Genomic DNA, 57,671 nt, shown 5'->3' on the forward strand with positions numbered 1-57,671 from the left:
CGTTGCCCTGGGAGAAATTCTTGTACGGAACGATGCCTCCGTCTCCGCAGGCCTCCAGGAACGCGGTAGTACCTTCATCAAACACGAAGGTGTTGTCTTCCAGGAGAACATCCTCATGGAGTATCTCCAATATCTTATCCGTAGTATTCTCGATATCAGGCACCTTCACGCCACCCGTCCCCTTGATGAGAACAGCCTTCATCTTCTTGGATCCCATTACGGCTCCGATCCCGCCTCTTCCGGCCTGCCTGTAGTAATCGGAATTTATGCACGCCATATTGCTCAGCTTCTCACCGCCAGGGCCTATGGACATGATACTGTAATCGGTGCCATATTTATCTGCCAGCACGGCTTCGGCATCGTGGGATCCCATACCCCACAAGTCTGACGCGTCGAAGAATTCCACTTTGTCATCTTCGATAACGACATAGCACGGCTCCTCCGATATTCCTTCGAATATTATCATGTCGTATCCGGCGAACTTTATCCTGATGCCCACATGTCCGCCTATGGAGCAGTCGTTCATCGTTCCTGTGGCAGGAGATTTGGCCGCTACCGACAGCTTGCCGGAACATGGTACCGGAGTTCCTGTGAGCGGTCCCGTAGTGAGGAACAGCTTGTTGTCTTCACCGAGAGGATCGATACCCGGTTTCAATTCCTCGTACATGTATCTGATAGCCAACCCTTTGGAGCCTATGTATTTTTTCGCGAAGTCCATTCGAAGCGGCTCCGTAGAGGCCTTCTTTTCCTTAAGATCTATTCTCAATACTTTGTTCTGATATCCGTATATGGTCATATCTCATACCTCCTTTGCCTATTCAAATGTCAGCGCGTGCTGCGGACAAGTCTTGACACATTTCGGGTCGCCGCCACAGGTATCGCAGATATACGCCTTCTCATCCCTTATCCTTACAACTTTCTTAGGGCATTTTTCAGCGCATATGCCGCATCCTATACATTTATCGAAATCGACCTCTATATGCTCATCCATGGTTATGGCGCCGACAGGACAATTTTTAGCACAAATACCACAAAGGATACAGAAATGATCCGCATATTTAAGATTTCCCTTGTCATAATATGTCTCGATAGCTATCCTCGCCTTTGAAGGTATGTATTCACCCTCCTTGTATGCGGAACAGACCTGAGCACATAACTGACATCCTATGCAGTTGACTTTGTTGAACTTGAGTCTTTTCATTTTCTCTTGCTCCTCCCTCATTCTCTGCAAAAGTCTTCTTCAGCTTTCAGCACCGCCCTGCGGCCCCGCCGCACAGCCAGCGATATAAAAAAAGTGCAACCGAAAAACCCGAAGAAAATACTTTTTCTCAACGAAAGGCTCTCCTTTGCACAATGGCAGGCGACAGGATCGCTCCCGCGGCCCTAACGTTCTCAGCGGCATCATGTGTCGGCTGAGAATCGGAGTACTATTCATTTATTAAATAATTATACAGTAATTGTAGAAATTTTGTCAACCATATTAATTTGATTAATTTGCTGTAAAATTCTCACTATTATTCCGCAACAGTACCATGAACAACTACAGCAGTAATTCTCCCTCGACGAATTTCCTCGTCACATCGTTTCCCGGATCTTTCAGCAACTTGGTACTGCTCCCGCTGTCTATGATATCTCCGGCGTACATCATTATCGCTCTGTCACACATCCGTTTTGCCTGAGCCAGATTATGGGTGACCGTCACGATAGTGATATCCTCCCTCTCGCTTATGGAAAGCAGCATGCGCTCTATCTCCGCCGTAGTATGAGGATCTATATTGGCGGTCGGTTCGTCCAAAAGCAGGAGCTTAGGTCTGAAGGAAAGCGCCCGGGCCAGAGCTACCTTCTGTCTCTCACCGCCTGACAGCTTCCATGGACGCTGCTTTCTCAGTTTGACCAGACCCAGTTCCTCCAGCAGCGGAGCTATCCGTTCTTCTGTCTGTTCCTTTGAGAACCCTCTGACCTTCAGCGGATAACCTACATTTTTTTCCACCGTTGAGGAAATAAGATATGGGGTCTGGAACACCAGGCTGATATCCCGCTGTGGAAAATCAGCCTTTCCGTCATAGCAGACTTCACCCTCGGTAGCCGGGAGGATACCGGCTATTATATTGAGTAAAGTGCTCTTTCCCGCGCCGTTGGGTCCTATGATCGCAGTCCTGCTCCCATGCTCTATCTCACCGCTTCTTATGTCCAGCACGGTCTTTTCCCCAAAGCGTTTCCTGAGAGCCTTTAGCGTCACCTGCACACCATCACCTGCTTTCCCGTTCCTGAAAATGATAGAGCACGGCATTCACCGTAAAGGCTATCAGCAGCAATATCAATCCTACAGCTATAGCCCGCTCATAATCTCCCATGCCTTTGAGCTCTGAAATATACGTAGTCATCACACGAGTCTTTCCTTTTATGTTCCCACCAACTATCATGACGGCGCCCACTTCGGATATGGCCCTTCCAAAACCGCTCACCACAGCTGTAGTTATCCCTACGCGCATTTCATAGATCAGAAGCTTCATCCGTCCCGTCCTGTTGACGCCGAGGGTCATCCCCAGTGCGTTAACGACAGGAGCCTTTTCCTTTACGATATTATAAGTAAGTCCCGTTATTATCGGTGTCACCAGGCATATCTGCGCTATTATCATGGCCGGTACCGTGTAGTTCAGCTGCAGGCTTCCCAGCGGCCCCCGTCTCATGAGGATGAGGAATACCGTAAGACCGGCTATAACGGGAGGCAGGCTCATAAGCGTATATATGAGCCTGACCACGATCCCTTTGCCTTTGAAATCATATGTCCCTATCAGTATTCCCAGAGGTATCCCCATAGCGGTGGATATTATCACCGATGTGAATGATACATAAAGGGACAGCCCCACGATCTGAAAGATTTCCGCGTCGGCTGTAAATATCAGTTTTATCGCTTCTATGATCCCCTGTCCGATAGTATCCATATTCCGATTCCAAAATTCCCGTTGATTTCTCTTTTACTTCGCGTTAGGAACGAACAGCGCTTCGCCGTATTCCTCAACACCGTATTCACCTATGAGCTGCTGAGTCTCGTCAGAAACGATCCACTCCTGGAAAGCCTTTGCGCCTTCATGATTTATATTCTCGTTCTTATCAGGGTTTACGCAGATAACTCCATACTGGTTGTAGAGAGTTCCGCTCGGATCCTTTTCGCAGAGGATAGTGAGAGCCGTATCTCCGCCAACGTTGAGCCATGTAGCTCTGTCGGCCAGCGTGTATCCGCTCATCTCATCTGCCATGGTGATCACATCTCCCATACCGGCTGCCGCTTCAACATACCAATCTCCCGAAGGCGTAAGTCCCGCGGCTTCCCATATGGATAGCTCTTTACTGTGAGTACCCGACTCATCAGCCCTGGAAACGAATGTCGACTGGCTGTTCATGATATCTTCAAAGGCAGCTATCGCATCATCAGCGGCATTGGCGCTGACTCCGGCAGGATCAGCTTCAGGTCCTATGATGACGAAATCATTGTACATCACGTCCATTCTTCCGTCCTCATCCGCATGTCCTCCGGCCACATACTCCTCTTCAGCTGCGGGAGAGTGGACCAGCAATACATCGGCTTCGCCGTTTTCGCCCATAGTCATTGCTTCGCCCGAACCTACCGATACCACGTCAACAGTGTATCCGGATTCTTCCTCGAACACAGGAAGGATCTCATCCAGCAACCCACTGTCCTTGGTGCTTGTCGTAGTCGCCAGGATGATAGTACCCTTGCTCTCCGTGGTTTCCTCTTCACTTCCGCAGCCGGACAATATGGCAGTCATGGACAATACCATAGCCAGCACCAGCGCGGCAGCTAAAATTCTTCTCTTCATAATTACCTCCTAATCAACTTTTGCCTGTATAGAATAATATCCAATAAACGGCATATGCCGTCTATCGCGCCTTTATCCGGCGCATATATCCCATGATATGCTCCCACAAAAAAAGGAATATATGCAGCCGCTTCACAGCGGCTGTCCGTGCTTATCACTCCAGCGCCGCCATGAACTCAATCGAGTAGGAGGTAGGCGATTATTTCGCCTACCGACCTCTCACACCACCGCTCATGCGGTTCCGCAAGCGGCGGTTCAACCAACTTAACATATGACACGCCTTTCGGCGTAGTAATTACTCATGGAGACTAGCCCAAATGTGGTTAGTCTTTCATTGCTTATCGCTTTATGTACCCAGCCGTTATGCGCAAGCCTCGCATAACGGTCTCCACTGTAGGCAATTTTGTATGCCGCCCAGCGGGGTACGTCCAGCTTCATCAGGTTCTTTGCCCTATTCTGCGGTGTTTTCCAATGCTTCCAAATACACATCCGCAGACGGTAGCGTATGTTTCTGTCCAAACGCTCACATAATCCCTTCATGCTCCCGATTTTGAAGTAGTTTATCCATCCTCGGATAAGCTGGTTCAGTTTCTGCACTTTGTAACTGTTGCTCACTCCCCAGCTCCTGCATGTCAGCTTCTTCATCTGTGCTTTGAATTTCGCTACTGCTTTCGGGTGCGGTCTGGCTTTATATCCTTTGGCTAATGTGTCATAGTAAAATCCAAATCCGAGATACTTGATTCCTTTGGGCTTGTCCACCTTGCTCTTTTCAGCATTTACTTTCAATCCCAGCTTTTCCTCAATAAATCGGGTAGCACTTTTCATTACCCTCTCCGCCGCCTGCTTACTTCCTACCATGATAATCAGATCGTCCGCATAGCGCACGAAATCCAACCCTCTTGCCTCAAGCTCTTTATCCAACTCGTTCAGCATGACATTTGCCAACAGCGGCGATATATTCCCTCCCTGTGGTGTGCCGACAACTGTATCTTCATACTCGTCATCGATCATCACTCCACTGGCCAGAAATTTCCTTACCACTGAGATAACGTCTCCGTCCTTTATTGTCCGTCCGAAAATCGTCATCAACTTGTCATGGTTTACCGTGTCGAAGAACTTTGCAAGGTCGATATCCACTATCCAGCTATGCCCATCGTTCATCATCTCTAATGCTTTCAGCACTGCCTGTTGCGCACACCGATTCGGTCTGAATCCATAACTATGCTCGTGAAACTGCTCCTCGAAGATTGGCGTGAGTACTTGTGTTACTGCCTGTTGTACAAACCGGTCAACTACCGTTGGTATTCCAAGGTTTCTTGTCCCTCCATCTGGTTTTGGTATCTCCACCCGTCTAACTGGCTGCGGTTTGTACTTCCTTGTCCGCAGCTGCTTCCTGATGTTTTCGCCGTTTTCCGCAAGATATGCGCCAAGCTCTTCAACGGTCATCCCGTCTACGCCTGCCGCTCCTTTGTTTCTGACGATTTGCAGATATGCCGCATTGAGGTTATCATTGCTCACTATCTGCTCCATGAGACTTCTTGTGTCCATGCGTTGTTTCCTTTCTGCCCCTTTTGCCTTTGCCGCCTTTGATGTCATCGACAGGCGTTTGCTCCGGCTACGAAGTGGAACGTACTTCAACTGATTGATTGTTCGGTCCTTCGCTCCATCCCCATTACAGGAACTTCTTCACTACTACGACCTCTGCTGACTTCTCACAGTTCGTTGTTACTACGGCTAATGAGACCGCCTGTGAGACCTCCCCGCTTAAGGTGCGGACTCTTTCCCTCCATATACCTGCCACATTTACTGGTACTTCCAGCAACTTTTGGACTTCGATGTTTCTTGCCGTCTTATCCGTATTTCCCAGCCTTATATGTGGTTTCTGTCCGTCAAGTCAGAGGTTTGCCTACAGCTTCCTTCAGATTTCACCTCACGGTGAACACCCTTGCTGTTCAGCTATGTGCTTCGTCGTTGCCTACGCGCACTCGGGACTTTCACCCGTTAGAGCCCGCCCATGGCGGGCGAACAAAAAAAAGGATTTTTCGGAATGAAAAATCCTTTTGACAGTCTTCATAACATTCCTTTCCAAATACGGGAGGCCAGGAGGTTTCCCTCGGGACCCATCGACATACGCTCCATGACTGTCCCGTCACAGCGTCGTGACCGGCGTTTTAGAAGCGGATGTTCGGAACGATCAAATTTTGATATATGACAGCAGTTCCTGTCACTTTAATTATTTTATCATAACGTCATTAAGACAACAAGTATTTGAATTAATTTTTGTTCAACAACATTTACCGAGGCTGATTACCGTCTTATCAGCAAAATACGCCGGTCTACTCCTTCTTTTCGTAAAATGCCTCAGCAGACTGCGGGAACAGTATATACGCCAGAAGTATCTCTTCCGTCGGCGCTTTCTCACCCAGCTCCATCTTTTTGCTGAAGAACTGAGGCTTCAGAAGATCCGCAGGCCTGCAGGTTATCGGGTTTTCCTTTCCCAGCACCTTTTTCTGCACTGCTCTGTTGAATGGCTTTATCGTCCTTCCGTATTCACCTTTCAGCAGCGCCTTTGTCTGCTTGCTGGCCATCTTATATCGCTCTCCCGTCATAATGTTGAACACGGCCTGAGTCCCTACTATCTGAGATGATGGCGTCACAAGAGGCGGTTCACCCAGGTCTTCCCTCACCCTCGGTATCTCTCTCAGCACCTCATCGAACCGATCCTCCATATTCTGTTCCTTCATCTGCATATGGAGATTGGACAACATCCCGCCCGGCACCTGATACTGAAGCGTCTTGGTATCCACATCCATTACCTTGATATCGATGAGTCCTTCCTGCTCCGCCTTCCTCCTTATGTCACGAAAGTATTCAGAGGCTATGGCCAGCGCGTCTTCATTGAGTTCCACCTCGAATCCACCGGCCTTGAGAGTTTCGTACATCACTTCCGTCGCCGGCTGACTGGTTCCCAGCGCAAATGGCGACAACGCCGTATCTATCACGTCACAGCCCGCCTCCACCGCCTTCAGATATGTCATCGGCGCCACTCCGCTGGTACAATGAGAATGGACGTGAACAGGAACATTTACCGTCCTCTTGAGTATCTTCACCAGCTTATCCGCGTCATAAGGCATCAGAAGCCCCGCCATATCTTTGATGCATATGGAATCAGCACCCAGCTCTTCCAGTTCCTTCGCCAGGGACTTCCAATACTTGAACGTATATTTCCTTCCTACTGTATAAGCCAGAGCCAGCTGTACATGGGCGCCTTCCTGCTTGGCCGCGTGGGCAGCTCTCTCCAGATTCCTCACATCATTGAAAGCATCGAATATCCTGAATATATCTATACCATTGTCGACGGACTTCCTTATAAAAGCGTCCACCACATCGTCGGGATAGTGATTGTACCCCAGCAGATTCTGCCCCCGCAGCAACATCTGCAGCTTCGTCTTTCTGAATCTCTTTCTCAGCTGCCTCAACCGCTCCCATGGATCCTCGTTGAGATATCTCATGCATACATCGAAAGTCGCACCGCCCCAGCATTCTATGGAATCGTATCCCACCTCATCCAGCACTTCGGCGATAGGCAGCATATCCTCTGTCTTCATTCTGGTTGCCATCAGCGACTGATGAGCGTCTCTCAATATAGTCTCTGTGAATTTCACTTCTTCCTTACCGAAAAAAATCATATCCCTCACTCTCCTTCCGGACAGTCGATAAAGCTCTCATTTCCACTGTTCTTAACTAAAATAGTTTACTAGATTCCCGCCGCCTTTGCAATAAACATTGTTAAATTTTTGTGAAAAAGGTTGCTTCCGACCATAAATCACAGCTGAAAAGCCATCACCTGAAGCCCCGATTCCGTGACAAAAGACCCTGCGGCTATGACAGCCGCAGGGTCTTCATCGTCGAGACCATATTGTCGAGACCATATTTATGATACACGTATCATTTCCTCTTCAGCATCCTTCCTCCAGGAACTGCGCCAGCTCACTGTTGAACTTCTCCGGATCCTCCAGGAACAACCCATGTCCGCATCCCGGGAAAATGACCAGCTTACTGTCGCCGCCCAGGTTTTCCCTCATATACTCGCCGTGAGCCGGCGTATAGAGAAGACCATCACCGCTGTAAGCCAGCAGTACAGGAACTTTTATAGTCGGCAGTACGTTCCTGAAATCCTCGATGGCCATGGCAATCCACATATTGAGCATGCAATGCGGCGTGTTGTCGAGGGCTTCGTTGAATACCCATTTGAACTCGTCTTTCTCCTGATCATATCCTTTGGCAAATACGTTGGGGATGAACAGCTTGGCTGCGAACTCCCAGCTTACGGCCAGAGCCGCCATAAATTGCAGGTTCTGATCCATGTCAAAGGTGCAGCTCTGCCCCAGCTTCCACTCGTCATCGTTGAGAAGCTTAGGTGTCATATCTATGAAACACATCTTCTTGATATACTGGCACTTGAACTCCCTGGCATAAGCCAGCAGTGTGCTGGTCCCCATAGACCATCCTACTACATTGACTTCCTTCAGCTCCAGATGCTCTATCAGCTCGTGAAGGTCAGCCGCGAACCTGTTGAGATTCATTCCCCTTTCGGTGAGAGATGAACGGTCCGACTGGCCGTGTCCGCGAAAATCATACAGTATTACACGATATTTCTTAGCGAACTCGTCCACCTGGTATTTGAAGAACTTGTGGTTGCAAGACCAGCCATGGATGAATATCAGCGGTTCCCCGCTTCCATGCTCCTCATAATAGATTTTACAGTTGTCCTTTGTTGTAAAATAAGCCATTCTCTTTCACTCCTTTACCACTTTTTCCGACTACATCGGTCTTTTTTATTATTATATCACCATCTTTTGATGAATGTAATGCCTTAATGGCATGGTTTATCATTAAAATCAGGCATTAGACATGGGCAGCACCCACAGCTATAATAAAGTAGTAAGAAAATACAGGAGCGTATGAAAATGAAGGATAACAGAATGGAATATCGCAGCCTTCCCAAGGGGGCTGAACAGATAAGCATACTGGGACTGGGAACCAGCTCCATCGGTATGTCAGGAAAAAAGGAGATCGAAGCCACCATGGAAATGGCTCTGGAAAACGGCATCAATTATTTCGACATGGCCTCAGCCGACGAGTTTCCCTTTGATGCCTTCGGCCGTGCCGTCTCAGGGTGGCGTGATCAGGTATACTTCCAGGTACATTTCGGAGCCGAATACAGTACAGGAAAATACGGATGGACCACAGATCTCGATACAGTCAAACGTTCGGTAGAATGGCAGCTTTCCGCGCTCAGGACAGACTACATAGATTTCGGGTTTCTCCACTGCATCGACGAGGATGCCGACCTTGACCGGGTCATGTCCAACGGTATACTTGACTATATCCTGCAGCTAAAGAGAGAAAGAACCGTGCGCCACATCGGCCTTTCAACTCATACGCCGGCCATCGCCCGGAAGTTCATGGATACCGGACTCCCCGACATGATAATGTTCAGCATCAACCCGGCCTACGACTACCGTCATGGCGAATACGCCTTTGGGGCCACCGACGAACGCATGTCGCTATATAAAAGATGTGAAGCCGAAGGAGTTGGGATCTCAGTCATGAAAGCCTTTTCAGGCGGCATACTGCTGGATCCCAAAACATCACCTTTCAAAAAAGCCCTGACCGGATATCAATGTATCCAATACGCCCTTGACAAGCCTGGAGTGATCACTGTACTGCCCGGAGTCCGCGACCGCAGCGACTTGAAGGAGCTGTTGGGGTTCCTTGACGCCTCGCCTGAGGAAAAGGACTACTCCGTACTGAGGACCTTCACACCGGTGGATGCCGAAGGTACCTGCGTATATTGCAATCACTGCCAGCCATGTCCGGCAGGACTGGACATCGGTCTCATAAACAAGTACTACGACCTTTCCGTCGCAGGCGATGAACTGGCCCGGAGCCATTACACAGCTCTGGGAAAAAGGGCCAGTGACTGCATCAGCTGCGGCCACTGTGACAGGCGATGTCCTTTCCACGTCCGCCAGCAGGACAGGATGAAGGAGATAGCCGCATATTTCGATGATACAAATGTTTAAAAGGAGGTTTTGATATTATGAGTAAAAGATTAGTCGCGTATTTCAGCGCCAGCGGCACGACGAAGCGTGCAGCGGAAATGCTGGCTGAAGCAGCAGGAGCAGACCTGTATGAGATAAGACCGGAGGTCCCTTATACCTCTGCCGACCTCAACTGGATGGACAAAAAAGCCCGCAGCACCGTGGAAATGAAAGACCCGACATCTCGTCCGGCTATCGCCGACAATGACGCGGATATCGCCGCCTACGATACCATTTTCGTAGGTTTCCCTATATGGTGGTATGTAGCTCCTACTATCATCAACACGTTTCTGGAAAGCTATGATTTCTCAGGAAAGACCATCGTGCTGTTCGCCACTTCCGGCGGCAGCGGCTTCGGCAAGACAGTAAAAAATCTGCAAGGCAGTGTTTCACCGTCAGCCGTCATAAAGGAAGGAAAAATTCTCAACGGACGCCAGGACGCCGCTCAGCTGAAAGCGTGGATCGACAGCCTGGGAGTATAGCAGCAAAAGAGATCAACAATCGAAAACAGATCATTGATGGCCAGCCGTCGGAGGCCCTGACAGCTGGCCGTTCTTTATGATGAGAGTCACTTTATCCCTGTCTCTGTCGTGGTCGACGAATCCCGGACTTTCCCTATCCTCGCGCCTTGCGCATTCAGCCGCGAAGCAGCTTGTACATCCCGTCTTTCAGTCCGTCTATAGACAAGCGAAACATGGGAAAGACCTTCCCTATCTCCACGAAAGATTCCGACATCCATGCAGGATTCTCCTCCCGCTCCTGCGGATGCAGCCATATGGAGTGACTGTACTTCTCCCTGAATCTCCTGAACCAGCCCAATCCGTCCGTCGGCGCGCCTGCCGGGCCGCCATAAGAACCGTAAGATCCGCCGGATGCTCCCATCAGTTCATGGATAGCCATATCTGCGTCACCTACGAAGATCACCTTATAATCACTCGAGATATTCCTCAATATCCAGTCGGTTCTCACCGTCCTGTCAGCATCGATGGAAGGATCCTCATATAATTCTCCTTCCAGACAATTATGGAAATAATACATCTTCAGCTCGGAAAAGGTGTTCGCCTTATGGAGCGATTGGAACAGCAGACTGCACAGCTGTTCGTAAGGTCTCATGGAACCGCCTGAATCGATGAGGACCATCAGCTTCAGCCTGTTCCGCCGTGGCGGCTGTGTCCTGATATCCAATATACCACCGCGTCTGCAGGTATGATCCACAGTACCCCATATATCCAGTTCTTTCTCGCTGGATTCCAGCTTTCGTGACAATTCTCTCAACAGGCGGAATGCCATCTGGAATTGTCTGGATTCAATGGCGCAGTCAGTTCGCCAGTCCCTGAACCTGCGGTCTCCACGGGCATGGACGATGGACTTTCCACCTGCTCCCTGTATCATACCGCCGGCCACCTCTCCCGCGCCAAGTCCCGGTTCTTCTCCGGTCCCGGCCTCTACCGCCGCCAGCCGCTCTTCCATCACCTTCACGGCAGCATCAGGCTCCAGACTCCTGTCTTCAAGATACCCCGCAAAGAGCTGCCTGGCTCGCTGAGGATCCTGCCTCAGTCCTTCTATCTCCTCTTTCAGCTGCTGACCGGTGATATTTCTGAAATATTCATCGAATAATCTCTCGAACTTGTCCAGGTCGCTTTCTCTTTTTACCAGCAACGCCCGGCAAAGGATGTAAAACCCGCCCAAGGTCTGACCATGGAAGCCTTCGTACATACCTTCCATCAACGCCAGCCATTCGTTGAGGGAGACCTTCATTCCTCCCGCCCGAAGGAACGACAAAAAACCGAGAAACATCACCTGAGCCCTCCAGATATCCCCTTGACTGTCTCTCTGTCTTCATCCTTCTTCAGGAGGAAACTCATCAACGGCAAATCATTCCTCAGATCATCGACCGGCAGCCCACTCAGCTTCAGCGCGCTTATCCAATCAAGCAGCTCGCTGGTGCTTGGTTTTTTCTTCAATTCGAAATACTCCCTCACGTAGAAAAAAGCGTCGAGAGCCTGCTCCAGCAATTTTTCCTCGATTTCAGGATAATGTGCCAATATGATTTTCCTCATCAGCTCTTCGTCAGGGAAATCTATATAATGAAAGGCACAACGCCGCAGGAACGCGTCAGGCAGTTCCTTTTCCGCGTTTGACGTTATGATGACGATGGGCGGATGGTTAGCTCTGATGGTCTCATCCGTCTCAGGAATGTAAAACTCCATCCTATCCAGCTCCCACAACAAATCGTTGGGAAACTCCAGGTCTGCTTTATCTATCTCATCGATAAGAAGTACGCACTGCTCCTCCGACACGAAGGCTTCTCCTATCTTCCCCAGCTTCACATACCGCTTCACATCTTCCACACCTTCGTTACCCAGCTGACTGTCATAGAGCCTGCGTACCACATCGTACTGATACAGGCCATCCTGTGCTTTTGTGGTCGACTTGATGCTCCACACTATCAGTTTCTTCCCGAGAGCCTTGGCTATGGCTTCCGCCAGTGCCGTCTTGCCCGTTCCCGGTTCACCTTTCACCAGCAATGGTTTGTTCATACCGATGGCTATGTTCATGGTCATCTTCAATTCATCATCGATTATATAATCGTCGGTACCCTGGAATTTATAAATCGTTTCTGTCATATTCTGGCTCCTTGTTTCAAATTTTCATCTTATCCATTATACCATTTCTTCCAGGCCGCCGGCTATTTTCTTCATCCATTCCGCTATCTTTATCCCCTGCGGACAATTCCTCTCACATATATGACAGGCTATACAGTCAGATGCTCTGCTTCGCTTCTCCGCAACACTTTCATACACAGGCTTTATCTTCCAGTCCTCATCGGGGTACCTCAGATACTCGTTATATATCCTGAAATATTCCGGGACAGGGATGCTCATCGGACAGTGTCCGGCACAATATCCGCACGCCGTACACGGTATGGTTTTTTCCTCGTTCAATATCCGGCATACCTTCGTCAACAGCGCCCTTTCCTCGTCTGTCAACGGCTCAGTCGCTCTCATGTTGTCACACATCTGCTCCATAGCGCTCATACCGCTGAGAAGAATTATCGCTTTCCGGCGATAATATCAGAGTAACATCAGCTCCGCTGATTTCCAGCGCCGTCGTTCCCGAAGAAACCGAAACCCCGTCCAGTACCAGCGTAGCCGTTACACCGGATGCTACCGTGATATGCTGACCTGTCGTGTTTCCCTCCTGCGCCATGGCAACTGTGTAGGTACCGGATGTACCGATCGTCAGCGTATCGTTTTCAAATGATACGCCGGAGAGGTCATCGCCGGCCACCAGAAAGTCGCCATAATCGGCAGATGCTGCCAGCGTTGTTGTCGGCAGTAATGCCAATAACAACACTGTAACTGCCAGCCCGGCCAGATATTTTTTTCGCTTTCCCCTTCTCACTAATCCCAACTCCTTTCTTAGCGACAAAACTTTTCAGTTTTTCTGCTTTCCTTCCTGTTATCTTATAGCGATAAATCAAAAAGCACGCCGGGATTCCAATGCTTCCAGCGTGCTTTTCGTTTGACATTGGTGGAGACAGAGGGACTCGAACCCTTGACCTACGCGTTGCGAACGCGTCGCTCTCCCAGCTGAGCTATGCCCCCTCACTATATATTGTATCGTCACGATCGACCTACTGACGATTTTATCGCTATTTTACAGCCAAGTCAATATCCATCTTCGATTATTTTATTCGCCGTCTTCAGTATTTTCCTTTCTCATTTTCTTTTCTCCTTCCCTCGTAAAAGTTCTTTCACAATTCGCTGCATCAGACTTAGAAACATGCCCCGATTTTTTACAAAAATGGTACCTAAGGCCCATAGCTTGCACAAAGCTTTGATAGTATAATAATTAACAAAGTCGTCAAACAATATTGAAAGGACTGATTATGAGCCAGGAACTGTGGACAAAGGATTGGAAGAGGATCAATGAAATGATACTGAGGATGAACAGCGAAAGCGATATCCTCAAGGCTTTGAACACATTTTTGACCGATATCGAGGGACTCGTCCCATATGAAAAAGCGTGTATCTACTTCTACGACCTGTCGGCCCCGGAAATCGTAAAGGATTATATCGGGCAGGGATTCAGTGAAAAGGAGCTCATCGACTATGAGCGCTATTACTGTAATATCGATGATGTGGTAGAGAAGATGATGCCCAACAAAGAAGTCGTTATCAAGAGCAGCGAAGCCTTCGATATAAACAAGAGGAAGGAAACGGAATATTTCATCGATTATGTGACCCCTGCCAAGACCAAGGTCTCCCTGGACACTAATTTCCGTTGGAACATGGAAAACAGAGGTTTCTGCATCGGTTCGCTTGACCTGTTCCGAAATGAGAAGGATGTCGATTTCTCTGAAAGAGAAGTCGAGATCTGCCGGATATTCCAGCCTCACATAGAGCTGAAGGCTTCCAACTATGCGTTCCTTTTCGAGAACCTCACTCACAAGTATTCACTGACCAATGCCGAACAGGATGTGGCTACCATGATACTCAAGGGATATTCCAATGAACAGATCGCCGAGGAAAAGTGCATCTCCATTTCGACTGTGAAGAAGCACGTTTCCAGGATACTGGAAAAATCAGATACCAAATCCCGCATAGAATTCATATGCAAGGCCACCGGCAAGGATAAATAGCATAAAAAGAGAAATTATAAATATAAAGGAGAGAAGCTATGAAGAACATCATCACTGTAGCTGCGGTAAACTTTAAAGTAGACGCGGCCAACAAGGAAAGCAACCTTTCAAGGATCTGCGAATTCTCAGAAGCCGCAGCGAAGCGCGGCGCTGATCTGGTCTTATTCCCTGAGATGTGTCTCTACGGATATGACTATTACGTGGACGAAAACGTAACTCAGAAAGAAAAGATCGAAACAGCAGAAACAATCAACGGACCGTCATGCCAGGCTATCGCCGAGGTAACGAAGAAGTACGGTATTTATGTAGTATTCGGCATGGCTGAAAAACTGGAAGACACTGCTGACGCAACACTTTACAATTCAGCAGTAGCCATCGGTCCTGACGGAGTCATAGGCGCTTATCAGAAAATGCATCCTTTCGAGACTGAGAGCATCTGGTGCGCCAAGGGAGACAAGCCATTCATGTTCGATACTCCATGGGGTCCTGTTTCCATCGGCATCTGCTTCGACACATATCAGTTCCCTGAATTGCAGAGATATTACTGTGGCCAGGGCAGCCGACTTTATCTGAATCCTACCGCCGTTGTGGAGGAAATTCCGAAGGAAGGCAGCCGTCAGGCATTTATCGATTACTACGCTCCAACGCTGGAGTACGGCGTACTCTGCAACACTATTTACGTGGCCAGCGCCAACCTGTGCGGAACAGATATAGTCAACTACTTTGGCGGAGGCAGCTGTGTCATAGGGCCGAAAATCAACGCGTTCTATGAAACGAACCTTCACTACTACGCCGGCAACAAAGATAATGTACAGGAAGGTATCGCTATGGAGACCATCGACCTTTCGCTGGCGGAAAGACGTCTCTTCGTCGATAAGGAGATAACCGGCGAACCGGACTACAGACCTGATATTTATAAGAAATTTTTATAAATTGTCATCAAAATATTTATCAAGAGAGGGGATATTAAAATGCAAAATGATTCGTTAAAACGTACCATGAAGCTGCACCATCTGGTCATCTTCGGTGTAGCCTTCCTTACCCCGATGATCGCCTATACCATATACGGCGTTATCGCCACATCATCTCACGGTGTGGAATCGGGCTCCATCTGTCTGACCATAATTGCCATGTTATTCACAGCTCTCAGCTATGGCCACATGGCCAAGGCTTATCCTGCCGCGGGCTCGGCCTACACTTATACGAGAAAAGCAATAAATTCCAAGCTGGGAGTTCTTGCGGGATGGATCGTACTGCTGGGATATGTATTTTTCCCAATGGCCATCTGGCTCATCGGAGCGTCCTATTTCAGTGCCGCTGTTCCTGCAGTCCCTGAATGGGTATGGCTGATCGGCTTCATCGTCATCACGACTCTCATCAACATCGTCGGCGTCGAAGTAGGGAGCAAGATCAACTTCGTGATGGTTTCCATCCAGGTCATCATCATCATCGCGTTCCTGATATTCACCATCAAAGCCATTACAGAGGGAATGGGAGAAGGAACGCTGGCTTCATTCTCGCCTTTCTACAACCCTGACATCGACTTCAGCTATATGGTGGCCGGTGCTGCGGCAGCCTGCTACTGTTTCCTGGGCTTCGATGCACTGACTACATTTACCGAAGATACTATCGATCCGGAAAAGAACATCCCAAGATCGATAATACTGACTCTTCTCGTTTGCGGTGCTATATTCCTCATCGTAACGTACTTCACTCACCTGGTTCACCCGGCATTCGACTATCCTAATCCGGATAACGCCGCTTACGATATTGCTCGTCAGGTAGCGCCATCCATTTTCGGAGGCATCTTCCTTATCGGTACTATCGCGGGCCAGTTCGCAGCAGGTCTGTCAGCTCAGGCCAGTGGCGCTCGTCTGCTGTACGCTATGGGAAGAGACGGCGTACTTCCTAAGAAACTCTTCGGCAGGCTGGGAAAGACTAAAACTCCTACCAATGCCATAATCCTTATAGGTATAGTAGCGCTGTTCGCTGTATTCCTCGATGTTACTTCAGCTACTGCGTATATCAATTTCGGAGGACTCGTTGGCTTTTGCTTCGTCAACATTGCGGTTATTTCCCACTATTTCATAAGAAACAGGAAGCACTCCGCCAAAGGCGTCTTCATGTATCTTATCTTCCCTATACTGGGAACTATCTTCTGTTTGTACCTGCTGGTTCACCTGGATAGAATAGCTCTCATCCTCGGCTGCGCCTGGGTAATAATAGGCATCATCTACATGCTGATACTGACCAAAGGGCTCAAGGAGGAACCACCTGAATTGGCTATCGATGAATGATAGAATAGCTGAGAATTTGATAATGAAATTACCGCTTGCACGAAGGAAGCTTGCTAAAACCGCCTCCCAATGCAAGCGGTTTTGATTTAAAGTGATAATTAATCTTTTTGCTTGTTATTATCCTATTTGAAACATATAATAGAGATGAAAGGAGATATGACTATGCCTGCAAATATGTTAACTGAAATACTGTCAATACTGCGTTCTCATCTTGACCAAATTATCGGTGCAGATTTAGTTGAAATGATTTTATACGGTTCATTTGCCAGAGGTGATTTTGATGAGGAATCTGATATTGATATTGCAGTCATTGTGAATATTGACAGGGCTGAATTAAAGAAGTATCAAAAGGATATTGTTTCAGTAATAAGTGAAATGAGCCTTGATTACGATACGCTTATCAGTATCAACTATATCTCTCTTTCTGATTTTGAAGAGTATAAGAGTGTTCTCCCATATTATAAGAACATTGATCGCGAAGGGGTGAGAGTCGTTGCTTAATGATAAGCGTTGCGCCCTTGCGATTTATAGAATGGAACGGGCTAAGGAATTGATTGACGACGCAAAACAACTTTATAAATCCGGTAGCTATAAAAGCAGCAATAACAGGGCTTATTACGCAATATTTCATGCTATGAGAGCTGTGCTAGCCTTGGAGGAAGTGGATTAAAAAGCATTCCGGAGTCATCCAGTACTTCCAAAGAGAATATATAAAAACCGGAATATTTGAAAAAGCGTATTCTGATATCATCATATCGGCGAGCGAAATCAGGAATGCCAGTGACTACGACGACTTCTTTCTTGCCTCAAAAGAAGAAACAAAAGAGCAGATCGATAACGCTGAGCTGTTTTGTAAAGCTATTGAAGAATATCTAAACAGCACGGTAACACATACAACGTAATTAACATTTTATCTCATGATTTTGCTGAACATAATACATAGCGTTTATCGACAAAAGCTGGCATATCAACGTTATCACTTTCGTCGATATGCCAGCTTCTTTTTATTTGTCTTTCTTATCGCCTTTTCCAGCAGTTTCCATTTCTTTTATACTTTTCGAAATCCTTTTCTGTATTTCCCGTATAAGTCGTCTCCATCATTTTAACAGTTTTTTCCTTTATTTTATACACTTTCAGACCACATACCCTGAAATACGTATAAAATCAACGACTTTCAAGTCGATTTGGCGAAGATAATCAGCGAATCATTATACGGGAAATCAGGAGAAACTTTATATCCAGTATAAAAATCTCTATTTTAAAGCTCTACAAACTGTAAACGATTTCCCCGTCCATTACTGTCATGATGACTTTCATGTCGAACATGGCCTGCCTGTCGGTCGCGCATTCGAACAGATTGTGTTCGGTCACGACCATATCGGCCAGCTTCCCGACACCTATAGTCCCCATATCATGGTCTCTGAAGGATGCGTAAGCTCCTCCCAGCGTATACGCCCTGAGAGCATCATGTATGCTGAGCTTCTCCTTTGGGTTCCATCCGCCTTCAGGTTCACCTTCATTGGTAACTCTCGTTACAGCCCTGAATATTCCTCTGAATGGCGATACATCCACTACCGGGCAGTCCGTACCGAATGCCAGGACTCCGCCACCTCTCTGCACAGATCCGAATGGCCACGAATAGTTCATACGCTCTTCGCCCAGGATCTTATGGAAAGGATGCTGGTAAAAATCATACTTTGGCATATGCTCAGGCTGCACCGACGCTATAACATCAAGCTGACCAAAACGCGGTATATCGGCAGGATCGACCGATTCAAGATGCTCTACGCAGTGTCTCAGATCAGTCCTTCCATGCCTCCTGTAAGCCTCTTCTACTGCATCGAGGCACAGTCTGGCTCCCGCATCCCCACAGGCATGTACTCTCGTCTGTATGCCCGCCTTATGGAAATCGCACACCTGCTGGATAAACTGCTCCGGTTCTATCATCGGCTGGCTTCGTTCCCCAGGTCTATCGGAATAATCTTCCAGCATATATCCTGAGTACCCCTGAGGCGTTCCATCGATGAAAGTCTTGACGCCATTGCATCTCAGCCTTAAGCTGTTGTACTTCTGCATTTTTTCTCTTATGGCATCCACTCCTTCATCGAAGAATGGATAGAAATGTATCCTGGCAGTAAGCTCACCTTTATTTTCAAGCAGCTTATAAGCCTCACAGCTTACAGGCCCTACGCCAGCCACATCTCCCAGCGATGTTATACCATTTCTGTTGGCAGTCCTGATAAAAGTTCTGCTGTACTCAGCAAATTCTTCATTGCTTATTGATTCGAAAATCTTGGACTGAACGTTGACAGCTGCCATTTCATGAAGATATCCATCCGGCTCACCGTTTTCAAATCTTCCATAGGAACCGTTAAGCGGATCTTCCGTGTTCGCATCTATGCCAAACAGCCTGAGCGTCGCGCTGTTGACCCATGCTCCGTGTCCCTCTTTGTTGATGAGAAATACCGGTGTGTCAGGGAAATATTTATCCAGACTGCGTTTGGTCGGATTCTTATGTTCCGGCCACAGAAGTGGATCCCAGGCTCCTCCCATGATGAATCGCTTATTTTTGTCATCCTTGTGGAGATCCCAGAGATATTTGGCTGCTTCCTCTTCTGACGTCATATACCTGAGAACGCCGTCCTGTTCCAACAGACCGCCGCTCACCAGATGCACATGAAAGTCGTTGAAACCCGGCATCAGGAATTTATCGTATATATCTATGATCTCCGTATCGGAATCAATATACTTCTTTCCTTCCCTCTCACTTCCGACGAATATTATCCTGTTATCGCTGACGATAACATAACCGTCGATCAGCTGATCCGTCACAGCAGTATAAATGTTCTTACATCTGAAGGCTTTCTTTTTCATTTTCGGATTTCTCTCCTATTCCTCCCCATTTTCGTCATCTTCTATGTTAAGTACGCCATTCTTGATTTCTATAAGGTACATCACTCCGCATACAGGGCCGAAAAGTACGCCTCCAACGGCCAGGAACAGCGGCAGCACATCATTGGAATGCATTATCACCCCTGCACCTACGAGAATGCACGCTATAATGGTCACTATCGCCCAAAAGTAGGCAAGTTTTCTTTTTCTCGCTTCTACACTGTTTTCCATCATTGACCTCCTTACGCTTCGAGCTGCTTATTACCCTTATAAGTAACCTTAGCAACCACTATATAAACTACTATACTGAAGATAATGCAGGCCAGGTTTGTAGGGATTCCGGCAGGCATCTGCAGAACGAACTGCCAAACCATGTACATAACGATCGAAAGGAGCAAGCTCCAGAATCCGGCTGCTGCTGTTTTCTTCTGATAGAAGAGTCCGAACATGAGCGGTACGAAGAATGCTGCTACCTGGAATCCTCCGATATAGTAGTAAGCTTTCGAGATACCATCTGCCCAGAAATATGTGCAGAATATAACGAGTATACCTATTATCGCTATTACGACCTTCGTAGCGACAACTTCAGATTTATCGCTCATCTTTTCATTGATGAATCCTCTGTAAATATCGTGTACCACTACAGCTCCGCCAATCAGATAATCGGCACTTACGGTGGACATTACAGCCGACAGCAATGCCGCTACAAACAGTCCTCTCAGACCTATCGGCAGTGTTTCGAATACGATGGCCCAGAACGCCTGAGATGGAGATTCTGCCGCAACATCAGGATACTGAACGAGGGCTGCCATACCTGCGATTACCATTGCAGTACTGAATATGATGCTGAACAGCATGATACAGGAGTATGAAACCTTTATGTCTCCGCCGGACTTGGATGAACCGAATCTCTGATACGACTGTGAGTTGGCATACATAGCCACAGCTCCTATCGCCCATGAGAGTATCTCCATCACGCCCAAGCCTCCTGAAGGCGAGGTCAGATTCGGATTTATATCGTGAGCCTGCTGGAATATTGCACTAAATCCATCAAAATGCATGTACATTCCGAAGCAAAGAACACCGGCTGCAACGGACATGATGACGAACTGAACCATATCGGTAACGGCCAGTCCGAACATTCCCGAAAGAGACGTATAAATTACGATTATTATACCTAATATTACAAAAGCTACCCACATATTTATTCCGGTAACATATGAAATGACCTGTCCGCCCGCTGTCAGCAGAGCCGATTCATAGAGGAGGGTACAGAGCATTCCCAGCGCCATAACCAGTTTAGTATTCTTGCTGTACATATACTGCATCAGGTCAGGCATGGTTATTACCCAGTCAGGCATTTTATCTCTTACGAGAGGTCCTATCCACAACGCCAACGGCAGTCTCAGAATAGTATTTGGAATAACGTATATAAACAGTATGCAGATACCCATAGTGGTTCCGCATTCAGCCAGACCTACGATGGACCATGAGTCTATCCAGCTGGCCGAACCTACACCGATCAGAACCGGTATGGTCAGTCTTCTGGCTGCCACGAAATAGTTCTTCATGTTCTTGCTGGCTCTTCTCCTCATGGTCAGGCCGACAGCAATGATAAAAACAAAGTAAAGAATGATCACACCCCAGTCAAGGCCGGACCACATACTTGAAAAATCTATCATTTCTCAATCCTCCATAAATAGTAATTTCAAATCAGGATTTGTGTTCGACACGGTATTTCAGTCCCAGGATATGTTCGCTCTGGATACCGAATTCATCCAAGTAAGCATATCTCTTGTTGATGGTGTCACTCTTCTTGTAGACGATATCCATTTCGACCGCCGGTCTGAAAAAATACTGCTTCGTCACAAGCTTGAGATCTCCCGATTTTCCGTAAAAACGTTTCATTATCCTCATCTGGATATGTTTTTCCGTCTGCTCCAGAATATCTTTATCGAATATATTAGCTTTCATTATTTCCCGGTCTTCTCTGGATTTTTTGTTGACCAACTTTATGTCTCCGTTTTCGTATATATCATACTGGACAGGATGCACTTCATTGAGATCGAACACGACGGCAACTTTTCCATCCCGGACGACACCGCCCTTCTTGAAAGGGCCTCTGCCGCCCAGCTCAAAATGGTAAACCAAATAGCAATATGGCACCCATACGTCTCTCATAGCAATAATTTCAAATTTTATTAGAGGTTTGCCGAAAATGCTGCCGTGCATGAGCTTTGCCTTCTCATTGATAGCATCTTCTCTGTTGCGTACTATATCAGTATGCAGAAAGTCTTGTTCTTTTTTTCGAGACTGTAATCGTTTTACCATATCGCTACCTGATCTATCCTTCCCGGTCTGATAAACAAACCGCTTTTATTCTTCTTCGATGAGGCTTTCCTTCCACTTGTATGGATATCCCGTGTCCATCATCCTCTTGAGGAAATCATCGGGATCCAGTTCGTCGGAGAACACGATACCTTTCTTCAGATCCGTATCTCCCAGGATCATCGTTCCTATGGCCAACGGCAATGCCACGTATACGAGAGCTGTTCCGTAGATCTTCTTCAGTTCAGGTCCCGGAGCGTTCATCTTCGGGCAGTTGGCTCTGTAAGTAACGTTCTTTCCATCCTTCGTTCCGCTAACTTCCACGATAAGCTCTATGAATGCCTTCTTATCAGCTTCCGCCAGTTCTTCATCTGTGGCTCCGAAAATATTGTTCTGTGGAGGTGGTACCATGGCTGCTACAACATCTATCGGCGCAACCTCTGCATCCCCTACCTTTATCTTTTCCTGCGAGCACAGCCCCGAAGCATAGAAGATCGCCGGCTGGTACATCAGATAATATTTGAAATCAACATCCTTTACACCCTCAAATGTAGAAGGCATGCTGTATATCTCCTCGTGAGAGTGGTGGGTCACCGGCAGCGTTCCTACAGGATCAGGGAATTCGCACATCTCCATCCCGCCGAACGGAGGGTACTTGACATATTTTCCGTCTTCCAGAGCATAAGTCGACGACGCGCAGTCAACCAGAGCCTGCTTTGGAGACCAGCCTGGATTCCACGGACGAAGCACCCAGTCATAAGGTCCTTCTCCCGGAACGAGATTGGCCTTTCCGACTCTCATCTTTATACTGTCTACTGTATCCAGCTTATTGGCGAATCTTCTGGCTAAAACGTTAGTCATTCCCGGAGCGAAGCCGCATCCGAACAGTGCCGTAAGTCCTGCTTCCTTGAATTCCTTGCACAGCGTCAGCTCGTCCACCGATTTCCCTTCGAGGAACTCGTCCCAGAACGGATCGTCGAAGGCAGTATTGATATAGTTGGCCTTTGCCTTTAACGCTCCCTTCATAACATATGTAGCCATCCAAGGCATTACCATATCGACGACCACATCTACGCCTTCCGCTGCTCTGGCTACATCATCAGGGTCAGTAGCATTGACAGCTCCCGTCTTGACCTTGTCGACTCCGATATGATCAGCGACAGCTTTAGCGGTCTCTTCCTTCAGGTCTACGAGTCTGATCTCTTCGATAGCATCCTGTCTAGCCAGAATGGACGCGCACGCTCCACCCTGACCGCCTGCACCTACGATCAATACTTTCATAATATAAGTCCTCCTTCTTTTCTGACCCGGGCTTATTCTTTATATCGCGATGTCAATATATATCGCAAAAGCCGTGCCAAGAAGAAAAACTTTTTCATCTTCATTGAATTTTCAATATTTTTCGGACTTCATGATTTTGAACCCTTTTTATTTTTCCTCATTTTTCTTTTGTTAAAATCAAAAGAAGAGTGATTTTGTTTCGTTTTTGAAACAAAATCACTCTTTAGCGGTGTTTTTTCAACTTTTTTGTTTCACAAATGAAATTAAATGGTTTCATTTGTGAAACTCAACGTTCCAATCCATACTTTTTCATTCTCCTAGATAAGGTGGATTTGTTCATCCCTAACGCACGCCCCACCTCGCTGGCTCTCTTATATTTAGCCAGCATAGACTCCAGGATATACTTTTCATACTCGTCCATGAGCTCCGTCATGGTCTTCCCTTCCAGATTGGACAGATCCATTCCCACCGACTCTGTCATCACTCCCATGGCCCTTTCCACCTGAGCCTTGGTGATGATATTGTCATCAAAGCTTATCATTATCCTCTCTATGACGTTCTCCAGCTCCCTGATGTTTCCCGGCCAATCGAATTCCTGCAATACACTCATAGCTTCGTTGGATATCTTTTTATCCATCTTGTATGATTTATTGTATTTGCTGACAAAATGGGCTGCCAGCACTTTGATATCCTTTTTCCGGCCTTTTAACGGCAGCAGCTCTATAGGCATCACGTTGAGCCTGTAATACAAATCCTCTCTGAAATCGCCTCTGGCCACCGATTCCTTCAAGTCGCGGTTGGTAGCGGCGATAAACCTGATATTCACCGGTATAGTCTTCGTACCTCCAACCCGCATTATCTCCTTCTCCTGTATAGCCCTCAGAAGCTTGGACTGAAGATGTATCGGGATCTCCCCCACCTCGTCCAGAAACAGCGTCCCGTGATTCGCTATCTCGAAGAGCCCCATCTTACCGTTTTTATCGGCTCCCGAAAAGGCACCGCCCACATAGCCGAACAACTCCGATTCCATCAGATTCTCCGGTATGGCGGCGCAGTTGACCTTGATAAAGGGCCTTCCCACTCTGCCGCTGTTGCTGTATATGAAATTGGCGAATACTTCCTTCCCTGTCCCCGACTCTCCTGTCAGCAGTACCGTCGTATCAAGTTTGGCAACGCGTGCCGCTTTTTCCGCCAGCCGCTTAGTTTCCTCGTCTTCCGCCACCATATTGCCTAGAGCCGTGCTGCTCTGCTTTCTCAGATATTCGATTTCCTCCCTTATCTTGGCTGTCACCTTGCTGTTCTTCTCCAGCAGCTTCTTGAGGGTAAGGGTCTCTGTTATGTTTCTCTCTGTGTTTATGATTATGTCTATATCGTCTTTTTCGAAAAGAGGCACCCCTGTAACGTAGACTTTATCGCCATCCCCCAGATTCTGGATCATCGCTTCTTCCTTGCCGCTCTTCATCACTTCCAGAGAAACGGATTCCTCGATAAAGCCCTGCGTCTCCAGCTGGCGCATGTTCTTGCCGACCGTCTCTTCTCTGGTCAGACCGCCTGTTTTGCACGATTCATCGTTGAGCAACAGAGTGTTGCCCTCCCCGTCGGTGATATATACTCCTATCTTGAGACAGTTCAAGATTTCCGACATCTTATCGTAATTATCCTCTATGAATTGTCTGTACATGCCCCTTCTTCCTCCCCGTGATCTTTTTATCAGCTCTCTCGCCGTTTATCCGGCGATCATTTGGATCGTTTCAGTATTTTCCGTAAAAACTCCCCTGTGTAAGAGCCTTCCACCTGCGCCACTTCCTCCGGCGTCCCCTGAGCGACGATCTGACCGCCTCTGAAGCCTCCGTCAGGCCCCAGATCTATGATATGATCAGCCCTCTTTATCACATCCAGATTGTGCTCTATCACTACGACAGTATTGCCAGTCTCTACCAGTTTGTCAAGGACCGATATCAGCTTGTCCACATCAGCGAAATGAAGTCCCGTGGTGGGCTCGTCCAGAATGTAGAGGGTCTTTCCGGTGCTCTTCTTGGAAAGCTCCGAGGCCAGCTTTATCCTCTGGGCTTCTCCTCCCGAAAGCTCGGTGCTCGGCTGGCCCAGCTTGATATATCCCAGCCCTACTTCCATCAGCGTCTGAAGCTGCCTGGAAATAGTAGGGATATTACGGAAAAACTCCGTGGCCTCCTCCACGTTCATATCCAATACATCAAATATACTCTTGCCCTTGTATTTGACCTCCAGGGTCTCTCTGTTATATCGTCTTCCCTTACACACTTCACACGGAACATATACGTCGGGCAGAAAATGCATCTCGATCTTGATGATCCCGTCCCCATTGCAGGCTTCGCACCTCCCGCCTTTCACATTGAAGCTGAAACGGCCTTTTCCATAGCCTCTCAGCTTGGCCTCCGGCAACTGTGAGAACAGATCCCGTATATGGGTAAAGACCCCTGTATACGTGGCCGGATTGGATCTTGGTGTCCTGCCTATAGGCGCCTGATTTATATCGATGATCTTATCGATATTTTTCAGACCATTTATCCTCTTATGCTTTCCCGGCCTGTCCTTGCTGCCGTACATTTCCGCCGCGACGGCTTTATATAGGATCTCATTTATCAGACTGCTTTTTCCGGATCCCGACACTCCGGTGACACATACCATTTCTCCCAGTGGTATCTTCACGTCAATGCCTTTCAGATTATTTTCCGCGGCTCCTTTTATCTCCAGGAACTTACCGTTCCCCGTTCGCCTGGTCAGCGGCACTTCTATCTTTTTTCTGCCGCTCAAATATTGTCCGGTGACAGACTGCGGACAGTTCATTATGTCTTCCACGGTTCCCTGTGCCACCAGCTCACCACCATTGATGCCGGCTTCCGGACCTATATCGATGATATGATCAGCGGCATACATGGTATCCTCATCATGTTCTACCACTATCAGTGTATTCCCTATATCAGTCAATCTTCTCAGAGCCTCCAGCAGCTTGGCGTTGTCCTTCTGATGAAGTCCGATGCTGGGCTCGTCCAGGATATAGAGGACTCCCACCAGACCGGAGCCGATCTGGGTAGCCAGTCTGATACGCTGAGACTCGCCGCCTGAAAGTGTCGCGGCCGCTCTCGACAGTGTCAGGTAATCCAGCCCCACATTGGCCAGAAAGGTGAGTCTGCCTTTAATCTCCTTCAATATCTCTTCGGCGATCCTGCGATGCGTCTCGGAAAGCTCCAGTTCATCGACGAACCTGATGGCCTCAACTACCGACATATCGCAGAATTCCATTATATTTTTTCCTCCCACAGTCACCGCCAGCAGTTCCGGCTTCAGCTTGTTCCCATGGCACGCCGGACACTCGGTGATGCGCATGTACTTTTCCATCTTTTCCTTGATCCACTCAGATCCTGTCTCCCTGTATCTCCGTTCCAGGTTATTGATGATGCCTTCATAAGTATGATTTCTCTTGAGACTTTCGCCGCTGCGATTAGTATAGACATATTGAAGCTTCTCATCTCCGGTTCCATACAGGAGCACTTCCTTGAACTTCTTCGGCAGATCTTTGTATGGTGTATCCATATCAGCGCCATATTTTTCTGCCAATGCCCGTATGACCTGCCAATAATAGCTGGTATACTCCATAGTAGCGAAAACATTGCTGAGGCATTTCTCATTGATACTCTTGTCCTTGTCCGGGATTATCAGGTCCGGATCGATGCTCTGGATGAATCCCAGACCATTGCACTCAGGGCATGCTCCCATAGGATTGTTAAAGGAAAACATCCTGGGCTCCAGCTCTTCTATGCTGACTCCATGCTCCGGACACGCCAGGCTGGTGCTGAAAGTCTTTTCCTCCACATCACCATTTTTATCGACGATGACCTGTACCAGTCCCTCTCCGTGACTGATGGCCAGCTCGCAGGCCTCCGACAGCCTGCTCTGTATCCCATCCCTGACCTTTATCCTGTCGACGACGATCTCAATGGTGTGCTTGAAGGTCTTTTCCAGCTTTATCTCATCCTCTCCCAGTATCTTCATCTCCCCATCGACTCTGACTCTGGTGAAGCCTTCCTTCCTTATCCTCTCCAGTATCTTTTCATGCTGTCCTTTACGCTGTCTGATCACAGGAGCCAGAATGGTAAGCTTCGTCCCTTCTCCTTCCATCATCAACAATTCGGTTATCTGATCTATAGTCTGACTTGAAATCTCACGACCACAGACAGGACAGTGAGGTATACCTATCCTGGCATACATGAGTCTCAGATAGTCATATATCTCCGTCACTGTTCCCACGGTGGATCGCGGATTCTTGTTGGTAGTCTTCTGGTCTATGGAAATGGCCGGAGAAAGGCCTTCTATATATTCGACGTTAGGTTTTTCCATCTGTCCCAGAAATTGTCTGGCGTAGGAGGACAGACTTTCCATGTATTTCCGCTGTCCCTCCGCATATATGGTATCGAAGGCCAGCGACGACTTCCCTGAACCCGACAGCCCTGTCAGCACCACCAGTTTGTCTCTGGGTATCGTCACATCTATTCCCTTCAGATTGTTTTCTCTCGCTCCCTTTATAACGATGTCTTTTGCCATACTCTGTACTATGCTCCCTCTCTATATGCTTCTAAAATGTCCACTGCCATAATGTCGAAGACCTTTTTCATCAGCCATACCGGCACTACATATGAGCCTTATACTCGAACACCATATCCCTCAGCTGGGCCGCCCGTTCGAACTGCAGATCCGCAGCGGCCTGCTTCATCTCCTTTTCCAGTTTGGCGACGTAGTCCTTCAGCTCTTTTTTCGTAAGCTCCAGCGGGCTCTTTCCTTCATATATCATGTCCTCTTCCGCCACATGAGTAGCTTCTATGACGCTTCTGACCGCCTTCTTTACACTCTGAGGAGTGATGCCGTTTTCTTTGTTGTACTGATCCTGTATCCTGCGCCTTCGCTCCGTCTCGTCTATGGCCGCTCTCATGGCAGGACTCACTCCATCACAATACATTATAACCCGACTGTCAACATTTCGAGCAGCCCTTCCTATTGTTTGTATCAGCGATGTTTCCGTTCTGAGAAAGCCTTCTTTATCGGCATCTAAAATAGCAACCAGAGACACTTCCGGGATATCCAGCCCTTCCCTCAGCAAATTTATCCCTACCAAAACGTCAAAGATACCAAGTCTCAGATCTCTCAGTATTTCCATACGTTCCAGCGTATCTATCTCCGAATGGAGGTAGCGCACCTTTATCCCGACATTTTTCAGATAATCCGTCAGACTCTCGGCCATCTTCTTGGTAAGTGTCGTAACGAGTACACGTTCACCCTTTTCCGTAGTTTTATTGATTTCCCCTATCAGGTGATCCATCTGTCCTTCCGTCTCATGAAGCTCTATGACGGGATCGAGAAGGCCTGTCGGCCTGATTATCTGCTCCGCCGATATGCCTCCGCTCTGCTCCCTCTCGTACGGCGCCGGAGTAGCGCTGACGTATAGTATCTGGTTCACAAGACTGTTGAATTCCTCGAACTTAAGCGGCCTGTTGTCCAGCGCCGATGGCAGCCTGAAACCGTAATCCACCAACGACTGTTTCCTTGAACGGTCTCCCGCGTACATGGCCCTGAGCTGGGGCAGCATCACATGAGACTCGTCTATTATTATCAGGAAATCGTCCGGAATGTAATCTATCAGCGTATACGGTCTCGAGCCCGGCGGCAGTCCTGTGATGTGACGTGAGTAATTTTCTATGCCTTTGCACGTTCCTACTTCCCTGAGCATTTCCATATCGTATCTTGTACGCTGTTCGATACGCTGCGCCTCTATCAGCTTTCCCCTGTCGCGGAACCATTTGATGCGTTCATCCAGCTCTTCACTGATGGTTTCGATGGCCCTGTCGATGTTCTCCTTACTGGTGACATAATGAGATGCCGGATAGATAGCCACATGATTTCTGATGCCAACTATTTCTCCGGTCACAGGGTTTATCTCCTTGATTGTCTCCACTTCGTCACCGAACAGCTCTATTCTGACAGCGTTTTCCGCTCCTGCCGGATAGACATCCAGCGTATCGCCTCTGACTCTGAAATTGCCTCTTTCCATAGCGATATCGTTCCTGGTGTACTGGATATCTACCAGCTTCCTCATCAATTCCTGCCTGTCTCTTTCCATACCTGGCCGCAGTGATATGACCTGATTTTCATAATCTATCGGACTTCCCAATCCGTAGATGCAGGATACACTGGCGACGATGATAACGTCCCGCCGCTCCGACAGTGCCGCCGTCGCCGAGTGCCTCAGCTTCTCTATCTCCGCGTTGATATCCGAGTCCTTCTCTATATAGGTATCTGTCGACGGCACGTAAGCCTCCGGCTGGTAGTAATCGTAGTAGGAGACAAAATATTCCACTGCGTTATCAGGGAAGAACTCCTTGAACTCGCCGTGAAGCTGAGCCGCCAGAGTCTTGTTGTGGCTGATGACCAGAGTCGGCTTCTGTACCTGTTCGATGATATTGGCCATAGTGAAGGTTTTTCCTGAACCGGTGACGCCCATCAGCGTCTGAGCCTTCTTACCCTCCATGATACCGCTCGCCAGGGTTTCCACGGCCTTAGGCTGATCACCCATCATCTTATATTCTGATACTATTTTAAAACGATCCATAAATCAATCCTCTCGTCTTTTGGTTTCTTTACTCTGTTTTCATTTTTTATTTAACCATTAATGTATCCGCTATTTCTCTATCAAAACTCATTAAATGCTTTACGATCATATCTTCCGAGACACCTGCTGCGGATACCATTCTTTTTCTTCCTGTACTTTTCATCTTTTGATCCAATACATATCTGCCTAACAGCATTATAACATAACGCCTCCTCGCGCGCAAACAGACGTTCTTCGTTTTGCCGTGATTTTAAATTTTTATTTCGAAATACGAAAATCGCCTCGAAACTACCAATACAACTAAAACAGCGGGCTGGATGAGATGTCCAGCTCAAACCGTCCGCTGCCTTAGAATGACAACCATAAACCGCGCGCCGGCAGAGTATTTCTGCCGGCGCGCGGTCCTTAGAGTATTCCACATTTGATACGGAAATGATTTTTCAGGTGATTACTGTCGTTTTACTTTGACCTTCTGTCCTATATCATAACAAATCCTGTTATCAGATAACCGATTGCAGCCACGGCTCCGGCCAGCAAGCCGAGCGGCATCTGAGTCCACGCATGGGCAAAGTTGTCGCAGCCTGTAGCTGAGGATGTTATTACGGTACAATCGGAGTAGAAGCAGCAGTGGCTTCCCAGTACTCCGGCCGAGATTACTGCTCCGCAGCCAAGAGCAACAGGTATCCCCGTCTCCATGCAAATCGGAATGACTATCGGCAGCGCGATTATGTACATTCCCCAGTTAGTTCCCGTAACAAACTCGGTTACTGCAAGAAGTGCGAAGATCAACACAGGCAGCAGTTGTACCGATGCGCTTGCAACAGCAATATCGATCACGTAACGGGTAAAGCCTATCGTATCGTTCACCGATGCGAAAATATATGCCAGGACCATAAGGGTGAGCGGAAGTATCATGTTCTTTATCCCCTCTATACTGTAGTCCCAAAATTCTTCGGCAGTCAGCAGCTTCTGTCCTATAAAGAGAACGAAGCAGAGAGCCATTGTGGCGATTACACCATACTGCATATCAAGATCGAAAATGATCGTAAAGAATACCATGCCTATGATAGGAATAGCAAGATTATATAATTTAGGTTTTCCTTTCAGTTCGACTTCGCCAGCGTTCAAGTCGATTTTTTCTGATCCCGGAGGCGCCAGCGGTCCGCCTGACAGCGCTCTTTCTTCAGCCTTCTTCATAGGGCCGAACACAGGAACTATATGCCATATTACCAGCGGAACGAGCAACGCTGCGGCCCATGCATAGAAACTGTATGGGATCGTGGTAATGAATGACTGTATTTCCTTCCCATCAACTCCATAACCATTATCTACCATAATACGCCCTGCGAAGATCGCCCATGTTGAAATCGGGATCAATGCACACAGCGGGGCTGCCGTCGAAGATGTGACATAACTGAGCATTTCTCGCGACACCTTACGCTTGTCAGTCAGTTTCTTCATACAGGAGCCTATCGTCATCGAATTGAGATAGTCATCTATAAAAATGATACACCCGAGGACATACGTCCACATCAACGTCGCCTCTCTCGACTTCGCTTTCCTTGCCGCCCAGTCGCCGAAAGCCTGGGCTCCGCCAGTTACTTCAATAAGTTTTATTATAGCACCCATAAGTCCGCAGACGATTATCAGCCATCCGGTATCCTCATCCATCATGACTTCCGTTGCAGTAGTACTCAATGCACCTATCACATTCGCCGATGGCGCCGCGAATATCAGGCCGACAACAGAGCCCAATATCAGTCCTTCCAACACGCGCTTTGTTGCAAAAATGTACACGACCAGGAAGACCGCAGGTACACATGACCATAACCCCAGAGTCCCGCCCTCTGCTTCCAGGTTTTCCGCAGGCACCAGAGTCAACGCTACCAAATAGGCAGCCGCGATAACCAGAACTACTATTATCAACGACCGAAGTGGATTAAATGTTTTCACTTCGTTTTTAAGTTTTTCTGTCAACTGCACTTCACCTCCCGATAAAAAACAGAATAATTGCTGAATGACCGCCGAGTTGCTTTTAAGCAACTCGCCATTTGTCATCCGTAAAAAATCATAAAAACAGTCTTGATAAAATAAAAAAGTCCATCACATTTCGTGGCTCTTCCATGTCCACATCAGCGCTGACTTCGCCCCGTCGACTCTTTACAGCCCATTCACATCACAATGGGAGAAAGTCCCGCAGGATTTTTCTGTCAGCACAAAAACGTTTCCCGTCAGAGCACCCTTTCTTCCTCAGATTTCCGCCGTTTTCCCTCCTTTCCTCATAATATTTTGATATACTTGTTGATTAATTCTACCACTATTTTACATGGCATACAAGCTGAAAATTCTTTTTTTTCTGAATATTAATTTTCAGCAAAGATTTTTCTGCCGTCTCTTCTATGATATTTTAAAAACTTCCTATTATTCTCTTGACACGAAAAAAAATCCATGACATAATAATCGACAAATGCCAGGACCGGAAACCAGTAAGTCTTCAGGAGTCCCACAGAGAGCAGCCGTTTGGTGAGAGGCGCGGGACGACGCTGACCGAATACATTCCGAGAGCAGTCCTCTGAACAGGAAAGAGACATCTCTATCTATCGGAGCTCTGAACTAATTAGGACGGAACGGGTTCACCCGTAACAGTGAGCGAGTTTCATCGTGAACTCAGTGAGGCTGCAGTCGTGAGGCTACAGTGAACAGAGGTGGTAACGCGGTATCAACTGCCCTCTGAACATAGTTCGGAGGGCAGTTTTTTTATGACAAGACAGACGATGCCCGGGATTCTCCCTGTCCTGTCGCTGCTGTCCTTCAAAACACAACAGAGAAAGGACAAATGCTATGTTTATCAAATTACTGCTTTTAATAATCTTCTTCGCCATCATGATATGCATTGGGATCTACTGCCGAAAGCATGCCACCGACGTCAACGGGTTCGTTCTCGGCGGCCGTTCCGTAGGTCCGTGGCTCACAGCTTTCGCTTACGGCACTTCCTACTTTTCAGCCGTCATCTTCATCGGGTACGCAGGACAATTCGGATGGAAATACGGGATCGCATCCACATGGATAGGAATAGGCAACGCTTTCATCGGATCCCTGCTGGCCTGGGTCGTCTTGGGGCGACGCACCAGAATAATGACCCAGCATCTTGATTCCGCTACCATGCCTGAATTTTTCGGATCCAGGTTTGACAGCAAAGCCCTCAAGATAGGCGCCTCAATAATAATATTCATCTTCCTCATCCCTTATACCGCCTCGCTCTACAATGGGCTGTCGCGGCTGTTCGGAATGGCATTCAACGTCGATTACACCATATGTATCATCATTATGGCAGTTCTGACAGGGATATACGTGATCGCTGGAGGATACATGGCCACCGCCATCAATGATTTCATCCAGGGCATCATAATGCTCTTTGGCATAGTGGCCGTGATAGCCGCTGTTTTGGCCAGCAAAGGAGGTTTCATGGAAGCCTTGAGCAGTCTCGCCCAGGTGGAAGATCCTTCTGCATCAACGATACCGGGAGCTTTCAATTCATTTCTTGGACCCGACCCGCTCAACCTGTTGAGTGTTGTCATCCTCACTTCACTGGGAACATGGGGACTTCCTCAGATGGTCCAGAAATTTTACGCCATAGAGAGCGAGAAATCCATACACAAGGGTACGATAATATCCACGCTGTTCGCACTTATTGTAGCGGGAGGGTGCTATTTCCTCGGAGGCTTCGGACGACTCTTCTCAGATCAGGTAAATGTGGAGACTGAAGGCTTTGATGCCATCATACCAGCCATGTTATCAGGCCTTCCCGATGTCCTTATCGGTCTGGTCGTATTGCTGGTACTGTCAGCGTCCATGTCGACACTGTCATCTCTGGTCATTGCCTCCAGTTCGACACTCACCTTGGACTTTCTCAAAGATAATTTCATCAAAAACATGACGGAAAAAACCCAGGTTTTCATAATACGCGCATTAATAATACTATTCATCGCCATATCCGTCATCATAGCCATCATCCAATACAGGAGCAATATCACTTTTATCGCCCAACTTATGGGTATCTCGTGGGGTGCCCTGGCAGGCTCTTTCCTGGCTCCGCTCCTTTACGGGCTTTACTGGAAAAAAACCACAAAGGCTGCCTGCTGGTGCAGCTACATATGGGGCACAGGGCTGATGATACTCAACATGGTGGCCGGTGAAATTTTCCCTTCGATACTGCAATCATCCATCAACGCGGGTGCTTTCGCCATGATAGGCAGCATGATCATCGTTCCTGTGGTCAGTCTGATAACGCCCAAACTTGACGGCAGACTGGTCTCCGACTGCTTCGCCTGCTACGAAAGGAAAGTGGAAGTCACTGCTAAGATTTCTCTTGGAGATGAAGAAGATGAATCCAGATAACATCTTTCCCGTTCCAGCTCAAAAGCGCTGAAATCCTTATGGCGTTTCAGGACCATCAGTTCCAATATCCTGAAACGCCTTTTTTATTCTTTTTATATTCATCGTTTTCCTTCCATATTACTATCAGTCCTCAGGAAGATTGCCACGGCCGCCGCACAGGCCGCAGTCATCAGCAGAAGCGCCGGCAACAGCATCCGTGCCGCATCGCCCGTCCCGGGGATCAACACACCCGGTTCATTTACATAAACCGTCTGATTTTTATCATTTATATCCTTGTGCTCCGCGACGACTTTTCCATTCCACTTGATGGTTTCAAATACCACCAACTGTCGCCCCTCCAATCCTGTAGCATCAAATGAAAAAGTCATCCGGACATTGCCGCTTCCTTCGTCCGCTGCAAACGTCTCAGCTGCGGTCACTTCTTTTCCGTCAACTATAAGAGGCTTCCCTGTCCCCTTGTCCATCAACACACCTGTCACGTCATAAGTCTGTCCGCTCAGAAGTCCGCTGTAATTTACTTCGTCCGTCACCGTCGCACCCTTACCGGCAGCCAGAGTTTTTCCGCTCCCGTCGCCGTTGGCGGCGGTGGTTTCCACTATCGGATTCAGAAACCCGATAGTTTGAGCTTCATCATCTATATCCTCATGTTTCGCAATGACTGCCCCATCTTTCACCAGAGTTTCGAAAGCGACTATTTCCTTTCCCCGAAGCTGTGAAGCGTCAAAGGTGAACTCCACATCAACGTTTCCATCGGTGCCTGCCGCCGTAAATACCTTTTCGCCGCGTATCTGATTGCCGTCTATCACAAGAGGCTTCTTTGACTCCTTATCCATCAGCACTCCTTTGAGGGTATATTCTGCGCCTATCTCCAGACCGCTATATGTTACTCTGTCGGTCAGCGTTATGTCTTTCCGCGCCAGCGTACTCCCTTTCTGATCCATCGCACTGTCCCACAGCTCAGTTTCCAGGTTTATCTCATCATTGGTCAGCGTTCCCAGCTCTATCACATGACCATCTCTCGTAACATATATCTCTATCCCTTTTAACAGCTTATACCCTTCGTTATGGCTGCATGCCAACTCGTCTATCCTGTATTTCCCGTAAGGGAGAGCACCTCTGTCGTTGCCGGCATCATCCTTTTCTCCAAACCATATCCCGGCCGTGGCATCCAGCTTCGATTCATCTATCCTCTTCCCATCCCACGCCGCATCATTGGCATTGGTGTCGCCGGAATGGCTGTTGAAGGAAGCAGCCGTAGAAAAGTACCCGTTTTCATCAGTCACTATGATATGGCTTTCCCCATCATTCACATCCTTACCATTTTCCTGCATAGATGTTATCATAAACGGTATCCCCGCCATTCTCCGGGCAGAGCCGTCAGCTATCTTCACTAGCTCCAGGTCTCCCCGCTTTATCTCATCGGGTACACGTTGTATCTGATATGCATCACATACTGCCTTTTCACCATCCTGAGTTATGGCACAGGCGTAGACCATCTCATTGAGCAGGTACCCTTCCGGAGCTTTTATCTCCCTGACAGTGACCACGCCCAGAGGCAAAGCCGTTCCCCCGCCTCCATTGGGATCTGAGTAAAGAGCCGATTGCTCATATCCTTCAGCGAAATACGCCTCATCCCACTTTATCTTACCCTGTGGGTCAGAAACAAAATACCATGTTCTCAACGGCCGCTTCCCGCTGTAATCTCCATCGGCCGGCATCTGTGACTTGTCCATATCATAGAAATCCACTTTGAAAACCGCGCCCTCCAGAGAGGCCCCTTTCTGAGGGAAATACTTATCATCTTTTCCTTCTGTCTCGCCGTCATACTTGTACAGCAGCATTTCCACCGGATTGGCCGCAGGTGGCTCCTGGGATATCACCGATACGCTGCCCGATGAACCGTCGACCGAATAGACTTCGTCGTCCTTAGCGTAACCCTTTGATGGCTTGATTTCCTTCACCGTAAGTTTCCCGGCCTCCTCGGGACTCACTGTAACAGTCCCTGAAGCTTTGCCGTCAGCTCCTGTAACGATGGTCATGAGAAGCTTGCTCCCGCTGTACACTCCATATTGAGCGCCCTGCAATGAATAACAGCTGTTATTTTCCGTGAAAGTTCTATCTGCACTTTCCTTCGTTACCGTTACGTTCACCTTTACAGGCGGATTTACCGATGCCAGCCTCTGATAAGACGACTTGTCGGAGGTGTAGAGTATGTACGATGTCCCCGAATCTTCAGAGCCTTTAGAAGATAAAAATTTCATAAATGACGTATACACAGGACTGCTGTCCCACGTCCCACCATTGAAATAATGATCCAAAGCTAGAGATGTGGCCAGTACAGCCTCATCATCATCAGGAAATCCGCTCCACTCTTCGGGACCTCCATACCCATAATAAAGTACTTTGGCAACATCAGCATCACGCCCTATCGACATGGTCACTTTTGTTCCTGTAGGCAGTGAATCCTTCAGGTGGTCACAACAGAAAGCCGGCTTACCTCCGATCCTGTATATCCCTGCTACATTATTCCCATCTCCTGCCAGGCCATAATGCGTCACAGTATGCTGTGCCGCTGTGACGTCGACAGGAGTCGATGTCCCTGTCACCGCCAGAATCATCAGCAGCATGAGCGCGATCAATGCCCTTCCCCTTTTTATTCTCTGCATTTCCGTTCCCCTTTCTTGAATAATTTTACTTTATTTACATTTTTTTCTAACAAAATTATACTATAACCACCTCCCAGGTAAAAGTCTTTTTATTCGACAAATTTCGACAAAAATTAGTCGCCACTCCCACTTCCCAAGGCTGTCTTCCTCGTTTCACGGGCTGTTATCATCGCCCTGTTGTTGTCCCGTGGCTGCCTTCGACAGCGACTGAAGACCGGCTCACCTGTACTTTACACGCACCTCTGCCGGATAATCCAAAGAAAAGCGATCTTCGGCAGCTCAAACGCAACCTCGCGCCGGATTTTCACCATAAATAGAAAATCTGGCAGTCAAAACAGGAAAAATCTCATTTTCCTGCATATACAGATCCGATTTCCCAGAGATCACCGCACTGCTTGCCGGATAATCACCCACAACAAAAAATCCGGCAAACGGTGTGCCGGATCATATTTCACTGGAGAAAACGCGGCAAAAGGCCGCGTCGAGCTTGCCGAATAATTAAAATAAATCGAAAATGCGGCAAGAAACCGTGTCAGGGCTGCCGGATTTCATAAGACAGGAAAGAATCCGGCAACAGCGAGTCATTTCCACATGTAAAAGCCCAGCACGGCTATTAAATGTCAAAAGTCGCAGCCATGTTTTCCTTTCCTTTAATCTCCTCTACGTCTATGCACAGGAGAGCCGTCTTGCCGATGGCTGCGTTGACGAACTTCATTCCGCCCTCGACAAATTCCGGTGACATCTTGTATATGAACTGTTCCAGTATCCTTTTTTTCTCTGCTTCGTCCTCCACGAAAGATATCTTGCCGAAAGCGATAACGCTCTGGAAGGCCGCCGTGAATTTGTCCTGCTGCACCTTTGAATTCAATATGGCTGAAAAACACACCTTGTCGTCCCGCTTCACCGCGTCTATCTTGTATCCATACTTGGCGGAATGTATGTATATCTTTCCTCCATCATATACATAGTTGACCGGCACTGCATATGGATATCCGTCATCGCCGTTTACGGCCAGCGTTCCGTGGTTGCCTTTCGAAAATATCGCCGCCGTAGCTTCGGAACTCATCTGTCGCTCCTTCTTATACATTTCTCTGTTCATAATGGTACCTCCTCTTCGATTCGCATTATATTTTTACTGTACCACCATGGTATCTGCATTTATGTTGCTATTGCAACACAGCTGAAATCATTGTATAATTTCTCAGAGGTGGTAAGATGAGTTACGATGTGGAAAGGGTCAAAAAACTCGATTTGTTCCAGGGCATAAAAGAGAAGGATCTGGGAGGCATGATGACATGCCTCGGCTGTCAGGAGAAGACTTTCTCCAAAGGGGAATTCATTTCTCTGGAATCGGAGGAGATCAAGTGGATACACGTAGTCCTCTCCGGGACCGTACACATGATAAAGCACGATGTATGGGGAAACGAGACGATCTTATCTGTTTTCGGTGATAACCAGCTCTTTGGCGAAACCTTTGCCGGCTCGAACGACCCTGTCTCTTCCGTTTCATTCTACTCAGCCAGGAACACCAGAGTTCTGTCGATACCTTTTCACAGGATCATGCACACCTGCAACATGTCATGTGTCTTTCACCACCGTATCATAGAAAACATGGTGTCCCTCATCGCGGACAAAAACAAACAGCTTATGGAAAAACTGGAAATAGTATCGCAGAAGACACTCAGAAAGAAGCTCCTCTCCTATCTGTCGCTCCAGTCTCAGCAAAACCACGGGAAATCCCGGTTCACCATCCCTATGGGACGCAGCGAACTGGCCAATTATCTCAATGCTGACAGAAGCGCCCTCACCCGGGAACTGACCAACATGGAAAAGGATGGCCTCATATCATATGAGAAAAACACTTTTACTCTTCTGAGATAAATTTTTTCTCTCTTTTGGGAAATACTCCTTATTATAGACAGATATTAAGGAGTTTTCTTATGTTAAGAAATCAAAATGAAGCAAATGGAAAAACAAATTCCGCATCCCTGGGCTTTGCCGGACTGACAGCAATGATAATCGGCTCCACTATCGGAGCCGGTATCTTCACTATAGCTGGAGATATGGCCGCCAACGGAGCCCATACAGGCAGTGTCCTCATAGGCTGGGGAATATGCGGCATAGGCATGTACACTCTGATGATGTCTTTCTTCGGACTCAACAGGGTAAAGCCTGAACTGACCAACGGTATATACAGCTACGCAAAAGAAGGATTCGGTGAATTCGTAGGCTTCAACTCGGCATGGGGATACTGGATGAGTGCGTTGATCTCCAATGTATCATATATAACGCTGTTATTCGGAGCCCTGGGATACTTCTTTCCCGTGTTTCAGCACGGGAACAATACCGTTTCCATCTTATGCGGATCACTGCTGGTATGGCTGCTGGTGTTCCTTGTCCTGAAAGGAGTAGGCCAGGCCACCTTTATCACCATCATCGCGACGGTATGCAAGCTGGTCCCTATCTTCGTATTTATAGCAGCCATCCCTCTTGCTTCAAAATTCAGCATCGACATCTTCATGGACAATTTCTGGGGAGACGGCACTATGCCTCTGACTTCTCAGATAATGGTCACTACCTCTTCCACAGTGTGGGCGTTCATCGGAGTAGAAGGCGCCGTCGTCCTCTCGGCCCGAGCCAGAGATTCCAGCGACGTGGGGAAGGCTTCCATCACCGGATTTCTGGGACTTCTCGCCCTCTACGTCATCGTCGCCATCCTCAGCATGGGCGTACTGACAACGGAAGAGCTGGCACAGCTGGAGCATCCTCAGATGGCTCAGATATTGGAGATAGCCGTAGGCCCCTGGGGAGCCACACTTGTCAACATCGGCGTCATCGTATCCATCGCCGGCGCTCTGCTTGGATGGACCATAATAGCAGCCGAATGCCCTTATGAAGCAGCCAGGCAAGGTGTCTTCACCAAGGCCTTCGCCAGGAGCAACAGGAATGGTTCTCCTGCCGCAGCCCTCATCATGACTAACCTGCTTATACAATTCTTCCTCCTTATCGTACTGCTCAACGAATCATCATATCTGGCCTTTTACACCATAGGCTCGTCGATGATAATGCTCCCATATCTTCTCAGCGCATTGTACTACGTGAAGTTATGCTGCGGAAAAGACGCGACATGGTTTACCGACGGGTATCAGCTCACGGCAGCGCGTATTTTCGCCATCTCCGGGAGCCTTTATGGCATATGGATGATCGTATCGGCCGGCCTTATCCAATTCCTGATCACCAGCATCCTCTACGCTCCGGGGATCTTCGTCTATATCAAAGGACGCAAGGAAAAGGGTCTGTATACATTCCGGCCTTATGAGAGGAATATCGCCATCTTCCTCGTATGCCTGGCCGTGCTGTCCGTCATACTGCTCGTGACAGGTGTCATAGACCCATTCTGATATTTTTCCGCACGTACACTTGTCATGTATTAATTTGCGGTAAATATCGACGCTTCTTTGCGGATAAATTAATCTGTTTGTAATGTGCTAAGACATATGTTACAGAAATAAATAAAAAAAGAGAGATACTTTGATACAATAGTTTTCAACCAAAAAAACAAGTATCAGTAAGGAGTATCTCTCATGAAAAGTATAACCGAAGAAATGAGATTTCGCCAGCGTTTATGTGAATATGCTTTAAAACATGGCGTAACAAAGGCTGCAAGGAGATATCATACCTACAGGCAGTTTGTATATAGACAACTGGAAAAGTACGATGGAAGCGTTCAGAGCCTTGCGCTGAGGTCCAGGAGGCCTCAGCGCAGCCCGAACGCGCATACGGAAGAAGAACTGAAGCTGATAAAGAACATGCTTAGAAGAAACGGACGATATGGTCTTGCAGAAGTATATGTAAGATGTCAAAGCAGAGGATATAGCCGAAGTTTTGAAAGCATGTGCAGACAGATAAGAAACAGGGGATACAGAAAAGTAGAGAGAAAGAAGAAAAGCTATACGAAATATGAGAACATGCAGGGGACATACCCGGGAGAGAAGGTGCAGGTAGATATCAAATATGTACCTCAGGAATGTATAAGGTTCCCGTGTTACGGAGATAAGTATTATCAGATAACGGCGATAGATGAATACAGCCGGAAGCGAGTGCTGAAGATAGTAAAAGAGAAGAGCACATACGAGACAAAGGAATTCATAAAGAGCCTGAGAAAGAGAATGGGATTCAAGATAGAGACTATCCAGGTAGACAACGGGCCGGAATTCGTAAATGACGATGATAAGACGGAAAAGGACAGTGCGTTTGAAAAAGCGGTAAAAAAGCTGAATATGGAGCTTAAGAGGACGAGACCGTATTCGCCATGGCAGAATGGGAAGGTAGAGAGAAGTCACAGAGAAGACGGGAAGATCCTGTATGGCAGAGAAGTATTCACAAGTGAGAAAGAGCTTAAGAAGAAAGTAGCGAGACACGAGAAGAAATATAACAGCACAGCGAAGACGGTATTGAACTTCAAAAGCCCTGATCAGGTAGTAGCGGAGTATTTCTCAAAGTGTAACAAATGTCTTGACAACTAAGATTCTTTGCGGATAAATTAATCTGTTTTACTTTACACCTCCTGTATGGTATACTATTATCTGTGATTCTATAATTAAAAGGAGGTCTTTGATGTTTAACAGAAAAAAGAACAAAAAACGCGACATAAAAAAGGCCGTAAAAAATGTAGTCAAGGAGGAGATCAAAAACACGGTCAAATCCTCCCTCATACATGAATTCCTCGAGGAAAGCGCCAAAACTGTTGAAAAGAGCGATTATATAGAACCCGATCTTTATATAAAGAACAACGTCAAACGTGGATTGAGAAACTCTAACGGTACCGGAGTCGTAGTAGGACTCACTAAGATCGGTGACGTCCGAGGTTACGACGTAGACGCCTCCGGCAATAAGATCCCTATTGAGGGCAAGCTGTATTACCGTGGCTACGATATCGAAGACATCGTAAAGAACTGCATCGCCGAAGACAGATTTGGTTTCGAAGAAATCACTTTCTTGCTGATCTTCGGAACACTGCCCAGCAAGTCGGAGCTGGAATCCTTCAAGAAGATGTTGGGCGCCAAGAGGGAGCTTCCCAATGGCTTCGCCCGCGACATGATCCTGACGGCTCCATCCAACAACATCATGAATAAGCTGGCAAGAAGTGTACTCGCTCTCTACTGTTATGACGATAACCCTGACGATACGTCCATTTCCAACGTACTCCGCCAGTCCATCGACCTCATAGGACATTTCCCGGCTCTCATAGCCTACGCTTATCAGGCCAAGGCATCATTCTACGACAACATGAGCCTTCATCTGCATAACCCTATCCCGGAACTTTCCACATCGGAAAATATCCTCAGGATGATACGTCCTATGGGTGATTTCATGGATATCGAAGCCAAGCTTCTGGATCTGTCCATGATACTCCACGCAGAGCACGGGGGAGGAAACAACTCGTCCTTTACTACTCACCTGGTCTCATCTACGGGAACGGACACCTATTCGGCCATATCGGCAGCCATCGGTTCCCTTAAAGGGCCGAGACACGGCGGGGCCAATATCGCGGTAATAAACATGATTGCCGATATAAAGGCCCACGTACCTGATTTCAACAACAGAGGTAAGCTGGACGATTACCTGGTAAAGATGCTCAAAAAGGAAGCTTACGATAAAAAAGGTCTTATCTATGGAATGGGGCACGCTATATACACGCTTTCGGATCCGAGAGCTAAACTGCTGAAATCCATGTCCAAAAAACTGGCCGAAAGCAAAAACCGTATCGATGACTTCCTGCTGTGTGACTACATAGAGCGGCGTACGCCGCAGCTTTACGCTGAAGTCAACGGAGTGGAGAAGCCTATGCCTGCTAATGTGGATCTTTATTCCGGATTCGTATACGACACTCTGGATATCCCTACCACCATAGCGACACCGCTTTTCGCCACTGCCAGACTGTCAGGCTGGTGTGCCCACAGGATCGAAGAGCTGGTAGCCGGAGGAAAACTGATGCGGCCTGCTTACAAATCCGCTCAGGCACCGCGTGAATACGTGGCCATAAAAGACAGGACCTCGTCGCTGTCCTCAAAAAACAGTCGTTCCGGAAAATAGAAACAATAAATCGAAACAATAAAAAGGAGCTGTCATTCTTGGGATGCCTGCCTGAAAAGGCAGATCGCAGTCCCGCTCTGACAGCTCCTTATTTTCATACTTTATTTTCTTTTGTCTTTTCCATCTTTTCTGCTGCTACTGCTCAGAGACCGTTACCCTGGTAAGTCCCAGCGACGCTATATCTCCACTGTCATATTTGCTGACAGTCACACTTCCATCGACAAGTCTGCCGAGGACCGTCTCGTACTGTTCATCCGTGAACCTGGCGAACCTGGCGTTTTCCATCTCCAGCCATATCCCCTCGTTTTCCGCATCGTAATATTCCACGGTACCACCCGGGAATTCATCATCGTTGTATCTTTCCAAAAGATTCTCCAAAACACCGGATATATCCTTTACAGCTGACGTCATAACAGTATCCGACATCTGAGATTTATCTGTCTCCGCGGCAATCACCTTCCTGCCGTCGCTTAGCTCCGCCGCTTCTATAACAGGCTGTTCCACTTCGCTGCCGCAGGCGAATACCACCTGGACTCCGCTCTCATACCAGCCGGCGGCCATATCCACCAACGCGGTCCTGTCCTCATCGTCGGTGCCGTAGTGATATCTAACATTTACACTAACGCCGTCCTCCGCAGCGGCATCATCAGCTCCCTGCATGAAACCGTAGCAATAATCCATCTGAGATGGGGTCTTGGAATCACCCATAAATCCTAACTGCCTGTTCCCATCCTTCACCGCGCTGTATCCTGCCAAATATCCTGCCTGTTCTGACGCGAAGCTCACTACAGCGGTATTATCACCGGTCCTGGTCTCCCCGGATTCCCCGTCCACAGGTTCTGCGTCTATCAATATGAAATTGACATCGGGATATTCCTTTTGCGCGTTGTACACTACGTCCTCAAAAGAATACCCGTCGGCAATGATGACCTTGGCGCCTTTATCGACAGCATTGCTTATGGCTTCCATATATGCTGTCTCCGAAGCTTCAGCCGCCTTATAGTATTTGTGGGAGATCCCTTCCCGTGAACCAAAGTCGCTTATAGTGGTCCACGCCACCTGACTGTAACCGCCATCCATTATCATACCCGAATCCGTCACCAGGGCTATCTCATAATCTATCTTCTCCTCCGGCTGTTCGGCCTCAGGTGAGCCGCAGCCTGCCATGACGCCTACCATAAGCAGCGACATCAGTAACGCGATAATCTTTTTCATGATCTCCTCCTAATACAGTTCTTCTCTTCTGTGTGCCAGCAGCGGCAGCTGTCGTCTCACAGCCTCGACACGCTCCAGATCTATATCGCCACATACGACGCATTCTTTCTCGTCTGCGTGGGCAATGAACTGGCCCCATGGGTCTACTACACAAGAACCGCCATAGGCCTGATACGGCCCTTTCTCATCCCTGGCAGGTGAATTGGCAGCGAAATAGACCTGGTTGTCCAGCGCCCTTGCTCTCATGGTTATATCCCAGTGAGCAGGGCCTGTAGTCATGTTGAAAGCCGCCGGCAATATTATGAGCTGTGCTCCCGCCAACGCCATCTTCCGGAACCACTCCGGAAACCTCACATCATAGCATATAGCCACTCCTATCTTGCAATACTCAGTGTCTATCACCGTCATATCCTCTCCCGCTGTCAGAGTGTCCGATTCCATGAATCGGATGCCACCCTCCACATCGATATCGAAGAGATGGACCTTCCTGTGTTTTCCTATCAGATTTCCCTTCCTGTCGAAAGAAAAGGACGTATTGTAAACATTCCCTTTGTCCAGTTCCGGTATGGATCCTCCAACCAGATAGATCCCCAGCTCTGCCGCCAGCTCTGACAGGAAGCTGACTGTCTCTCCATCATCCGGCTCCGCGTACTCTCTGAAGTAATCGTTGGAGTATGGGCAATTCCACATTTCCGGCAAGGATATCACATCAGCGCCCTTACCGGCAGCTTCCCTCACGAATCGTCCGGCGATCTCCATGCTCTTTCTCTTGTCGAAGGAGCCCTTCATCTGGCACAACCCTATCTTAAACATATCAGTCCTCCTGCACACCTTTTATGACATCTGTAAACCGCTTCGTTATCCTGGCTGTCAGTCCCCATATGACATTCCCGTCATATTCCTCGTATACGGGAACAGGTGCCTTTCCCTTCCTCCAGCTGTATGGCATCCCTCCCGTGACCTTTTCGTACGGAAATCCTTCCGGAGGCTCCGGTATCACGTCGGTCCAATATATCTCCGGTTCATGCGTCAGCAGCCAGTCCAGCTCCACCAGGAATGCCTCTTCCACCTCCCCGGGATTCAGCACCATATGATCCAGCGCCTTCGCGTCCACGATCCCCAGATAACAGTACATGGCAAAATTGCTGTAAGTATATATGGTGTCCAACTGGCTAACCACTCTTATGCTCTCCTGCGGTATGCCGATTTCCTCCCAGGTCTCCCGCAACGCGCATTCCTTCGTTGTCTCATCCTGTTCCAGCTCTCCCCCGGGAAAGCATATCTCCCCCGGCTGCCGTTTCATATCCCTTGCCCGTCTCTCATAGAGAAGATACAGCTTCCCCTCTTTCTCCACCACTGGGACAAGGACTGAAAAGAATTTGAAAAACTCTTCATTTCCCGCTTTCTTCCCGTCAAAGATATGCCGGATATCGTCAGCCGTCAAGTTTTTCCTTAAGCTCATTTTCCTTCCTCTGAAATCTTATGTTCATATACGACGCGATAAGGATGCAGGCTATCCCCGCGTACATATTCCAAAGTATCGTCTCCTTGAGGAATATCACTGCCATCACAGGCGCTATGGCCGGCTTTATGAAAAATGCCAGTGAGCCAGTCGACGCGTCCGACGCCTTTATGGCCATGAAATAGCAAAAATATCCTATCCCCGTCACAAAAATGCCTGCATACAGCACCAGTAAGATATTCTCACTTACCCCTTCAATTACAGGTTTACCTGTTATCAGTATTATTATAAGCAATATAAGTGAACCCAGTATGAAGCTGATGCTTGTCTGAGCCATTATTCCCATTTTTTGAACGCTGACCTTGCCTGCCACAGTGTAGGCGCCAAAAAATATGGCCGCCAACATCATGTATACCATGCCTATGACCGTGTTTCCCTCCTGCATGTTCCATGGTTTTATCATGAATATCAGTCCCACGAAGCCGATGGCCAGCACGATCGCCTTGTATCTGTTAAGCTTCTCATTGGCAAAGAAATGAGCGAATATCATGGTAAAGAGCGGATTTATGCTGATGAGCACGGAAGCTGTCGCCGCATTGGAGTACATTATCCCCAGCTGAAAAAACACCATACTTATAGGGACTCCTAATATCCCTACCCCTGCTAGCATGGCCAGATCTTTGACTGTAAGTTTAACATGATTCTTTCTCAGCTCCACGATGGCAAAAGGTAAAAGTATCAGACCACCTATAGCAAATCTGAGAAAAGTCAACTGGAACGGATCCAGGTGATTTCCCGCCACTTTGCAGGCCACCTCCATCGTTCCGAAAAGTATCGCTGTCAGTACTACATAGATGTATGCTTTTTTCATAAAAATCGATTCACGTCCTTAAAAAAGACGGTGTATACACCGTCTTTGATATTTTTTTCGTTTCGTCTGCCGTCAGTTGAGGATCTCACATCCATCGAAGTTGACGCCTATCATTTCTTCCTTCTCAGCGCTTACACTCACGACGAAGTCCAGCTCGTAGATCTCCGATATGGCTTTCAGCCTGTCTATGAACTCCGGCAGATCTCCCAGCGAAACGTCCGCGTGTTTCAATATACTGTCTATGAAGATGGTTTCAATATCATGGTCGGAGCTTATTATTCCGTAGATAAAACCTATATACTCGTCGATATTTGTTATGTTCTCGTAATCTTCCATGCATATGACTCTTATGTTATACGAGAGTTCATACATCAGCCTGTGGTTTTTATTTATAAATATTATGCTTCCATTGCTTGTTTTAACGCTTTCATTGGCCAGCTCCACCATCTGGCTTGTCTTTCCGCTGCCTTTGTGACCTATGAGTAATTTCACCATAATATTACTACCTCCTCAATATATTGATATAAGCGCCTTTTTAATAAATACAATTATACACTATGCTCATATTTTGGGCAACTGTTTTTCTTGTGCCTTTCGCCGCAGCTGACCACAGGCCCCGTCTATTTTCGAGCCCAGTTCCCGACGTACCGTAGCAGGTATCCCGGCGCTGTTCAGAGCTGCCGCTATCTCCTCCGCCCGCCTCCTGCTGCTGCCCGTGAGCCCTGTTTCCTTCACTTCATTAAGGGGTATGAGATTCACATGACAGAGCTTGCCTCGAAGCTTTCTGATCATCAGCTCCACGTCCTCTTCTCTATCGTTCTCCCCATCTATCAGCGCGTATTCGAAAGTGACCCGCCTACCAGTCTTTTCCGTATACCTGTCCGCCGCCAAAAGCAGTTCATCCACAGGATATTTCCTGTTGACGGGCATTATGCTGTTCCTTCCGCTGTCGGTAAGACGATGGAGAGATACAGCCAGATTCACCTGGGGGAAATCGTCGGCAAACATGGCTATGGCAGGTACTATGCCACTGGTAGAAACAGTCATGTTCCTGTAGCTCATGTTCTTTCCGCCCTGCTCATGGAGCAATCTCAGAAATTGAGACAGATTATCGTAATTATCCAACGGCTCTCCCATGCCCATGACCACCACATGGTTCACCTTCTCTCCGGTATATCTCTCTGCAGAAAGTATCTGATCCGCTATCTCTCCCGCCGTGAGATCCCTCACGAACCCGCCCAGCGCTGACGCGCAGAACTTACATCCCATCTTACAGCCTACCTGAGACGACACGCACATGGAATTTCCATACCTGTACTTCATGAAAACTCCTTCCACCGTGTTGCCGTCCTCCAGGCCAAAGAGGAATTTCCTGGTCCCGTCCTTCTCATCCTCCTGCACATCTAAAACATCGAGACAGCCTATACAGGCTGTCTCGTCCAGTTTTTCCCTCAATCCGGCGGGCAGATCGGTCATCTGACTGAAATCTCTGGCTCCCCGCCATATCCACCTGAATATCTGCTTGCCGCGAAATGCGGCTTCGCCCATTTCCCGGGCAAATCTCTTCATCTCATCTTCCGTAAAGCCAAGCAGGTGTACCTTTTCCATCTGCCCTTCTCCTCTATACTCTCTCCACTGCAAGGCCGGTCTCATGTCCGTTTATGTTGGACGTTTCCAGATCCGTCCCCTGCTCTATGGATACCGCCAGTGTCTCCTTCATGATGTAGTCTCTGTATTCCTCTATGGCAGCCTTCACTTCATCATCAGCATCCACCGATATCCTGATGTTGTCCATCATCTCATAATCGTTCTGCTTTCTCAGCTGCTGCACCTTTGAGACTATCTCTCTGGCCAGCCCTTCTCTTTCCAGTTCAGGGGTGATAGTAGTGTCCAGTATGGTGAAGACATTGTTCTCCATGGCCACCGCGAATCCTTCCTTGGCGGAGATCTTCACGTCCACCATGTCCTTTGATATCTCCACGTTCTCGCCGCCCAGCTCCATCTCTATCTTACCGTCGGCTTCCAGTTTTGCTACCGTGGCAGCGGCATCAGCCTTGGCTAACGCACCTCCGAAGGCCTTGATGTTCTTTCCCAGTACAGGCCCTGCCACCTTGAAGTTAGGCTTCAGGGAATAATCCATGTACTCGTCCAGCTTGTTTTCGAACACTACCTTCTTCACGTTGAGTTCTTCCATGATGAGAGGCGTCAGGTCTTCGATGACAGACTGATACTTGCCATCCACCAGGATCTCTGAGAGAGGCTGCCTTACCTTGATCCTCTCCTTCTCTCTCGTTCCTCTGCCCAGGCCTACCAGGGTCCTCACCAGATCCATCCTCTCCTCGACCTTCTTGTCTATCAGCGACTCGTCGGCCTCCGGGAAGTAGGCCAGATGCACCGATTCCTCACCGGTCAGATTCTGGTACATCTCGTCGGAAATGAATGGCGCGAAAGGCGCTATCATCTTGGCGACCCCTACCAGTACCTCATAGGTAGTGGCATACACTGCTTTCTTATCGTCGTCCAGCTCCTCTCCCCAGAATCTCCTCCTGGCTCTTCTGATATACCAGTTGGAAAGGTCCTCACCTACGAATTCCTGTATCTTCCTCACGGATTTCATGTGGTCATACCTGTCCATGTCCTCCGTCACTTCTTTTATCAGGCTGTTATACTTCGATATTATCCATCTGTCCAGTTCAGGTCTCTGATCATAAGCTATTTCCAGGGATGCCGGATCCAACTTGTCCTGATTGGAATACAACGCGAAGAAATTATACACGTTCTTCAGCGTTCCGAAAAACTTGCTGACTATCTCCACCAGCCCATCTTCATCGAACTTGGTCGGTGACCAGGCAGGCGATACGTGAAGCAGATACCACCTGGTAGCGTCGGCTCCATACTTGTCAAAGAGCTGGAACGGATCCACAGTGTTTCCCTTGGACTTGCTCATCTTCTTGCCATTCTTGTCCAATATCAGATCGTTTACCAGTACGTTCTTATACGGCGCCTTGCCCTTTATAAAGGTGGAAATGGCCATCAGCGAGTAGAACCAGCCTCTCGTCTGATCGATACCTTCACAGATGAAGTCAGCCGGGAACAGCTCCTCGTCGAAGTTCTCGCTGTTTTCGAACGGATAGTGCTGCTGCGCGAACGGCATGGCGCCACTGTCGAACCAGCAGTCCATAACTTCCGGTATCCTGGTCATCGGCTTGCCGCAGACAGGACAGGTCAGATGTACATCATCCACATATGGTCTGTGGAGTTCGATATCTTCCGTGATATCCTCCTGTGCCTTCTCGACCAGTTCCTTCCTGCTACCTATGCACTCCAGATGTCCGCATTCACATCTCCAGATAGGAATAGGCGTTCCCCAATACCTGTTTCTGGAGATAGCCCAGTCATTGACGTTTTCCAGCCAGTTACCGAATCTTTTTTCTCCTACGAAATCAGGGAACCAGTTGACTGTGTTGTTGTTGGCTACCAGCTGATCCTTGAGCTTCGTCATCTCAATATACCAGCTCGGCTTGGCATAGTAGACCAGCGGCGTCCCGCATCTCCAGCAGTGAGGATAGTTGTGGACGATCTTCTCCTTTGCGAAGATCTTGTCTTCCTCTGCCAGCCACTTTATTATCTCAATGTCGAGGCCGTCTTCCATGACAAATCTGCCCTTCCACGGAGTGTCTGTATATTTTCCCTGTTCATCTACCGGATTCACTACCGGCAGATCGTATCTTCTTCCCGTATTGTAATCGTCTTCACCGAAGGCCGGAGCTGTATGAACGATACCGGTACCATCTTCTATTGTCACATAGTCGGCGCATGTAACGAAAAATGCCTTTTTATCAGGCTCGATGAACGGCATCAGCTGTTCGTATTCGACGTACTCCAACGCCTTGCCTTTCATCTCCTCCAGCACTTCATAATTGTCAGCTCCCAGGACCTTGTCGGCCAGCACCTTTGCCACGTAGAAGACCTTTCCTTCTTCATCGCCCGCCGTCATCTTCACCTTCACATAATCGATGTCAGGGCCTACTGTCAGCGAAACATTGGAAGCCAGTGTCCACGGCGTAGTAGTCCATGCCAGGAAATATTCATCGGCATCCTTCCTCTTGAACTTTGCCGTTATGGTATTTACCTTTACCTCTTTATATCCCTGAGCTACTTCGTGGGAAGCCAGTCCTGTCCCGCATCTAGGACAATATGGGAGTATCTTGTGCCCCTCATATACCAGACCTGCCTTGAAGAACTCCTTGATTATCCACCAGCCTGTCTCTATATAGTCGTTATCCAGAGTGATGTACGGATGATCCAGATCGATGAGATACCCCATTCTTTTTGTCATCTCTCTCCACATACTTTCATATGTGAATACCGATTCCTTGCACTTCTCGTTGAATTCCCTGATCCCGTATTTCTCGATGTCCTGCTTGCCGCTCATGTTCAGCTGCTTTTCCACCTCGATCTCCACAGGAAGTCCGTGAGTGTCCCATCCGGCCTTACGCTTTACAGCAAAGCCCTTCATGGTCTTGTAACGACATACCGAATCCTTCAGGGTCCTGGCTATCACATGATGTATTCCCGGTCTTCCGTTAGCCGTAGGCGGTCCCTCGTAGAATATGAACGACGGGTTTCCTTCCCTGGTGCTGACACACTTTTCCAGCAAGCCTTCTTTTTCCCAACCTTCGGCTTGCTCCATCTGGAGCTGGGCGATTGGTTTTTCCGACAGATTCTTGATCATCTCGTATATTCCTCCATTAAAAAGTCCCTAACAAAGTTAGGGACGATAATTAACCGCGGTACCACCCTAGTTATGGGACCATCATCCCATCTCTCTTAAAGTGTCCGGCTCCGAAGTGATTTTCACCGTCCGCCTCACCGGCGCCCTCTCAGCATATGGCCGCCTCTCTGTAAGGATATTACGCGGGGCTACTGTCTTCATCACAGCCGCGATATTGATTTTTCATACTCTGTCATTGTAGCCTGTAGACACTGTAAAGTCAAGGGCTTTTCTCGACAAGGCAGCGCCAAGTTTTCATGACTGAGCTTTCATAGAGTTCTTCAGACTTCCGCAGCCGGCTGCACTGCCCTACTCTGAACGCAGAGCTGCCACCGGGTCGCTCTTGGCGGCCTTCCTCGACGGGATGAGACCTCCGATAAGAGTGAGGATAACGCTGAGTGCCACCAGTACAGTCCCGTCAAATACAGGAAGCACCGCGTTGACATCTGTCGTCCCGGCAATAGCATGGATGACCATATTCCCGGGGATCAGTATCAGCAGGCTCAGTCCTATACCGATGAGTCCGGCGCACAGTCCTATGATGACGGTTTCGGCGTTGAACACCTGAGAAATATTGTTCTTGGACGCTCCGATAGCCCGGAGAATACCTATTTCTTTTCTTCGCTCCAGCACGCTGATATAGGTGATGACGCCTATCATTATCGACGATACGACCAGTGAGATAGCCACGAATGCCACCAGCACATAACTGATAGTATCCACGATATCGGTGACTGACGACATCAGCGCTCCCACCACATCAGTATAGGTGATGACCTTGTCCTCATCGCCGGCCTTCTCCATTCGGCTGTTGTAATCGTCCAGTATGGCGATGATGGACTCCTTGCTCTCGAAATCCTTAGGATATATGGATATCTGGCTCGGCACATCAGGATCAGCATAGCCAAAGCTGTTCAGATTATTGCTATATGACGCTTCCTCTCCCGACATGAGCGATGTGAACAGCGCTGATAACTCATCTTCACTCATGTTCATGCTGAAAGCACTGGCAAAGGCATCCGGATCAATGGTCAGAGCGCTCTGTATGGCAGTTCCCAGTTGACTCATGGACTGCTGCATGGAAGATTCCATCTGACTCCCCATCTGAGAGGCCGCCTGCTGCAGCACAGCGGCTATCTGCGCTTGCAGAGCCTGAGCCACAGCTTCCTGATAGGAAGCCATATTTTCCCGCATGTAATTTTCCATAGCCTTGCTCAATTCAGACTGCAGCTGATCCATATCCAGCACCTGAGACATCCCTGCCTCGAATATGGCCTGAGCCTCAGGCGTATCCATGTACTGGCTGAATGTCACGCCGGGATGACTGGCGAGATACGTTTCGTAGCCGTCCATCAGATCCTGAGCCAGCTTATCCGCACCCTCTTCCGATACCGTAACATCCATCTGCCCCATTATCTCCTCCATGTCAGGCTCCGGGAAATCAGGCATTTCCAGCTGGATATCGTCCGGCCCTATCATGTCAGACATGTCTACGGAGCCATCGCTGCCGGCCAGAGATTCCGCCATATACTTTTCCAGCACTCCGGAATCAAAGGAAAAGGCATTCTGCAGCGCATTCTCATCTATCGTAAACAGGGAATCCATCCCCATTCTGTTTTCGCTGTTGTCCTCTCCAAAGGAGTTGCCCGTCAGCACATTGGTCTCCGGCGTTTCCATCTGCTGACGCACGATATCGCTGTCCGCCGCCTGTTCCATCACATGCTCCGTCAAAGACGCCGGATAGACGATACCAGGGCTCAGCATAGCAGCCGACGCATCCTCAGAAGGCTGCACCACTCCCACTATAGTGATATCCTCGCCGTTTTCAACCAGTTCCCTCATGTAAGTCTCGTCGCTCGATCTGTCGGTCCATATGCCATAAGCGCTGTCATAAGTATAACGATCAGCTGCATCCACCAGCTTGAAACTGATTCCGACAAACTCCTCATAATCGTAGGCACCAATATTGTCGGGAACGTCTACCTCATTACCCGCTGCGAATTCGCGTACCATTTCGTCCAGCTCCGCAGAATCCCTGAGACCCATAGTGTACAGGAGGAAATCGCTGACACTCCCGTCAGAGCCAAGGACGAGGACGCATTCGTTGTAACGCTGCGGCCAGCTTCCCGCCTTCAGATCATATTGTCCTTCATAAAGATCTTTATCTTCCGGCATCTGATGGAAAACATCCGTACTCATAAAGGATGACATAAACGCACTGGAGCCGGAGCCGAGTCCTAAAGCCGAAAAAGAGCTGTCAGGATTGACTTGTCTCACACTTTCTCCATCCATCCTGTATATCTGCGGCACTACGCTGTAAGAATACTCCACCGCATTGGCGTACTTCATGATACCGCTCTTGCCGTCATCAAGATATGACTTGAGGGATCCCAGGTCGTTGGTCTGTGTTCCGGAAAACATATCGCTCAACGCCTGAGAGACTTTCACATCCCCGGCGGCCTCTTCTTCTCCGCTGGCTGCGGAATTAGCCATCATAGCGGTCAGATCCATGGTGGTGTTCTGTATCTGCAGCGGGTACTCAGATAGAGTCTCTTCTTCGAGAGATTTGATATAATCGTTCACTCCGTTGGAAAGTGACAGTATCAGGGCGATACCGATAATGCCGATGGAACCGGCGAAAGAAGTCAGTATCGTCCTGGCTTTTTTCGTCCTTAGATTGTTGAAGCTTAGGGAGAGAGCTGTAAGAAAGGACATGGACGCCTTCCCCATGTTCCTGTGAACAGGCTCCTCCTGACCGCTTTCATCTATTTCAAAAGCATCGGAATCCGAAAGTATCCGTCCATCCTTCAGTTTGACGATACGCGTAGCATATCGCTCCGCCAGCTCCGGGTTGTGAGTAACCATCACCACAAGCCTGTCCTTTGCCACTTCTTTAAGCAGATCCATCACCTGAACGCTGGTCTCACTGTCCAGCGCTCCCGTAGGTTCGTCGGCCAGCAGGATATCAGGGTCGTTGACCAGTGCTCTGGCTATGGCCACACGCTGCATCTGTCCTCCCGACATCTGATTTGGCTTCTTGTGAAGCTGGTCTCCCAGCCCCACCTGTTCCAGCGCCTCGATGGCTCTGGTCCGCCGTTCCTCTCTGGAAACGCCCGAAATGGTCAGAGCCAGCTCCACATTGGAAAGTACCGTCTGATGAGGTATCAAGTTGTAACTCTGGAAAACGAAACCGATAGTGTGGTTCCTGTAGGAATCCCAATCCCTGTCCTTATATTCCCTGGTAGATATGCCGTTGATGATCAGATCACCGCTGTCGTAACGATCCAGTCCGCCGATGATATTCAGAAGCGTAGTCTTTCCGGAGCCACTGGGCCCCAGTATGGCGACGAATTCGCTCTCTCTCAGATTGAGACTCACATCATCCAGCGCCTTCTGCACCAGACTGCCGGTTTTATACTCCTTGCATATATTCTTTATCTGAAGCATAGGTATTCTCTCTCCCTCTTTAATCTGAAAACCCTTTTCACTCATTCTACCTTAATTTGACTATTATAGCAGACTTATGTGGTAAGAAAACACCCCTTGCGAAAGTTTTACCATTATTTTCGGCTTTTCGTCTTTATCGATTTTTATCGATTTCCCGGCAGCATCCTTGCGATCACGATCCCACAGGTTCGATGCTCCTGTTTTCTAGCCGGGTATTTTTGAACGTCCAATGGGATAAAGCCGGAAAAGCGATTATCATATATGCTTTTTGTACAACCCATGCCTGTTACAGTAAACATACAGAGTCCCATGTCCCTTTTTTCTGAAGTAGACAGATATATCCTGCTCCGGATACAGCTTTACTATCTCTACTGAATCCAATGTGACATAGGAAATAAATGACACATAATGTTCTTTGCTCATAGGATGCTCCATTGTAACGAAATACTCATTATCGATGTTTTCTACGGATACAGCATGCTCCTTTTCAGGTACTTCCGCTTCCTGTACGGGAAGCCTGATCCCGCAGCACGAAAAATCCCCTTCCCCCACTGCTGTTATGATATTCCCACAAATAGGACATACATAAAACTGTGTCTTTTTCATATTCCCGGCGGTATTCTCATTCGTTTTCAAATCGCCTGTCAGAAGCTCCGTTAAAGAAACCCCTAGCGCTTTCGCCAATTCTTCCACGATCCCGATATCCGGAAGGCCTTTATTGGTTTCCCATTTTGAAATCGTTTTATCACTCACATTGATCTTTTCCGCAAGCGCTTTTTGTGTGATCCCATGCTTTTCCCTCAATGTTTTTATCGTATTTCCTGTCACGTAGCTCATGATCTGTTCTCCTTTTCATTTTATAAGCCTATTATATCGGCCGATCGCTGTTTTTCAACCTACGCTAAGTAGAGGTCAACAGTGAAAGGAGATGAAAAAGCAGCTTCCCGCCCGGCGCTGACGCCCGGCACATTGGCACCCGGCAACAAAAAGAAAAGAAGAAAAGAGGACCTGAAATTTCCACTCCAAGCCCTGCCTTATCGCGTCGTCATACAATGATACACCCTGTGTTTTTTATATCCCAGGGTGCATTTGATCGATCATCTCCCGGATCACTCGTGTTTACCCACATTCACTGATGGTATACCAGACGTCACTTCAAAATCGGTAATAGACATCTCACATGGATCCACAGCGTACTTCATCACATGTTCCTTCTTGTTTTCAAAAATGTCATATGCTTCCATGATATCATCAAGTGTACAGCGATGAGTGATGAGAAAGCTCGCGTCTAGTTTCCCGCACGCAGTCAGTTCCATGATTTCCCGGCAATAACTGCCATCTACGCCTCCCGTCTTGAAAATGAGGTTCTTTCCGTACATATCAGGCAACGGCAGTATCTGTCCCTCCTCATACATCGCGACCACCGTGACTACTGCATTCGGTCTCGCTATCTTCCACGCCATGCTGAACGTATCGCTCCCACCTGCTGCTTCAAAGACCGCATCAGCTCCGCGACCGCCTGTCATTTCCCTGATGCACCCTTCTATATCGTCTCTTCCCGGCACAAGCGCGACATCCGCAAGACCTCGCTTCCTTGCGATCTCCAATCTGTACTCATCCGTATCGATGGCGATAACCGCAGCCGGAGTATAAAGTCGCGCGCACATCATGGTGCAAAGACCTGTAGGTCCTGCGCCTATCACCGCGACCGTATCCGCTGGATCTATCTCCCCAAGCTTTGCCGCCCAGTAACCTGTGGAGAGTATGTCGCCGTTGAAGAGTGCCTGTTCATCTGTAACATTATCCGGGATCACAGTAAGTCCATTGTCAGCGTACGGAACCCGCGTATATTCAGCCTGCCCGCCGTCTATCCGGCAGCCGAGGGCCCATCCGCCCGCTTCATCGGTGCAGTTGTTCACAAAACCTCTCTTACAGAAAAAGCATTCTCCGCAGAATGTCTCCACATTCACTGATACCCGATCACCTGGCCTCACCTTCTTCACTGCCTTTCCGACCGCAACGACCTGCCCGACAAACTCGTGCCCCAGAATCGTTCCGGGAACGGCCTTAGGCACCGCCCCGCGCTTTATATGGATATCGCTGGAACAAATCGTAGTCAGCGTCACTTTCACTATCGCGTCTCTCTCATCGACGATCTTCGGTATCGGGCGATCTTCGAGAACAATATCTCCAACACCTTTGTATACGACAGCTTTCATATATTCTCTCCTCTTTCCTGAAATCGATCCGCTTTCCCTTCGTTTAAAATACACCCATTGACACTTTTGCTGTACTCAGCCAAACACCTCTGCCGCGGCAATGACTTTAAGGACCGACTCATCCACCTTATCTCTTCCATATGCATCAAGAAAACGTTCGTAATATTTATTCGTTTTCAAGTTGAACCAAAGTGTCCAGGTCCCCCAGAATAAATCAATATGTCTATCGCCAACACCGCCGTTGCCAACATCGATAAACCCTGAGAATTTCCAGTCGTTGAGGACAATATTAGGCAGACAATAGTCACCGTGAAGCAAAACTTTGCTTTGCAAGGAATCTTTCTCCGCATTCAAAACAGCATAAGCCTCCTCGGCTGAACGATATCCAAAGCTGCCAGAGCTATCAGAGAAATGGGACTTATCATAATCTCCGGTACGGTAATTCTTCTCAGCAGCAGCAAGATATTCTGTTGTCCTGTCCATTATCGGAC

General features: G+C 48.2%; 48 protein-coding genes, 1 tRNA gene and 1 riboswitch (2 of these 50 cut by a window edge). Of the genes, 13 read left to right on the plus strand and 36 right to left on the minus strand.

Annotation, left to right across the window (positions count from 1 at the left end):
- The 8 genes from ACQY69_RS04775 to ACQY69_RS04810 form a co-directional block, all read right to left on the minus strand.
- Window positions 1-796 carry the 5' portion of an aldehyde ferredoxin oxidoreductase family protein gene (locus ACQY69_RS04775; RefSeq protein ID WP_428259077.1) on the minus strand. Its footprint begins 983 nt before the window's first position, so 796 of the gene's 1,779 nt are visible here — the first part of the coding sequence; the start codon lies at window positions 794-796; the stop codon falls past the left edge of the window.
- Between the two features lie 18 nt (window positions 797-814).
- Window positions 815-1,201, minus strand: coding sequence for a 4Fe-4S binding protein (locus ACQY69_RS04780; RefSeq protein ID WP_428259079.1), 387 nt, complete (start codon window positions 1,199-1,201; stop codon window positions 815-817).
- A 339-nt stretch (window positions 1,202-1,540) separates the two neighbouring features.
- Entirely contained in the window at window positions 1,541-2,245 is a 705-nt protein-coding gene (locus ACQY69_RS04785; RefSeq protein ID WP_428259081.1) for an energy-coupling factor ABC transporter ATP-binding protein, read from the minus strand.
- Window positions 2,246-2,249: 4 nt separating this feature from the next.
- Window positions 2,250-2,945 carry an ABC transporter permease gene (locus ACQY69_RS04790; protein ID WP_428259083.1) on the minus strand — a complete coding sequence of 232 codons (696 nt, stop codon included), beginning with the start codon at window positions 2,943-2,945 and terminating at the stop codon, window positions 2,250-2,252.
- 33 nt (window positions 2,946-2,978) lie between these two features.
- The gene (locus ACQY69_RS04795; protein WP_428259084.1) at window positions 2,979-3,842 is read right to left on the minus strand and encodes a substrate-binding domain-containing protein; all 864 of its coding nucleotides are present in this window, start codon (window positions 3,840-3,842) and stop codon (window positions 2,979-2,981) included.
- A 264-nt stretch (window positions 3,843-4,106) separates the two neighbouring features.
- Entirely contained in the window at window positions 4,107-5,390 is a 1,284-nt protein-coding gene (gene ltrA, locus ACQY69_RS04800; protein ID WP_428259086.1) for a group II intron reverse transcriptase/maturase, read from the minus strand.
- Between the two features lie 514 nt (window positions 5,391-5,904).
- Window positions 5,905-6,045, minus strand: a riboswitch (molybdenum cofactor riboswitch).
- 133 nt (window positions 6,046-6,178) lie between these two features.
- Window positions 6,179-7,531 (minus strand): pyruvate carboxylase subunit B, encoded by a 1,353-nt coding sequence (locus ACQY69_RS04805; protein ID WP_428259087.1) that lies wholly within the window; start codon window positions 7,529-7,531, stop codon window positions 6,179-6,181.
- A gap of 270 nt (window positions 7,532-7,801) precedes the next feature.
- Window positions 7,802-8,635, minus strand: coding sequence for an alpha/beta fold hydrolase (locus ACQY69_RS04810; protein WP_428259089.1), 834 nt, complete (start codon window positions 8,633-8,635; stop codon window positions 7,802-7,804).
- 177 nt (window positions 8,636-8,812) lie between these two features.
- On the opposite strand from ACQY69_RS04810, the gene ACQY69_RS04815 reads away from it, so the two are divergent.
- Window positions 8,813-9,931, plus strand: a complete 1,119-nt coding sequence (locus tag ACQY69_RS04815; protein WP_428259090.1) for an aldo/keto reductase — start codon at window positions 8,813-8,815, stop codon at window positions 9,929-9,931.
- A 17-nt stretch (window positions 9,932-9,948) separates the two neighbouring features.
- On the plus strand, window positions 9,949-10,431 hold the full coding sequence (locus ACQY69_RS04820) for a flavodoxin (RefSeq protein ID WP_428259092.1): 483 nt from the start codon (window positions 9,949-9,951) through the stop codon (window positions 10,429-10,431).
- Between the two features lie 154 nt (window positions 10,432-10,585).
- Here ACQY69_RS04820 and ACQY69_RS04825 read toward each other — a convergent pair whose 3' ends face one another.
- The 5 genes from ACQY69_RS04825 to ACQY69_RS04845 all read right to left on the minus strand — a co-directional run bounded on the left by ACQY69_RS04825 (window position 10,586) and on the right by ACQY69_RS04845 (window position 13,557).
- Window positions 10,586-11,746, minus strand: a complete 1,161-nt coding sequence (locus ACQY69_RS04825; protein ID WP_428259094.1) for a VWA containing CoxE family protein — start codon at window positions 11,744-11,746, stop codon at window positions 10,586-10,588.
- A complete protein-coding gene (locus tag ACQY69_RS04830) occupies window positions 11,746-12,576 on the minus strand; it encodes an AAA family ATPase (RefSeq protein ID WP_428259095.1) in 831 nt (276 codons plus the stop codon). Before ACQY69_RS04830 ends, ACQY69_RS04825 begins: the two co-directional genes overlap by 1 nt.
- Window positions 12,577-12,612: 36 nt before the next feature.
- Window positions 12,613-12,957, minus strand: coding sequence for a 4Fe-4S dicluster domain-containing protein (locus ACQY69_RS04835; protein WP_428259097.1), 345 nt, complete (start codon window positions 12,955-12,957; stop codon window positions 12,613-12,615).
- A gap of 4 nt (window positions 12,958-12,961) precedes the next feature.
- Window positions 12,962-13,354 (minus strand): hypothetical protein, encoded by a 393-nt coding sequence (locus ACQY69_RS04840; RefSeq protein WP_428259099.1) that lies wholly within the window; start codon window positions 13,352-13,354, stop codon window positions 12,962-12,964.
- A gap of 127 nt (window positions 13,355-13,481) precedes the next feature.
- Window positions 13,482-13,557 (minus strand) — tRNA-Ala (locus tag ACQY69_RS04845).
- A 284-nt stretch (window positions 13,558-13,841) separates the two neighbouring features.
- Between ACQY69_RS04845 and ACQY69_RS04850 the strand changes: the two genes are divergently transcribed.
- The 6 genes from ACQY69_RS04850 to ACQY69_RS04875 all read left to right on the plus strand — a co-directional run bounded on the left by ACQY69_RS04850 (window position 13,842) and on the right by ACQY69_RS04875 (window position 17,793).
- Window positions 13,842-14,594: a LuxR C-terminal-related transcriptional regulator gene (locus ACQY69_RS04850; RefSeq protein ID WP_428259100.1), complete on the plus strand. Its 753-nt coding sequence runs from the start codon at window positions 13,842-13,844 to the stop codon at window positions 14,592-14,594.
- Window positions 14,595-14,632: 38 nt separating this feature from the next.
- A complete protein-coding gene (locus ACQY69_RS04855; protein WP_428259102.1) occupies window positions 14,633-15,526 on the plus strand; it encodes a carbon-nitrogen hydrolase family protein in 894 nt (297 codons plus the stop codon).
- Between the two features lie 39 nt (window positions 15,527-15,565).
- Window positions 15,566-16,891, plus strand: coding sequence for an APC family permease (locus tag ACQY69_RS04860; protein WP_428259103.1), 1,326 nt, complete (start codon window positions 15,566-15,568; stop codon window positions 16,889-16,891).
- 162 nt (window positions 16,892-17,053) lie between these two features.
- The gene (locus tag ACQY69_RS04865; protein WP_428259105.1) at window positions 17,054-17,392 is read left to right on the plus strand and encodes a nucleotidyltransferase domain-containing protein; all 339 of its coding nucleotides are present in this window, start codon (window positions 17,054-17,056) and stop codon (window positions 17,390-17,392) included.
- A gap of 31 nt (window positions 17,393-17,423) precedes the next feature.
- The gene (locus ACQY69_RS04870; RefSeq protein ID WP_428261016.1) at window positions 17,424-17,561 is read left to right on the plus strand and encodes a HEPN domain-containing protein; all 138 of its coding nucleotides are present in this window, start codon (window positions 17,424-17,426) and stop codon (window positions 17,559-17,561) included.
- 52 nt (window positions 17,562-17,613) lie between these two features.
- On the plus strand, window positions 17,614-17,793 hold the full coding sequence (locus tag ACQY69_RS04875; protein ID WP_428261017.1) for a hypothetical protein: 180 nt from the start codon (window positions 17,614-17,616) through the stop codon (window positions 17,791-17,793).
- A 364-nt stretch (window positions 17,794-18,157) separates the two neighbouring features.
- Here ACQY69_RS04875 and ACQY69_RS04880 read toward each other — a convergent pair whose 3' ends face one another.
- The 10 genes from ACQY69_RS04880 to ACQY69_RS04925 form a co-directional block, all read right to left on the minus strand.
- Entirely contained in the window at window positions 18,158-19,765 is a 1,608-nt protein-coding gene (locus ACQY69_RS04880; protein ID WP_428259106.1) for an amidohydrolase, read from the minus strand.
- Window positions 19,766-19,780: 15 nt separating this feature from the next.
- On the minus strand, window positions 19,781-20,014 hold the full coding sequence (locus tag ACQY69_RS04885; protein ID WP_428259108.1) for a hypothetical protein: 234 nt from the start codon (window positions 20,012-20,014) through the stop codon (window positions 19,781-19,783).
- 11 nt (window positions 20,015-20,025) lie between these two features.
- Window positions 20,026-21,465, minus strand: a complete 1,440-nt coding sequence (locus ACQY69_RS04890) for a sodium:solute symporter family protein (protein ID WP_428259110.1) — start codon at window positions 21,463-21,465, stop codon at window positions 20,026-20,028.
- A 31-nt stretch (window positions 21,466-21,496) separates the two neighbouring features.
- Window positions 21,497-22,114 carry a hypothetical protein gene (locus ACQY69_RS04895; RefSeq protein WP_428259111.1) on the minus strand — a complete coding sequence of 206 codons (618 nt, stop codon included), beginning with the start codon at window positions 22,112-22,114 and terminating at the stop codon, window positions 21,497-21,499.
- A gap of 45 nt (window positions 22,115-22,159) precedes the next feature.
- Window positions 22,160-23,392 carry a saccharopine dehydrogenase family protein gene (locus ACQY69_RS04900; RefSeq protein ID WP_428259112.1) on the minus strand — a complete coding sequence of 411 codons (1,233 nt, stop codon included), beginning with the start codon at window positions 23,390-23,392 and terminating at the stop codon, window positions 22,160-22,162.
- Window positions 23,393-23,678: 286 nt separating this feature from the next.
- Entirely contained in the window at window positions 23,679-25,073 is a 1,395-nt protein-coding gene (locus tag ACQY69_RS04905) for a sigma-54 interaction domain-containing protein (RefSeq protein ID WP_428259113.1), read from the minus strand.
- A 56-nt stretch (window positions 25,074-25,129) separates the two neighbouring features.
- The gene (gene uvrA, locus ACQY69_RS04910) at window positions 25,130-27,973 is read right to left on the minus strand and encodes an excinuclease ABC subunit UvrA (protein WP_428259115.1); all 2,844 of its coding nucleotides are present in this window, start codon (window positions 27,971-27,973) and stop codon (window positions 25,130-25,132) included.
- A gap of 85 nt (window positions 27,974-28,058) precedes the next feature.
- Entirely contained in the window at window positions 28,059-30,032 is a 1,974-nt protein-coding gene (gene uvrB / locus ACQY69_RS04915) for an excinuclease ABC subunit UvrB (RefSeq protein WP_428259116.1), read from the minus strand.
- Between the two features lie 46 nt (window positions 30,033-30,078).
- On the minus strand, window positions 30,079-30,228 hold the full coding sequence (locus ACQY69_RS04920) for a hypothetical protein (protein WP_428259118.1): 150 nt from the start codon (window positions 30,226-30,228) through the stop codon (window positions 30,079-30,081).
- A gap of 281 nt (window positions 30,229-30,509) precedes the next feature.
- Window positions 30,510-32,009, minus strand: a complete 1,500-nt coding sequence (locus ACQY69_RS04925) for a Na+/H+ antiporter NhaC family protein (protein ID WP_428259119.1) — start codon at window positions 32,007-32,009, stop codon at window positions 30,510-30,512.
- An 864-nt stretch (window positions 32,010-32,873) separates the two neighbouring features.
- Between ACQY69_RS04925 and ACQY69_RS04930 the strand changes: the two genes are divergently transcribed.
- Window positions 32,874-34,430, plus strand: a complete 1,557-nt coding sequence (locus tag ACQY69_RS04930) for a sodium:solute symporter family protein (RefSeq protein WP_428259121.1) — start codon at window positions 32,874-32,876, stop codon at window positions 34,428-34,430.
- Window positions 34,431-34,528: 98 nt separating this feature from the next.
- Here the strand turns inward: ACQY69_RS04930 and ACQY69_RS04935 are convergent, their stop codons facing one another.
- Both ACQY69_RS04935 and ACQY69_RS04940 read right to left on the minus strand, forming a co-directional pair.
- Window positions 34,529-37,096: a VaFE repeat-containing surface-anchored protein gene (locus tag ACQY69_RS04935; protein WP_428259123.1), complete on the minus strand. Its 2,568-nt coding sequence runs from the start codon at window positions 37,094-37,096 to the stop codon at window positions 34,529-34,531.
- Between the two features lie 613 nt (window positions 37,097-37,709).
- Entirely contained in the window at window positions 37,710-38,195 is a 486-nt protein-coding gene (locus ACQY69_RS04940) for a pyridoxamine 5'-phosphate oxidase family protein (protein ID WP_428259125.1), read from the minus strand.
- Between the two features lie 116 nt (window positions 38,196-38,311).
- Here ACQY69_RS04940 and ACQY69_RS04945 point away from each other — a divergent pair, with 116 nt between their 5' ends.
- The 4 genes from ACQY69_RS04945 to ACQY69_RS04960 all read left to right on the plus strand — a co-directional run bounded on the left by ACQY69_RS04945 (window position 38,312) and on the right by ACQY69_RS04960 (window position 43,192).
- Window positions 38,312-38,977 (plus strand): Crp/Fnr family transcriptional regulator, encoded by a 666-nt coding sequence (locus ACQY69_RS04945; RefSeq protein WP_428259126.1) that lies wholly within the window; start codon window positions 38,312-38,314, stop codon window positions 38,975-38,977.
- Between the two features lie 59 nt (window positions 38,978-39,036).
- Window positions 39,037-40,497, plus strand: coding sequence for a basic amino acid/polyamine antiporter (locus ACQY69_RS04950; protein ID WP_428259127.1), 1,461 nt, complete (start codon window positions 39,037-39,039; stop codon window positions 40,495-40,497).
- 183 nt (window positions 40,498-40,680) lie between these two features.
- Window positions 40,681-41,622, plus strand: coding sequence for a DDE-type integrase/transposase/recombinase (locus ACQY69_RS04955; RefSeq protein WP_428257570.1), 942 nt, complete (start codon window positions 40,681-40,683; stop codon window positions 41,620-41,622).
- Between the two features lie 91 nt (window positions 41,623-41,713).
- Window positions 41,714-43,192, plus strand: a complete 1,479-nt coding sequence (locus ACQY69_RS04960) for a citrate/2-methylcitrate synthase (protein ID WP_428259128.1) — start codon at window positions 41,714-41,716, stop codon at window positions 43,190-43,192.
- 135 nt (window positions 43,193-43,327) lie between these two features.
- Here the strand turns inward: ACQY69_RS04960 and ACQY69_RS04965 are convergent, their stop codons facing one another.
- The 11 genes from ACQY69_RS04965 to ACQY69_RS05015 all read right to left on the minus strand — a co-directional run.
- On the minus strand, window positions 43,328-44,407 hold the full coding sequence (locus tag ACQY69_RS04965) for a BMP family lipoprotein (RefSeq protein ID WP_428259130.1): 1,080 nt from the start codon (window positions 44,405-44,407) through the stop codon (window positions 43,328-43,330).
- 9 nt (window positions 44,408-44,416) lie between these two features.
- Window positions 44,417-45,220 carry a carbon-nitrogen hydrolase family protein gene (locus tag ACQY69_RS04970; protein WP_428259132.1) on the minus strand — a complete coding sequence of 268 codons (804 nt, stop codon included), beginning with the start codon at window positions 45,218-45,220 and terminating at the stop codon, window positions 44,417-44,419.
- Window position 45,221: 1 nt separating this feature from the next.
- Window positions 45,222-45,869 (minus strand): NUDIX hydrolase, encoded by a 648-nt coding sequence (locus ACQY69_RS04975; RefSeq protein ID WP_428259133.1) that lies wholly within the window; start codon window positions 45,867-45,869, stop codon window positions 45,222-45,224.
- The gene (locus tag ACQY69_RS04980; protein WP_428259134.1) at window positions 45,841-46,740 is read right to left on the minus strand and encodes a DMT family transporter; all 900 of its coding nucleotides are present in this window, start codon (window positions 46,738-46,740) and stop codon (window positions 45,841-45,843) included. Before ACQY69_RS04980 ends, ACQY69_RS04975 begins: the two co-directional genes overlap by 29 nt.
- A gap of 72 nt (window positions 46,741-46,812) precedes the next feature.
- On the minus strand, window positions 46,813-47,235 hold the full coding sequence (locus ACQY69_RS04985; protein WP_428259136.1) for an ATP-binding protein: 423 nt from the start codon (window positions 47,233-47,235) through the stop codon (window positions 46,813-46,815).
- A 66-nt stretch (window positions 47,236-47,301) separates the two neighbouring features.
- Complete coding sequence (gene rlmN / locus ACQY69_RS04990; RefSeq protein WP_428259137.1) at window positions 47,302-48,348, minus strand: 23S rRNA (adenine(2503)-C(2))-methyltransferase RlmN; 1,047 nt, start codon at window positions 48,346-48,348, stop codon at window positions 47,302-47,304.
- A 13-nt stretch (window positions 48,349-48,361) separates the two neighbouring features.
- The gene (gene ileS, locus ACQY69_RS04995; RefSeq protein WP_428259138.1) at window positions 48,362-51,475 is read right to left on the minus strand and encodes an isoleucine--tRNA ligase; all 3,114 of its coding nucleotides are present in this window, start codon (window positions 51,473-51,475) and stop codon (window positions 48,362-48,364) included.
- Window positions 51,476-51,823: 348 nt separating this feature from the next.
- Complete coding sequence (locus tag ACQY69_RS05000; RefSeq protein WP_428259139.1) at window positions 51,824-54,961, minus strand: ATP-binding cassette domain-containing protein; 3,138 nt, start codon at window positions 54,959-54,961, stop codon at window positions 51,824-51,826.
- A 255-nt stretch (window positions 54,962-55,216) separates the two neighbouring features.
- Entirely contained in the window at window positions 55,217-55,798 is a 582-nt protein-coding gene (locus ACQY69_RS05005) for a helix-turn-helix domain-containing protein (RefSeq protein WP_428259141.1), read from the minus strand.
- A gap of 272 nt (window positions 55,799-56,070) precedes the next feature.
- Window positions 56,071-57,180, minus strand: coding sequence for an alcohol dehydrogenase (locus tag ACQY69_RS05010; RefSeq protein WP_428259142.1), 1,110 nt, complete (start codon window positions 57,178-57,180; stop codon window positions 56,071-56,073).
- Window positions 57,181-57,255: 75 nt separating this feature from the next.
- Window positions 57,256-57,671, minus strand: partial view of an aminoglycoside 3'-phosphotransferase gene (locus tag ACQY69_RS05015; RefSeq protein ID WP_428259143.1) — the 3' portion only. Its footprint extends 379 nt past the window's final position; the window shows 416 of its 795 coding nt (coding positions 380-795); its start codon lies beyond the right edge, outside the window; the stop codon is at window positions 57,256-57,258.

It is taken from the genome of Gallibacter sp. Marseille-QA0791 (assembly GCF_965119705.1).
GTDB lineage: Bacteria > Bacillota > Clostridia > Peptostreptococcales > Anaerovoracaceae > Lentihominibacter > Lentihominibacter excrementipullorum.

Bases quoted from the DNA above. Each gene is read 5' to 3' on its own strand.
- ACQY69_RS04780 (WP_428259079.1), bottom strand. From the start codon at position 1,201: ATGAAAAGACTCAAGTTCAACAAAGTCAACTGCATAGGATGTCAGTTA.
- ACQY69_RS04790 (WP_428259083.1), bottom strand. From the start codon at position 2,945: ATGGATACTATCGGACAGGGGATCATAGAAGCGATAAAACTGATATTT.
- ACQY69_RS04795 (WP_428259084.1), bottom strand. From the start codon at position 3,842: ATGAAGAGAAGAATTTTAGCTGCCGCGCTGGTGCTGGCTATGGTATTG.
- ltrA (WP_428259086.1), bottom strand. From the start codon at position 5,390: ATGGACACAAGAAGTCTCATGGAGCAGATAGTGAGCAATGATAACCTC.
- ACQY69_RS04805 (WP_428259087.1), bottom strand. From the start codon at position 7,531: ATGATTTTTTTCGGTAAGGAAGAAGTGAAATTCACAGAGACTATATTG.
- ACQY69_RS04810 (WP_428259089.1), bottom strand. From the start codon at position 8,635: ATGGCTTATTTTACAACAAAGGACAACTGTAAAATCTATTATGAGGAG.
- ACQY69_RS04815 (WP_428259090.1), top strand. From the start codon at position 8,813: ATGAAGGATAACAGAATGGAATATCGCAGCCTTCCCAAGGGGGCTGAA.
- ACQY69_RS04820 (WP_428259092.1), top strand. From the start codon at position 9,949: ATGAGTAAAAGATTAGTCGCGTATTTCAGCGCCAGCGGCACGACGAAG.
- ACQY69_RS04825 (WP_428259094.1), bottom strand. From the start codon at position 11,746: ATGTTTCTCGGTTTTTTGTCGTTCCTTCGGGCGGGAGGAATGAAGGTC.
- ACQY69_RS04830 (WP_428259095.1), bottom strand. From the start codon at position 12,576: ATGACAGAAACGATTTATAAATTCCAGGGTACCGACGATTATATAATC.
- ACQY69_RS04835 (WP_428259097.1), bottom strand. From the start codon at position 12,957: ATGAGAGCGACTGAGCCGTTGACAGACGAGGAAAGGGCGCTGTTGACG.
- ACQY69_RS04850 (WP_428259100.1), top strand. From the start codon at position 13,842: ATGAGCCAGGAACTGTGGACAAAGGATTGGAAGAGGATCAATGAAATG.
- ACQY69_RS04855 (WP_428259102.1), top strand. From the start codon at position 14,633: ATGAAGAACATCATCACTGTAGCTGCGGTAAACTTTAAAGTAGACGCG.
- ACQY69_RS04860 (WP_428259103.1), top strand. From the start codon at position 15,566: ATGCAAAATGATTCGTTAAAACGTACCATGAAGCTGCACCATCTGGTC.
- ACQY69_RS04865 (WP_428259105.1), top strand. From the start codon at position 17,054: ATGCCTGCAAATATGTTAACTGAAATACTGTCAATACTGCGTTCTCAT.
- ACQY69_RS04870 (WP_428261016.1), top strand. From the start codon at position 17,424: ATGGAACGGGCTAAGGAATTGATTGACGACGCAAAACAACTTTATAAA.
- ACQY69_RS04880 (WP_428259106.1), bottom strand. From the start codon at position 19,765: ATGAAAAAGAAAGCCTTCAGATGTAAGAACATTTATACTGCTGTGACG.
- ACQY69_RS04885 (WP_428259108.1), bottom strand. From the start codon at position 20,014: ATGGAAAACAGTGTAGAAGCGAGAAAAAGAAAACTTGCCTACTTTTGG.
- ACQY69_RS04890 (WP_428259110.1), bottom strand. From the start codon at position 21,465: ATGATAGATTTTTCAAGTATGTGGTCCGGCCTTGACTGGGGTGTGATC.
- ACQY69_RS04895 (WP_428259111.1), bottom strand. From the start codon at position 22,114: ATGGTAAAACGATTACAGTCTCGAAAAAAAGAACAAGACTTTCTGCAT.
- ACQY69_RS04900 (WP_428259112.1), bottom strand. From the start codon at position 23,392: ATGAAAGTATTGATCGTAGGTGCAGGCGGTCAGGGTGGAGCGTGCGCG.
- ACQY69_RS04905 (WP_428259113.1), bottom strand. From the start codon at position 25,073: ATGTACAGACAATTCATAGAGGATAATTACGATAAGATGTCGGAAATC.
- uvrA (WP_428259115.1), bottom strand. From the start codon at position 27,973: ATGGCAAAAGACATCGTTATAAAGGGAGCGAGAGAAAACAATCTGAAG.
- uvrB (WP_428259116.1), bottom strand. From the start codon at position 30,032: ATGGATCGTTTTAAAATAGTATCAGAATATAAGATGATGGGTGATCAG.
- ACQY69_RS04920 (WP_428259118.1), bottom strand. From the start codon at position 30,228: ATGCTGTTAGGCAGATATGTATTGGATCAAAAGATGAAAAGTACAGGA.
- ACQY69_RS04930 (WP_428259121.1), top strand. From the start codon at position 32,874: ATGTTTATCAAATTACTGCTTTTAATAATCTTCTTCGCCATCATGATA.
- ACQY69_RS04935 (WP_428259123.1), bottom strand. From the start codon at position 37,096: ATGCAGAGAATAAAAAGGGGAAGGGCATTGATCGCGCTCATGCTGCTG.
- ACQY69_RS04940 (WP_428259125.1), bottom strand. From the start codon at position 38,195: ATGAACAGAGAAATGTATAAGAAGGAGCGACAGATGAGTTCCGAAGCT.
- ACQY69_RS04945 (WP_428259126.1), top strand. From the start codon at position 38,312: ATGAGTTACGATGTGGAAAGGGTCAAAAAACTCGATTTGTTCCAGGGC.
- ACQY69_RS04950 (WP_428259127.1), top strand. From the start codon at position 39,037: ATGTTAAGAAATCAAAATGAAGCAAATGGAAAAACAAATTCCGCATCC.
- ACQY69_RS04955 (WP_428257570.1), top strand. From the start codon at position 40,681: ATGAAAAGTATAACCGAAGAAATGAGATTTCGCCAGCGTTTATGTGAA.
- ACQY69_RS04960 (WP_428259128.1), top strand. From the start codon at position 41,714: ATGTTTAACAGAAAAAAGAACAAAAAACGCGACATAAAAAAGGCCGTA.
- ACQY69_RS04965 (WP_428259130.1), bottom strand. From the start codon at position 44,407: ATGAAAAAGATTATCGCGTTACTGATGTCGCTGCTTATGGTAGGCGTC.
- ACQY69_RS04970 (WP_428259132.1), bottom strand. From the start codon at position 45,220: ATGTTTAAGATAGGGTTGTGCCAGATGAAGGGCTCCTTCGACAAGAGA.
- ACQY69_RS04975 (WP_428259133.1), bottom strand. From the start codon at position 45,869: ATGAGCTTAAGGAAAAACTTGACGGCTGACGATATCCGGCATATCTTT.
- ACQY69_RS04980 (WP_428259134.1), bottom strand. From the start codon at position 46,740: ATGAAAAAAGCATACATCTATGTAGTACTGACAGCGATACTTTTCGGA.
- ACQY69_RS04985 (WP_428259136.1), bottom strand. From the start codon at position 47,235: ATGGTGAAATTACTCATAGGTCACAAAGGCAGCGGAAAGACAAGCCAG.
- rlmN (WP_428259137.1), bottom strand. From the start codon at position 48,348: ATGGAAAAGGTACACCTGCTTGGCTTTACGGAAGATGAGATGAAGAGA.
- ileS (WP_428259138.1), bottom strand. From the start codon at position 51,475: ATGATCAAGAATCTGTCGGAAAAACCAATCGCCCAGCTCCAGATGGAG.
- ACQY69_RS05000 (WP_428259139.1), bottom strand. From the start codon at position 54,961: ATGCTTCAGATAAAGAATATATGCAAGGAGTATAAAACCGGCAGTCTG.
- ACQY69_RS05005 (WP_428259141.1), bottom strand. From the start codon at position 55,798: ATGAGCTACGTGACAGGAAATACGATAAAAACATTGAGGGAAAAGCAT.
- ACQY69_RS05010 (WP_428259142.1), bottom strand. From the start codon at position 57,180: ATGAAAGCTGTCGTATACAAAGGTGTTGGAGATATTGTTCTCGAAGAT.